The sequence below is a fragment of the Caballeronia sp. LZ032 genome (genome assembly GCF_031451315.1).
Lineage (GTDB): Bacteria > Pseudomonadota > Gammaproteobacteria > Burkholderiales > Burkholderiaceae > Caballeronia.
In genome coordinates this window covers 1,900,657-1,957,065 of record NZ_JARUXP010000001.1, presented here as the reverse complement: position 1 = coordinate 1,957,065, position 56,409 = coordinate 1,900,657, and the positions used below count along the sequence as shown (strand labels likewise).

General features: G+C 66.0%; 53 protein-coding genes and 1 tRNA gene (2 of these 54 cut by a window edge). 28 read left to right on the top strand and 26 right to left on the bottom strand.

Translation table 11 applies throughout. The annotated features are described in order from the left end of the window. From lysS to QCE69_RS09080, 4 genes are all read right to left on the bottom strand, one after another. Positions 1–1,409, bottom strand: the 5' portion of a protein-coding gene (gene lysS, locus QCE69_RS09095) for a lysine--tRNA ligase (protein WP_309930375.1). 118 nt of this gene lie to the left of the window's left edge; 1,409 of the gene's 1,527 nt are visible here — the first part of the coding sequence; it begins with the start codon at positions 1,407–1,409; its stop codon lies beyond the left edge, outside the window. 80 nt (positions 1,410–1,489) lie between these two features. After that, positions 1,490–2,594 (bottom strand): peptide chain release factor 2 gene (gene prfB, locus QCE69_RS09090; RefSeq protein ID WP_309917114.1). Its coding sequence is split into 2 segments (ribosomal slippage): positions 1,490–2,521 and positions 2,523–2,594, totalling 1,104 coding nucleotides; the frame shifts between segments, so codons are not numbered across the junction. A gap of 84 nt (positions 2,595–2,678) precedes the next feature. Then, the gene (gene recJ, locus QCE69_RS09085) at positions 2,679–4,385 is read right to left on the bottom strand and encodes a single-stranded-DNA-specific exonuclease RecJ (RefSeq protein WP_309930373.1); all 1,707 of its coding nucleotides are present in this window, start codon (positions 4,383–4,385) and stop codon (positions 2,679–2,681) included. An 11-nt stretch (positions 4,386–4,396) separates the two neighbouring features. Beyond that, positions 4,397–5,506, bottom strand: a complete 1,110-nt coding sequence (locus QCE69_RS09080; protein ID WP_309917110.1) for a regulator — start codon at positions 5,504–5,506, stop codon at positions 4,397–4,399. A 261-nt stretch (positions 5,507–5,767) separates the two neighbouring features. Here QCE69_RS09080 and QCE69_RS09075 point away from each other — a divergent pair, with 261 nt between their 5' ends. The 9 genes from QCE69_RS09075 to ftsB all read left to right on the top strand — a co-directional run bounded on the left by QCE69_RS09075 (position 5,768) and on the right by ftsB (position 17,000). Beyond that, the gene (locus tag QCE69_RS09075) at positions 5,768–7,021 is read left to right on the top strand and encodes a lipoprotein-releasing ABC transporter permease subunit (protein WP_309930371.1); all 1,254 of its coding nucleotides are present in this window, start codon (positions 5,768–5,770) and stop codon (positions 7,019–7,021) included. Beyond that, the gene (lolD, locus tag QCE69_RS09070) at positions 7,014–7,727 is read left to right on the top strand and encodes a lipoprotein-releasing ABC transporter ATP-binding protein LolD (protein ID WP_309808859.1); all 714 of its coding nucleotides are present in this window, start codon (positions 7,014–7,016) and stop codon (positions 7,725–7,727) included. Before QCE69_RS09075 ends, lolD begins: the two co-directional genes overlap by 8 nt. Positions 7,728–7,751: 24 nt before the next feature. Next, entirely contained in the window at positions 7,752–8,540 is a 789-nt protein-coding gene (locus QCE69_RS09065; protein WP_309930369.1) for a TatD family hydrolase, read from the top strand. Positions 8,541–8,598: 58 nt separating this feature from the next. Beyond that, positions 8,599–11,106: a ComEC/Rec2 family competence protein gene (locus QCE69_RS09060; RefSeq protein WP_309931612.1), complete on the top strand. Its 2,508-nt coding sequence runs from the start codon at positions 8,599–8,601 to the stop codon at positions 11,104–11,106. 65 nt (positions 11,107–11,171) lie between these two features. After that, a complete protein-coding gene (locus QCE69_RS09055; RefSeq protein ID WP_309930367.1) occupies positions 11,172–11,993 on the top strand; it encodes an alpha/beta hydrolase in 822 nt (273 codons plus the stop codon). A gap of 173 nt (positions 11,994–12,166) precedes the next feature. Beyond that, the gene (locus tag QCE69_RS09050) at positions 12,167–13,855 is read left to right on the top strand and encodes a CTP synthase (protein WP_309917099.1); all 1,689 of its coding nucleotides are present in this window, start codon (positions 12,167–12,169) and stop codon (positions 13,853–13,855) included. Continuing rightward, entirely contained in the window at positions 13,852–14,706 is an 855-nt protein-coding gene (kdsA, locus tag QCE69_RS09045; RefSeq protein ID WP_309917097.1) for a 3-deoxy-8-phosphooctulonate synthase, read from the top strand. The genes QCE69_RS09050 and kdsA overlap by 4 nt, the downstream gene beginning before the upstream one ends. A gap of 442 nt (positions 14,707–15,148) precedes the next feature. Then, positions 15,149–16,432, top strand: a complete 1,284-nt coding sequence (eno, locus tag QCE69_RS09040; RefSeq protein ID WP_309917094.1) for a phosphopyruvate hydratase — start codon at positions 15,149–15,151, stop codon at positions 16,430–16,432. 106 nt (positions 16,433–16,538) lie between these two features. Then, on the top strand, positions 16,539–17,000 hold the full coding sequence (ftsB, locus tag QCE69_RS09035) for a cell division protein FtsB (protein WP_309917091.1): 462 nt from the start codon (positions 16,539–16,541) through the stop codon (positions 16,998–17,000). A gap of 93 nt (positions 17,001–17,093) precedes the next feature. On the opposite strand, the gene QCE69_RS09030 is transcribed toward ftsB, so the two are convergent. From QCE69_RS09030 to QCE69_RS09020, 3 genes are all read right to left on the bottom strand, one after another. Next, the gene (locus QCE69_RS09030; protein WP_309917089.1) at positions 17,094–17,462 is read right to left on the bottom strand and encodes a hypothetical protein; all 369 of its coding nucleotides are present in this window, start codon (positions 17,460–17,462) and stop codon (positions 17,094–17,096) included. A 113-nt stretch (positions 17,463–17,575) separates the two neighbouring features. Next, entirely contained in the window at positions 17,576–18,526 is a 951-nt protein-coding gene (hslO, locus tag QCE69_RS09025) for an Hsp33 family molecular chaperone HslO (RefSeq protein ID WP_309808840.1), read from the bottom strand. A 42-nt stretch (positions 18,527–18,568) separates the two neighbouring features. Next, positions 18,569–19,093 carry a gamma carbonic anhydrase family protein gene (locus QCE69_RS09020; protein ID WP_309808838.1) on the bottom strand — a complete coding sequence of 175 codons (525 nt, stop codon included), beginning with the start codon at positions 19,091–19,093 and terminating at the stop codon, positions 18,569–18,571. 212 nt (positions 19,094–19,305) lie between these two features. Here QCE69_RS09020 and QCE69_RS09015 point away from each other — a divergent pair, with 212 nt between their 5' ends. The 10 genes from QCE69_RS09015 to QCE69_RS08970 all read left to right on the top strand — a co-directional run bounded on the left by QCE69_RS09015 (position 19,306) and on the right by QCE69_RS08970 (position 28,540). After that, positions 19,306–20,148: a ferritin-like domain-containing protein gene (locus QCE69_RS09015; RefSeq protein WP_309917086.1), complete on the top strand. Its 843-nt coding sequence runs from the start codon at positions 19,306–19,308 to the stop codon at positions 20,146–20,148. 39 nt (positions 20,149–20,187) lie between these two features. Continuing rightward, a complete protein-coding gene (locus QCE69_RS09010) occupies positions 20,188–21,072 on the top strand; it encodes an alpha/beta hydrolase (protein ID WP_309930364.1) in 885 nt (294 codons plus the stop codon). A gap of 84 nt (positions 21,073–21,156) precedes the next feature. Further along, the gene (locus QCE69_RS09005; RefSeq protein ID WP_309931611.1) at positions 21,157–21,987 is read left to right on the top strand and encodes a 3',5'-nucleoside bisphosphate phosphatase; all 831 of its coding nucleotides are present in this window, start codon (positions 21,157–21,159) and stop codon (positions 21,985–21,987) included. Between the two features lie 195 nt (positions 21,988–22,182). After that, a complete protein-coding gene (locus QCE69_RS09000) occupies positions 22,183–22,812 on the top strand; it encodes an L-threonylcarbamoyladenylate synthase (protein ID WP_309808829.1) in 630 nt (209 codons plus the stop codon). Between the two features lie 142 nt (positions 22,813–22,954). Then, positions 22,955–23,620, top strand: coding sequence for a site-2 protease family protein (locus QCE69_RS08995; RefSeq protein WP_309808827.1), 666 nt, complete (start codon positions 22,955–22,957; stop codon positions 23,618–23,620). A gap of 4 nt (positions 23,621–23,624) precedes the next feature. Next, complete coding sequence (locus QCE69_RS08990) at positions 23,625–24,827, top strand: tryptophan--tRNA ligase (RefSeq protein ID WP_309808826.1); 1,203 nt, start codon at positions 23,625–23,627, stop codon at positions 24,825–24,827. After that, a complete protein-coding gene (locus QCE69_RS08985; RefSeq protein ID WP_309930362.1) occupies positions 24,827–25,399 on the top strand; it encodes a class I SAM-dependent methyltransferase in 573 nt (190 codons plus the stop codon). The genes QCE69_RS08990 and QCE69_RS08985 overlap by 1 nt, the downstream gene beginning before the upstream one ends. A 63-nt stretch (positions 25,400–25,462) precedes the next feature. Next, complete coding sequence (dapA, locus tag QCE69_RS08980) at positions 25,463–26,398, top strand: 4-hydroxy-tetrahydrodipicolinate synthase (RefSeq protein ID WP_309930359.1); 936 nt, start codon at positions 25,463–25,465, stop codon at positions 26,396–26,398. 188 nt (positions 26,399–26,586) lie between these two features. Then, the gene (gene bamC / locus QCE69_RS08975; RefSeq protein ID WP_309808819.1) at positions 26,587–27,729 is read left to right on the top strand and encodes an outer membrane protein assembly factor BamC; all 1,143 of its coding nucleotides are present in this window, start codon (positions 26,587–26,589) and stop codon (positions 27,727–27,729) included. Positions 27,730–27,766: 37 nt separating this feature from the next. Further along, entirely contained in the window at positions 27,767–28,540 is a 774-nt protein-coding gene (locus tag QCE69_RS08970) for an MBL fold metallo-hydrolase (protein WP_309930358.1), read from the top strand. 119 nt (positions 28,541–28,659) lie between these two features. Here the strand turns inward: QCE69_RS08970 and QCE69_RS08965 are convergent, their stop codons facing one another. Together QCE69_RS08965 and QCE69_RS08960 are read right to left on the bottom strand one after the other, a co-directional pair. Then, complete coding sequence (locus QCE69_RS08965; protein WP_244825575.1) at positions 28,660–28,914, bottom strand: hypothetical protein; 255 nt, start codon at positions 28,912–28,914, stop codon at positions 28,660–28,662. 280 nt (positions 28,915–29,194) lie between these two features. Then, positions 29,195–30,433 (bottom strand): cupin domain-containing protein, encoded by a 1,239-nt coding sequence (locus QCE69_RS08960; RefSeq protein WP_309917072.1) that lies wholly within the window; start codon positions 30,431–30,433, stop codon positions 29,195–29,197. A 33-nt stretch (positions 30,434–30,466) separates the two neighbouring features. Here QCE69_RS08960 and QCE69_RS08955 point away from each other — a divergent pair, with 33 nt between their 5' ends. Continuing rightward, complete coding sequence (locus QCE69_RS08955) at positions 30,467–31,018, top strand: peptidylprolyl isomerase (protein ID WP_309808810.1); 552 nt, start codon at positions 30,467–30,469, stop codon at positions 31,016–31,018. A 57-nt stretch (positions 31,019–31,075) separates the two neighbouring features. Here the strand turns inward: QCE69_RS08955 and QCE69_RS08950 are convergent, their stop codons facing one another. The 5 genes from QCE69_RS08950 to QCE69_RS08930 all read right to left on the bottom strand — a co-directional run bounded on the left by QCE69_RS08950 (position 31,076) and on the right by QCE69_RS08930 (position 38,227). Further along, on the bottom strand, positions 31,076–32,386 hold the full coding sequence (locus QCE69_RS08950; protein WP_309930357.1) for a hypothetical protein: 1,311 nt from the start codon (positions 32,384–32,386) through the stop codon (positions 31,076–31,078). Beyond that, complete coding sequence (gene mutS, locus QCE69_RS08945) at positions 32,373–35,087, bottom strand: DNA mismatch repair protein MutS (RefSeq protein WP_309931609.1); 2,715 nt, start codon at positions 35,085–35,087, stop codon at positions 32,373–32,375. Before mutS ends, QCE69_RS08950 begins: the two co-directional genes overlap by 14 nt. Positions 35,088–35,405: 318 nt before the next feature. Continuing rightward, positions 35,406–35,774, bottom strand: a complete 369-nt coding sequence (locus QCE69_RS08940) for a glycine zipper domain-containing protein (protein ID WP_309916985.1) — start codon at positions 35,772–35,774, stop codon at positions 35,406–35,408. 165 nt (positions 35,775–35,939) lie between these two features. Beyond that, positions 35,940–37,238, bottom strand: coding sequence for a lysophospholipid transporter LplT (lplT, locus tag QCE69_RS08935; RefSeq protein WP_309916982.1), 1,299 nt, complete (start codon positions 37,236–37,238; stop codon positions 35,940–35,942). Between the two features lie 185 nt (positions 37,239–37,423). Continuing rightward, positions 37,424–38,227, bottom strand: coding sequence for an inositol monophosphatase family protein (locus tag QCE69_RS08930; protein WP_309808802.1), 804 nt, complete (start codon positions 38,225–38,227; stop codon positions 37,424–37,426). A gap of 302 nt (positions 38,228–38,529) precedes the next feature. On the opposite strand from QCE69_RS08930, the gene QCE69_RS08925 reads away from it, so the two are divergent. Continuing rightward, positions 38,530–39,309 carry an RNA methyltransferase gene (locus tag QCE69_RS08925; RefSeq protein WP_309930355.1) on the top strand — a complete coding sequence of 260 codons (780 nt, stop codon included), beginning with the start codon at positions 38,530–38,532 and terminating at the stop codon, positions 39,307–39,309. A gap of 187 nt (positions 39,310–39,496) precedes the next feature. Then, a complete protein-coding gene (gene cysE / locus QCE69_RS08920; RefSeq protein WP_309916976.1) occupies positions 39,497–40,300 on the top strand; it encodes a serine O-acetyltransferase in 804 nt (267 codons plus the stop codon). A 4-nt stretch (positions 40,301–40,304) separates the two neighbouring features. Here the strand turns inward: cysE and QCE69_RS08915 are convergent, their stop codons facing one another. The 4 genes from QCE69_RS08915 to QCE69_RS08900 form a co-directional block, all read right to left on the bottom strand. Further along, positions 40,305–41,114: a UDP-2,3-diacylglucosamine diphosphatase gene (locus QCE69_RS08915; RefSeq protein WP_309930353.1), complete on the bottom strand. Its 810-nt coding sequence runs from the start codon at positions 41,112–41,114 to the stop codon at positions 40,305–40,307. Between the two features lie 13 nt (positions 41,115–41,127). Then, the gene (locus QCE69_RS08910) at positions 41,128–41,619 is read right to left on the bottom strand and encodes a peptidylprolyl isomerase (RefSeq protein ID WP_309916972.1); all 492 of its coding nucleotides are present in this window, start codon (positions 41,617–41,619) and stop codon (positions 41,128–41,130) included. A 90-nt stretch (positions 41,620–41,709) separates the two neighbouring features. Then, a complete protein-coding gene (locus tag QCE69_RS08905; RefSeq protein ID WP_309916969.1) occupies positions 41,710–42,291 on the bottom strand; it encodes a peptidylprolyl isomerase in 582 nt (193 codons plus the stop codon). A gap of 223 nt (positions 42,292–42,514) precedes the next feature. Then, positions 42,515–43,297: a tetratricopeptide repeat protein gene (locus QCE69_RS08900; protein ID WP_309930351.1), complete on the bottom strand. Its 783-nt coding sequence runs from the start codon at positions 43,295–43,297 to the stop codon at positions 42,515–42,517. Between the two features lie 499 nt (positions 43,298–43,796). Between QCE69_RS08900 and cysS the strand changes: the two genes are divergently transcribed. The 6 genes from cysS (at position 43,797) to QCE69_RS08870 (ending at position 50,722) form a co-directional block, all read left to right on the top strand. Beyond that, the gene (gene cysS / locus QCE69_RS08895; RefSeq protein WP_309916963.1) at positions 43,797–45,194 is read left to right on the top strand and encodes a cysteine--tRNA ligase; all 1,398 of its coding nucleotides are present in this window, start codon (positions 43,797–43,799) and stop codon (positions 45,192–45,194) included. Between the two features lie 47 nt (positions 45,195–45,241). Beyond that, on the top strand, positions 45,242–46,270 hold the full coding sequence (locus tag QCE69_RS08890) for a DNA-3-methyladenine glycosylase (protein WP_309930350.1): 1,029 nt from the start codon (positions 45,242–45,244) through the stop codon (positions 46,268–46,270). 162 nt (positions 46,271–46,432) lie between these two features. Further along, positions 46,433–47,404, top strand: a complete 972-nt coding sequence (locus tag QCE69_RS08885; protein WP_309916957.1) for an acetyl-CoA carboxylase carboxyltransferase subunit alpha — start codon at positions 46,433–46,435, stop codon at positions 47,402–47,404. 54 nt (positions 47,405–47,458) lie between these two features. After that, the gene (gene tilS / locus QCE69_RS08880; protein WP_309930348.1) at positions 47,459–48,883 is read left to right on the top strand and encodes a tRNA lysidine(34) synthetase TilS; all 1,425 of its coding nucleotides are present in this window, start codon (positions 47,459–47,461) and stop codon (positions 48,881–48,883) included. Positions 48,884–49,214: 331 nt separating this feature from the next. Further along, positions 49,215–50,465, top strand: a complete 1,251-nt coding sequence (locus tag QCE69_RS08875) for an aspartate kinase (RefSeq protein WP_309808778.1) — start codon at positions 49,215–49,217, stop codon at positions 50,463–50,465. Between the two features lie 163 nt (positions 50,466–50,628). Beyond that, positions 50,629–50,722, top strand: a tRNA-Ser gene (locus tag QCE69_RS08870). Positions 50,723–50,852: 130 nt separating this feature from the next. Here the strand turns inward: QCE69_RS08870 and QCE69_RS08865 are convergent. The 8 genes from QCE69_RS08865 to mdcA form a co-directional block, all read right to left on the bottom strand. Then, entirely contained in the window at positions 50,853–51,620 is a 768-nt protein-coding gene (locus QCE69_RS08865) for a M48 family metallopeptidase (protein WP_309930345.1), read from the bottom strand. A gap of 165 nt (positions 51,621–51,785) precedes the next feature. Then, positions 51,786–52,721 carry a malonate decarboxylase subunit epsilon gene (mdcH, locus tag QCE69_RS08860; protein ID WP_309930343.1) on the bottom strand — a complete coding sequence of 312 codons (936 nt, stop codon included), beginning with the start codon at positions 52,719–52,721 and terminating at the stop codon, positions 51,786–51,788. Next, positions 52,718–53,347 (bottom strand): malonate decarboxylase holo-ACP synthase, encoded by a 630-nt coding sequence (locus QCE69_RS08855; protein ID WP_309931607.1) that lies wholly within the window; start codon positions 53,345–53,347, stop codon positions 52,718–52,720. Before QCE69_RS08855 ends, mdcH begins: the two co-directional genes overlap by 4 nt. Beyond that, positions 53,347–54,162 carry a biotin-independent malonate decarboxylase subunit gamma gene (gene mdcE, locus QCE69_RS08850; protein ID WP_309916944.1) on the bottom strand — a complete coding sequence of 272 codons (816 nt, stop codon included), beginning with the start codon at positions 54,160–54,162 and terminating at the stop codon, positions 53,347–53,349. The genes QCE69_RS08855 and mdcE overlap by 1 nt, the downstream gene beginning before the upstream one ends. Next, positions 54,159–54,956 (bottom strand): biotin-independent malonate decarboxylase subunit beta, encoded by a 798-nt coding sequence (locus tag QCE69_RS08845; RefSeq protein WP_309931606.1) that lies wholly within the window; start codon positions 54,954–54,956, stop codon positions 54,159–54,161. Before QCE69_RS08845 ends, mdcE begins: the two co-directional genes overlap by 4 nt. 41 nt (positions 54,957–54,997) lie before the next feature. Beyond that, a complete protein-coding gene (locus QCE69_RS08840) occupies positions 54,998–55,300 on the bottom strand; it encodes a malonate decarboxylase subunit delta (RefSeq protein ID WP_309916939.1) in 303 nt (100 codons plus the stop codon). Between the two features lie 30 nt (positions 55,301–55,330). After that, on the bottom strand, positions 55,331–56,197 hold the full coding sequence (locus QCE69_RS08835; RefSeq protein ID WP_309916936.1) for a triphosphoribosyl-dephospho-CoA synthase: 867 nt from the start codon (positions 56,195–56,197) through the stop codon (positions 55,331–55,333). 5 nt (positions 56,198–56,202) lie between these two features. Further along, on the bottom strand, positions 56,203–56,409 hold the 3' end of the coding sequence (gene mdcA / locus QCE69_RS08830) for a malonate decarboxylase subunit alpha (RefSeq protein ID WP_309930341.1). 1,470 nt of this gene lie beyond the right edge of the window; only the last 207 of its 1,677 coding nucleotides appear in the window; the start codon falls outside the window, past its right edge; the stop codon is at positions 56,203–56,205.

Sequence of the window (56,409 nt, the reverse complement as noted above, 5' to 3'; positions counted from 1 at the left end):
TATTCGAGCGCGCGGATGTAGTCGGCGTCGAAATACATGGCTTCCTCGTCGCCGGCGTCCTTCTGGTCGACCTGCTTCTGGAAGCGCGCGGCCTGGTCTTCCGGATCGTTCAGCTCCGAGAAGCCATTGGCGATTTCACGGCCCGTGATGAACAGCTCGAAACGCTCGGTGATGCCCGCAACCGAATCCGACGCGCGCGCGAGCGGCGACACTTCGATCGGGTAATCGACGATATAGGTCGGCTCCCACAACTGCGATTCCGCCGTCTCTTCGAACAGCGCCAGTTGCAGCGAACCGACTCCGGCATTCAAAAAGGCCGGCTGCGAAGTATCGACGCCGAACTTCTTCAGTTCCGTGCGCAGGAATGCGCCGTCCGTCAGTTGCGCGTCGGTGTACTGCGGCGCGTACTTCTGGATGGCCTGATTGATCGTCAGCCGATGGAACGGCTTCGCCAGATCCAGTTCGCGCCCCTGATACGTGATGGTCGCGGTGCCGAGCGCATCGATGGCTGCCTGGCGGATCAGCTGTTCGGTGAAGTCCATCAGCCAGCGGTAATCCGTGAAGGCCGCGTAAAACTCCATCATCGTGAATTCCGGATTGTGACGCGGCGACACGCCTTCGTTCCGGAAGTTACGGTTGATCTCGAACACGCGCTCGAAGCCGCCGACGATCAGCCGCTTCAGATACAGCTCCGGCGCGATGCGCAGGAACATTTGCATGTCGAGCGCATTGTGATGCGTGACGAAGGGCTTGGCCGCCGCGCCGCCCGGAATCGGGTGCAGCATCGGCGTTTCGACTTCCATGAAGTTGGCCTGCGCCATGAAGTTGCGGATCGACGTGACGGCCTTGGTGCGCGCCATGAAGGTCTGGCGCGATTCCGGCGTGACGATCAGGTCCACATAACGCTGGCGATAGCGCGTTTCCTGGTCGGCGAGGCCATGGAACTTGTCGGGCAGCGGACGCAGCGCTTTCGACAGCAGGCGCAGTTCCGTGCAGCGCACCGACAGTTCGCCCTTGTTGGTGCGGAACAGCACGCCCTTGGCGGCGATGATGTCGCCCAGGTCCCACTTCTTGAAGGCGTCGTAGGTTTCGGCGCCGACATCGGCGGGCGTGATGAAGAACTGGATCTGGCCGCTGCCGTCCTGAACCGTGGCGAAGCTCGCCTTGCCCATCACGCGCTTGAGCATCATCCGTCCGGCCAGCGCGACGGGCAGGGGATTCGCCTCGAGCGCGTCCTTGTCGGTGTCGGCATAGCCGGCTTGCAGCGCGGCGGCCTGGTGCGTCGGACGGAAGTCGTTCGGATAGGCGACGCCCTGCTCGCGTAGCGCGCGCAGTTTCTCGCGCCGCTCGGCCATGATCTGGTTTTCTTCCAGTTCGGGAGCGGCGCCCGGTTGAGTCGGTTCGGTCATGATGGTGTGGCTTGAATATGAGGCAAAGGCGCAGCGAAACGAACGCGGCGCGGCCGCAAAGCCGCGCCGCTTGGGGCAGGTCAGACGCCCTGTTTCAGGCTCGCGCTGATGAAGTCGTCGAGGTCGCCGTCGAGCACGGCGCGCGTGTTGCTCATTTCGACGCTCGTGCGCAGGTCCTTCACGCGGCTCTGGTCGAGCACGTAGGAGCGGATCTGATGGCCCCAGCCCACGTCGGTCTTGCTCGATTCGAGCTTGTCCTGTTCGGCCTGGCGCTTGCGCATCTCGAACTCATAGAGACGCGCCTTCAGCATCTGCATGGCTTCCGCGCGGTTGCGGTGCTGCGAGCGGTCGTTCTGGCACTGCACGACGATGCCGGTCGGCGCATGCGTGAGACGCACGGCGGAGTCGGTCTTGTTGATGTGCTGGCCGCCCGCGCCCGACGCGCGATACGTGTCCGTGCGGATGTCGGCGGGATTGATCTCGATCTCGATGGAATCGTCGATTTCCGGATACACGAACACCGACGAGAACGACGTATGCCGTCCGCCCGACGAATCGAACGGCGACTTGCGCACCAGCCGGTGAATGCCGGTTTCCGTGCGCAGATAGCCGTAGGCGTACTCGCCCTCGACCTTGATGGTCGCGCTCTTGATGCCGGCGACGTCGCCTTCGGATTCTTCCAGCACTTCGGTCTTGAAGCCCTTGCGCTCGCAGTAGCGCAGGTACTGGCGCAGCAGCATGGACGCCCAGTCGCAGGCCTCGGTGCCGCCGGCGCCGGCCTGGATGTCGATGAAGCAGTTGTTCGGGTCGGCCGGGTTGGAGAACATCCGGCGGAATTCCATGTCCTCGACGCGCACCCGCAGGGCGTCGGCATCGGCTTCGGACGCGACCAGCGTGTCCTCGTCCTCTTCCTCGCGCGCCATCTCGAAGAGTTCGTTGGCGTCGCTCAGGTCGCTGTCGAGCGCGGTGAGCGTCGAGACGACGCCGTCGAGCAGCTTCTTTTCACGACCGAGCGCCTGGGCGTTCTTCGAGTCGTTCCAGACGTTCGGATCTTCGAGTTCCTTGTTGACTTCGGCTAGACGCGCGGACTTGGCGTCGTAGTCAAAGATACCCCCGTAGCTCGCCCGCGCGACGGCGCAGGTCGGCCAGAAGGCTTTCGATCGCGTTGAGACGTTCCGCTTCCATTGTCGATCTTCGGCTTCGTAAAAAGAGCAAATTATAGCCGATCGACCGCGTTTTCCCGTGCGGGACCGGCCGTGGAGGCCGTTTTCAGCCCGCGTGCTCGACAATCAATTGCACCCGCGCGACGCCATTCCACGAATCGCTGACGAGCCGGTACGCGACGGTCGCGCGCGGCGGCAGCGGATCGACGTGGTTGAACCAGATCGCGTTGAAACGCTGGCGGCCGCGCAGCAGCGAGAGCTTCAGGTGCTTGTCCTTCACGAGCGCCTGCGAGGCGACTTCGAATTCGCCGGAGAAAGTGGGCGCCGGAAAGCCCTGGCCCCACACGGCGGCGTCGAGCATTTCGACGAACTGCGGCGTGAAGTAAGCGTCCTCCAGTTCGCCGTCGGTTTCGACGGTGCGCGCAAGCGCGTCCGCGGTCAGCCATTCACGGCCGACTGCTTCGAACGCGGCGGTGAAGCGCGGGATGTCGGCGGTGGCGAGCGTGAGGCCCGCGGCCATCGCGTGGCCGCCGAACTTGTGGATCAGGCCAGGCTCGCGCTTGCTGATGAGATCCACGGCATCGCGCAGATGAAACCCCGGGATCGAACGGCCGGAGCCCTTGCAGAGCACGCCGCTGTCGTCGGCGTGGGCGAACGTGAACGACGGCCGGTGAAAGCGTTCCTTCAGCCGCCCCGCGACGATCCCGATCACGCCCTGATGCCAGCTCGCGTCGTAGAGCGTGAGCGTCGCGCGCTCGCCGCAATCGAGCGTCTGCAGTTCGGCCAGCGCCTGCTGCTGCATGCCGGCTTCGATTTCCCGGCGTTCGCGGTTCATGCCGTCGAGTTGCTGCGCGAGTTCCCAGGCGCGGCCGATGTCGTCGGTGGTCAGGCATTCGATGCCGAGCGACATGTCCGACAACCGGCCCGCCGCATTCAGGCGCGGCCCGAGCGCGAAGCCGAGATCGAAGCCCGAGGCGGTGCGCGCGTCGCGGGCGGCGGCGCGGAACAGCGCCGCGATGCCCGGCTGCATGCGCCCCGAGCGGATCCGCTTGAGGCCTTGCGCGACCAGGATGCGATTGTTGCAGTCGAGCTTCACGACATCGGCGACGGTGCCGAGCGCGACCAGATCGAGCAGGCCGTCGAGGCGCGGTTCGGGCACATCCTGATTCTGATACGTACCGCGGCGGCGCAGTTCGGCGCGCAACGCAAGCAGCACGTAGAACATCACGCCGACGCCCGCCAGGCACTTGCTCGGAAACACGCAGCCCGGCTGGTTCGGATTGACGATCGCGCGCGCGGCGGGAAGTTCGTCGCCGGGCAGGTGATGATCGGTCACGAGCACGTCGATGCCGAGCGCGTTCGCGGCCGCGACGCCGTCCACGCTGGCAATGCCGTTGTCGACCGTGATCAGCAGTTCGGGCAGGCCAGACGCCGAGCGCGCCGCCAGGTCGACGATTTCCGGCGTCAGCCCGTAGCCATACTCGAAGCGGTTCGGCACCAGATAGTCGATGTTCGCGCCGAACATGCGCATGCCGCGCACGGCCACGGCGCAGGCGGTGGCGCCGTCGCAGTCGTAGTCCGCGACGACCAGCATGCGTTTGCCCGCTTCGAGCGCGTCGGCGAGCACGACGGCGGCGTCGTCGCAACCCTTGAGGCCGGCGGGCGGATGCAGGCGCTTGAACTCGGTTTCCACTTCGTCGGGCGTGCGCACGCCGCGCGCCGCGTACAGCCGGGCGATGACGGGATGCAGCCCGTGGCGCGCGAGCGCTTCGGCATCGGCGGGGGAGGCGGCACGGGTAACGATTCGCGTCATTCGGAAAAGCCTTATTCGATGAGCAGCGCCGCGACCGGCCGGCGCCGCCAGAATTTGCGCAGGTCGCCGCGCGTGACGCCGAGCGTGACCGAACCCGTGTCGCCGCACAGCGTCAGTTCGAAGCGGCCGAGCGAGCCGTCGGTGAGCGCCTGCAGCGCCGGCGCGAACCACGTCTCTTCGAGCGTCCTGAGTGCGGCATTCCAGCGCGCCCAGTCCTGTTCGATGAAGGGCGCCGAGAACGGATCGAGTTCGACGAGCGTCGTGCCGGACTTGCCGGACGTATCCGCCGGCAGCGCCGCGAACGACTCCGGCGGCCGCGACGGCTCGATGCCCGCCGCCAGCGCCAGTCCGCGCGTGGCCGCGGCCTCCGACAGCACGCGCGCGAACGGGCTCGTCACCGGACGCAGCGCCCCTTGCGCGTGCAGCCAGATCGAGTTGATGGCGGGCAGGCCGCGCGACTCGCGTTCGAGATTCAGCGGCTGTTCGAACCATGCCATCTGCACTTCGTTCTGCAGCTTCATCCAGGCGCGCGAACGCTCGCCGGTGCGGGCTTCGTGCGGCAGCCAGATTTCGATGTTGCGGCCCGTCGCGCGCAGCGGCGCCGCGCCGGCGAGCGTACCCAGCGCCGCGCCCGACACGTACCAGCGCAAGGGCGTCGGCGCCTGCAACGTCAGGCCCTGATCCTCGATCAGCGGGCGCGCGAGTTCGAGCAGCACGCGGGCTTCCTCGGTATGCACGCCGAGCGTATCCGGATCGATCAGCACCAGATGATCGTGGGCGATCCGCACATGCACCGGTTCGATGCAGGCCCACGAGGCATCGCCGGGCGTGCCGCCGTCGGCGAGCAGCATGAAGGGGGCGAGCGGGGCATCGTCGGCATGGCGCTGGTCGGCGGGCGTGACCGCGCCGAAGCGTCGCGCAACCCAGCGTTCGTGCGGCAGCGTGCGCTGAAAGTCTTCGCCGATCACGCGTTCTTCGAGCGTGGCGCGGGCCAGCAGTTTGTCGAGCGCCGCGCCCTCCAGGCCATGCAGGGCGGTGGCGGCATCGGCGGCCGAGGGCAGCGCGAAGGGCAGCAGGAGATGAAGTGCAGGGAGTGCGTGAGCGGGCATGATGCCCGGCATTGTAGGGCAAAGCGCTTTTGCCGATGCCGCGCGCGGCGTGATTTCGACTCGCCCGCAGGACTCGCCCGCAACGCAGGTTCCTGCGTGGCTTTCTTCATATATGGCAAACTTTCGCAAATTTCACGCGCGGGGGCGGCGGCATCGGCGTCTTGCAGGCCGGAGGCGCGCTGGCCGTCATGCATCCACCACGGCCGCCCGGGCGTATTCACACGGTGTCATCAGGGCGCCGCAACGCTTGACCAGCAGCAAAAAAGGACTCGCTTGAAACTTCCGTACGAATGGCAGATCGGCTGGCGCTACACGCGCGCCAGCAAACGCACCACAGGCAACGGCTTCATCTCGTTCATCGCGCTCGTTTCGATGGCGGGCATCGCGCTCGGCGTCGCCGCACTGATCGTCGTGCTCTCCGTGATGAACGGCTTCCAGAAGGAAGTGCGCGACCGCATGCTGTCCGTGCTCGCGCACGTCGAGATCTTCTCGCCGACCGGTTCCATGCCCAACTGGCAACTCACCGCGCAGGAAGCGCGCCGCAATCCGGAAGTGATCGGCGCGGCGCCTTATGTCGAAGCGCAGGCGCTGCTCACGCGCCAGGGCGCGGTCAGCGGCGTCGCGCTGCGCGGCGTGGAGCCTTCGCTGGAGCCGGAAGTCTCGGACATCGGCAAGGAGATGCGCGCGGGCAAGCTGACGGATCTCGTGCCGGGCGGCTTCGGCATCGCGCTGGGCAAGGATCTCGCAATGAACCTGGGCGTGATGACCGGCGACAAGATCACGCTGGTCGCGCCCGAAGGCACCATCACGCCCGCCGGGATGATGCCGCGCCTCAAGCAGTTCACGGTGGTGGGCATCTTCGAGTCCGGCCACTACGAGTACGACTCCACGCTGGCGCTGATCGAGATCAAGGACGCGGAGGCGCTGTTCCGCCTGCCCGCGCCCACCGGCGTGCGGCTGCGTCTGAAGGACATGCAGCGCGCGCCGCAGGTGGCGCGCGAGCTGGCGAAGACGCTGTCCGGCGATCTCTACATTCGCGACTGGACGCAGCAGAACAAGACCTGGTTCTCGGCCGTGCAGATCGAGAAGCGCATGATGTTCATCATCCTCACGCTGATCATCGCGGTGGCGGCGTTCAACCTGGTGTCGTCGCTGGTGATGACCGTCACTGACAAGCAGGCCGACATCGCCATCCTGCGCACGCTCGGCGCGCAGCCGGGCTCGATCATGAAGATCTTCGTCGTGCAGGGTGTGACGATTGGCTTCATCGGCACGGCGCTCGGCGTGACCTTCGGCTGCCTGATCGCGTGGAGCATTCCGTGGCTGGTGCCCATGATCGAGCATCTGTTCAACGTGCAGTTCCTGCCGTCCTCGGTGTATTTCATCAGCGAGCTGCCGTCCGAGCTCGTGCCCGGCGATGTCGCGAAGATCGGCGTCATCGCGTTCCTGTTGTCGTCGCTCGCGACGCTCTATCCGAGCTGGCGCGGCGCGAAGATTCGTCCGGCGGAGGCGCTGCGCTATGAGTGATCTGATTCCCGCCGACAATGTGGTGCTGAACGCCTCGGCCATTTCGAAGGCTTTCGTGCAGGGCGGCTTCAACGTGCCCGTGCTCAACAACGCCCAGTTGCAGGTGATGAAGGGCGAGAAGCTGGCGATCGTCGGTGCGTCCGGTTCGGGCAAGAGCACGCTGCTGCACGTGCTCGGCGGCCTCGACGAACCGAGCGCCGGCAAGGTGTCGCTGCTCGGCAAGCCGTTCACCGAGCTGAAGGAGAAGGAGCGCAACGAGCTGCGCAATCGCGCGCTCGGCTTCGTCTATCAGTTTCATCATCTGTTGCCGGAATTCACCGCGCTCGACAACGTCGCGATGCCGCTGCGCATCCGCCGCATGACCGAGGAAGCGTCGCGCAAGCAGGCGCAGGAGATGCTGGAACGGGTGGGCGTGGGGCATCGGGCGAAGCATCGGCCGGGCGAGCTGTCGGGCGGCGAGCGGCAGCGCGTGGCGATTGCCCGCGCGCTCGTCACGCGGCCCGCCTGCGTGCTCGCCGACGAGCCCACCGGCAACCTCGACAGCGGCACCGCGGACACCGTGTTCAACCTGATGCTGGAGTTGTCGCAGACGCTGGAGACGAGCTTCGTGATCGTCACGCACGACACGGATCTGGCCGCGCGCTGCGACCGCATCATGCGCCTGCGCGACGGCGTGCTGCACGAAGAGCCGGTGGTGCCGGTCTGATCCTGGGTCTGCGCGGAGGGCGTCATGTGGATCGATACGCACTGTCATCTCGATGCCGGCGAATTCGACGCCGATCGTGACGCCGTCGCCGGGGCCGCGCACGCGGCAAAGGTCGCGCGCATCGTGATTCCGGGCGTGGGGCGCTTCAACTTCGACACGGTGCGCGAGCTGGCGCATCGGATCGCGGGCGGGGCGTATGCGCTCGGCATTCATCCGCTGTACACGCCCGGCGCCACCGACGACGACCTGCGCGTGCTGCGCGAGCAAATCGCGGCGAGCATGGACGATCCGCGCTTCGTGGGTATCGGCGAGATCGGGCTCGACTACTTCGTGCCGACGCTCGACGATGCCCGCCAGCAGTTCTTCTTCCACACCCAACTGAAGCTGGCGCACGAGTTCGGCCTGCCGGTGATCTGCCACGTGCGCAAGTCGCAGGACAAGGTGCTGAAAGGCCTGCGCGTGCACGACATTCATCAGGGCATCGCGCATGCGTTCAACGGCAGTTTCCAGCAGGCGGAGGCGTTCATCGCGCAGGGCATGCGGCTCGGTTTCGGCGGCAACCTGACGTTCGAGCGCGCGCTGCAGATCCGGCGGCTCGCCACCGATCTGCCGCTCGACGCGATCGTGCTCGAAACCGACGCGCCCGACATCGCGCCCTCATGGCGCTACAAGCAGCGCAACACGCCGGATCAGGTGGCGCGCATCGCGCAGGTGCTGGCGCAACTGCGCGGCATCGATGAACCCGCGCTTTCCCTAGGCACAACGGCCAGCGCACACGCGGCGCTGCCACGGCTCGCGCTAGCTTCCTCATAATCGTTTCGTCGGATGCAAGGTGGTTTGCGTTCGCGACGGCAATGAGGACGAGGAAGCGGTGCGGGCGATTCTGCTGGGATATGCGTTGGGCATCGGATGGCTTCAGCAGCAGGCGCACTTGCCGGGCGGCTTCGGGTGGCTCGTTTGCTGTGCCGGCTTCTTGGTGGCAATCGGACTGGGCATCGCGAAGCCGCGGCTGCGCGTGGCGAGCTTCACGATTGCTGCTTGCATCGCGGGCTTTGCGTTTGCGGCATGGCGGGCCGAAGTGCGCTTGCAGCGGCAGTTGCCGCTTGCTTACGAGCAAAGGGATATCGAACTGAGCGGCTTCGTGCGCGGCATGCCCGACCCACGCGCCGACGGCACGCGTTTGCTCTTCGAGATCGAATCGAATGGCGCGCGGCTCGAGGACTTTCCACGCGTCGTGCGCTTGCTGTGGATGCCGAAGGAGGGCGCGCTGCTGCCAACCTTGTACGCGGGTGAGCGCTGGCGCCTGACCGTGCGCCTGAAGCGTCCGCACACTGAGGCGAACTTCGCGCTTCGGGATGGCGAAGCGAGCTTGCTGGAACGCAATATCCGCGCGACGGGCGTCATCTCTGCCACGCCCGCGCCGCAGCGTTTGAAGCCGGACGCCAGCGGGCCGCTGCTTGCGCTCGACCGCTTGCGTACACGGTTGCGTGAGCGCATCGACAGCGTGCTTGACGATGCGCCGCATCGCGGCATCGTCGTCGCGCTGGCGGTCGGCGCACAGAACGCCGTCAGCGAGGAGGACTGGCGCGTGATGCGCGCCACCGGCACGAGTCATCTAGTCGCGATCTCCGGCTTGCACATCGGCTTCGTCGCGGGACTGGCGGGTCTGCTGTGCGGCTTCGTCTGGAAGCGCGTGAGGCTGCGCGGCGTCCCGGCGCCGTTGCTCGCAGCGGCTCCGAAGGCGGCAATGCTCGGCGCAGTCGCGTGCGCCGCGTTTTATGCCGCGCTGGCCGGCTTCAACGTGCCCGCGCAACGCGCGCTGTGGATGCTGCTGATCGCCGCCTGTGCGCTGTTCAGCGGGCGGCGGCCGGCGTCGTCACTGGTGCTGCTTTGGGCGCTCGCATGCGTGCTGACCGCCGATCCTTGGGCGGTGACGTCGCCGGGGTTCTGGCTGTCGTTCGGGGCCGTGGGCGCGATACTGTTCGCGCTCGCTTCGGCGGGCCGCGCCGCCTCCCGGCGGATGACGCCGGATGACGACGACATCGACCAATGGGACCGCGTCGATCCGAGCGAAGTGGGCCAGCGGCCCGCGCCGTCTCCCGGCGCGCGGCGCACCGTCGCACGCGTGCTCCACTTCATGCGCCGCTGCGCGCGCCGCGTGCGGGAGCGGATGGCGGCCGGCGTGCGCGTTCAGTACGCGGTGACACTCGCGCTCGCGCCGCTCACCGTCTGGTGGTTCTCACAGATCCCCTTGCTTGGACCGCTCGCGAACATCTTCGCCATCCCATGGATCAGCGTGCTCGTCACGCCCGCGACGCTCGCCGGCCTGCTGCTGCCCGCGCCCTTCGACGCGCCCTTGCTGCATATGGCACACGCCGCACTCGCCGTGCTGTGCGACTTGCTGGCGCGCCTCGCCGCCGCAGCGCCCGCGTCGCTCTGGCAGTTGCCCCGGCCGGAGCCGTTCGCGCTGGCGGCGGCGTGCATCGGCGTTCTATGGGCATTGGCGCCGCAGGGCTGGCCGCTGCGCTGGGCCGCACCGCTGACCTGGCTGCCGCTGCTCGCGCCCGCGCCGCATCCGGCGCCGCCGGGCGCGTTCCGCGTGACCGCGCTGGATATCGGCCAAGGCTCGGCGCTCGTCATCGAAACCGCGCATCATGCGCTGCTGTTCGACGCCGGCCCTGGTCCGGAATCGACCCATGCGGGCGAGCGCATCGTCGCGCCGTATTTGCTCGCCACCGGCGTAACTACGCTCGATGCGCTCGTCATCAGTCATTCCGATTCGGATCACGCGGGCGGCGCGCCCGCCGTGCTGCGGATGGTCGCCGTGCGGCAACTGCTCGCCTCGCTGCCCGCGCAGGACGCGCTCTGGGCATCCGCCCGCGCGCGCGGCATCGAGACGCTGCGCTGCGCGGCGGGCCAGCGCTGGCAATGGGACGGCGTCGGATTCCGCGTGCTGTGGCCGGAGCCCGCGCCGCTCACGGGCAAGCCGAACCGGCAATCGTGCGTGCTCAAGGTGACGAGCGCGGCGGGGCGGGCGGCGCTCTTCACGGCGGACATCGAGGCCGACGTCGAACGCGAGCTGCTCTCACGCGCCCGCGACGTCCTGCGCGCCGACCTGCTGATCGCACCGCATCACGGCAGCCGCACGTCGTCGACCGAGCCTTTCCTCGATGCCGTCGAGCCGCGCGCCGCGCTATTTCAGGTAGGCTATCGCAACCGTTTTCATCACCCGAATGCCAGCGTGTTCGCGCGCTACGGCCTGCGCGCCATGCCGCTGTCACGCAGCGACGAAGACGGCGCGGCGCGCGTCGAGATCGGCGCGGATCTCGTGCTCGAACGCTTCAGACAGACGCACGCCCGCTACTGGATGGGGCGCTGATCAGAACAAGAGCAGACAGAACCAGATCAACCGAACAAGCGCAACGGCAACGGAGGCGTGCACGCGTGAAAGACATCATCCAGTTTTCGCATGCGAACGGCTTTCCCGCATCGACCTATCGCACGATGTTCGCCGAACTGGCCGACGAATTCGAGATTCGCGGCATCGAATGCATTGGTCACGATCCGCGCTTTCCGGTCACGCAGGACTGGCCGCATCTGGCGGAGCAGCTCATCGACGACATGAACCGCCAGCGCGGCAGCACCGACGGCGAACCCGCGAAGGTCTGGCTCGTCGGGCATTCGCTGGGCGGCTATCTCTCGCTGCTGGCGGCGCTGAAGCGGCCGAACTGGGTGAAGGGCGTCGTGATGCTCGATTCGCCGGTGATCGCGGGCTGGAAGAGCGGTTTGTTGCGCATCACGCAGTGGACCGGACTGGACGAGCGGCTGTCGCCCGCCGCCGCCACGCGCAAGCGGCGCACGCACTGGGCAAGCCGCGACGAGGCATGGCGGCATTTTCACGCCAAGCCCGCCTTCGCGCGCTGGGACGAGCGCATGCTGGCCGACTACATCGACCGCGGCATGCGTGAAGCGCACCCTGAAGGCGGACGCACGCTGGCGTTCGACCGGCAGGTCGAATATCTGATCTATCGCACCTTGCCGCACACGCTCGGCGCGCGGCTCGCGCACGGCGCGCCGGTGCCGGCGGGCTTCATCGCGGGGACGCGTTCGCGCGAGGTGCGCCACGTGGGGCTCGGCATGACGCGGCGGATCGTCGGCGAGCGGCTCGAATGGCTGGACGGCAGCCATTTGTTTCCGATGGAACGCCCGATCGATACCGCGCGCGCCGTGCAGCGCATGATCACGGCGATGCGCATCGGCGTCTGACGCGACGCCCGACAGGGCTTGAAAAAGGGCACGAGGCGCACGTGCCGCGCGACGAAACGGTTTCCCGGAATGCGGGCAAAAACGCGCGCATTCTGAGCCCCTCCAGCGTCCAGGCACGCTTCGTGGGGCGCGGCCTTTACGGTATAATCCGTTTTTCCCGCGAGCATCTAGCGATGACCAAATATGTATTCGTCACCGGCGGCGTAGTGTCTTCCCTCGGCAAGGGTATTGCCGCCGCCTCCCTCGCCGCGATCCTCGAATCGCGCGGTCTGAAAGTCACCCTTCTCAAGCTCGATCCCTACATCAACGTCGACCCCGGCACGATGTCCCCGTTTCAGCACGGCGAAGTGTTCGTGACGGAAGACGGCGCGGAAACCGATCTCGACCTCGGCCACTACGAGCGCTTCATCAGCACGAAGATGCGCAAGGCCAACAATTTCACCACCGGCCAGATCTACGAATCGGTGATCCGCAAGGAACGCCGCGGCGAGTACCTCGGCAAGACGGTGCAGGTCATTCCGCACATCACCAACGAAATCCAGGCGTTCGTCGAGCGCGGCGCGGCGGCGGCCACCTGCGGCCAGCCGGATGTCGCGATCGTCGAGATCGGCGGCACGGTGGGCGACATCGAATCGCTGCCGTTCCTCGAAGCCGCGCGCCAGATGAGCCTGCGCATGGGCCGCAACAGCGCGTGCTTCGTGCACCTGACGCTCGTGCCGTTCATCGCCACCGCGGGCGAACTGAAGACCAAGCCCACGCAGCACAGCGTGCAGAAGCTGCGCGAGATCGGTATCTATCCGAACGTGCTGCTGTGCCGCGCCGACCGCCCGATTCCCGACGACGAGCGCTCGAAGATCTCGATGTTCTCGAACGTGCCGGAAGACGCGGTGATCTCCGTATGGGACGCGGACAGCATCTACAAGATTCCGCAGATGCTCAACGACCAGCATCTCGACGACATCATCTGCGAGGAGCTCAAGCTCGCGCCGCCGCCGGCGGATCTCGCGATGTGGGCGGACCTCGTGCAGAAGCTCGAGCATCCGAAGAGCGAAGTGACCATCGGCATGGTCGGCAAGTATGTCGAGCTCACGGAGTCGTACAAGTCGCTGATCGAGGCGCTGCGCCACGCGGCCATCCATACGTCGACCAAGGTCAACATCGAATACATCGATTCCGAGCAGATCGACGCCGAAGGCACGGACGCCCTCAAGCATCTCGACGCCGTGCTGGTGCCGGGCGGCTTCGGCCGGCGCGGTACGGAAGGCAAGATCAAGGCCATCCGCTACGCACGCGAATCGAAGACGCCGTATCTCGGCATCTGTCTCGGCATGCAGCTCGCGGTCATCGAGTTCGCGCGCGACGTCGCCGGTCTCGCGGACGCGAACTCCACCGAGTTCGATCAGGACACGAAGAACCCGGTCGTCGCGCTCATCACCGAGTGGTACGACCGCGCGGGCCGCGTCGAGAAGCGCAGCGAGGAATCGGATCTGGGCGGCACCATGCGCCTCGGTTCGCAGAAGTGCCCGATCAAGCCGGGCACCATGGCCGAGCGCATCTACGGCACGGATGTGAACGAGCGTCATCGTCACCGTTATGAAGTCAATAACCGTTTCGTGCCCCAGCTCGAAGCAGGCGGGCTTATCATCAGCGCCCGTACCCCGAGCGAAGACCTGCCCGAAATGATGGAACTGCCGCAAGCGCTGCATCCGTGGTTTGTCGGCGTGCAGTTCCACCCCGAGTTCACCTCGACGCCGCGCGACGGGCATCCGCTCTTCAAGGCGTTCGTCGACGCCGCGCGCGCGCATGCGCAAGGCGCGGGCGCGACGTCGCAGGCCAAGGCCACCGCTGGAGCGCAAGCATGAAGCTGTGTCACTTCGAAGCCGGTCTCGACCAGCCGTTCTTCCTGATCGCGGGAACCTGCGTGGTCGAGTCGGAGCAGATGACCATTGACGTCGCCGGACGGCTGAAGGAAATCACCGCGAAGCTCGGCATCCCGTTCATCTACAAGTCGTCGTTCGACAAGGCGAACCGCAGCTCGGGCAAGTCGTATCGCGGTCCGGGCATGGACGAAGGCCTGCGCATCCTGGGCGAAGTGAAGAAGCAACTGGGCGTGCCCGTCTTGACCGACGTGCATGCCGAAGAGGAAATCGAAGCCGTGGCGTCGGTCGTGGACGTACTGCAGACACCCGCGTTCCTGTGCCGCCAGACGGACTTCATCCACGCGTGCGCGCGTTCGGGCAAGCCGGTCAACATCAAGAAAGGCCAGTTTCTCGCACCGCACGACATGAAGAACGTGATCGACAAGGCCCGTGACGCCGCGCGCGAAGCGGGCTTGTCGGAAGACCGCTTCATGGCGTGCGAGCGCGGCGTGTCGTTCGGCTATAACAACCTCGTCTCCGACATGCGCTCGCTCGCGATCATGCGCGAGACGAATGCACCGGTCGTGTTCGACGCCACCCACTCGGTGCAGTTGCCGGGCGGGCAGGGCACCAGTTCCGGCGGCCAGCGCGAGTTCGTGCCGGTGCTGGCGCGCGCGGCCATCGCCACGGGTGTCGCGGGCGTGTTCATGGAGACGCATCCGGACCCGGCCTGCGCGAAGTCGGACGGTCCGAACGCGGTGCCGCTGCATCGCATGGAAGCGCTGCTGGAAACGCTCATCACGATCGATCGCGCCGTCAAGAGCGGCCCGTTCCTCGAAAGTGATTTCAACTGAAACTGAGCGGCAACCGCCATTGCAGTTTCGCGGTGAAGAAGTACGATAGCGGGCGCCCGTGTCGGCGCCCGCATGCAGAGCAGCGGTCACGTGACGTGGCCGTGCAGGAGGAGCGGGCCGTGCCTGATGTGTTCGAAGGCATGGCCGTCATGACGAACCTGAAGCCGAACTTGAAGCCGAACTTGCAGCATTCAGCGGTCACGCAGGCAGTATCGTGACCGCATGTGCCGGTCCCGCATCAGCCTGACGGATTCAGTTCACCGCAGCGTCGGCCGCGCTTGTGACGAGCTTGTTACGCGTCGCGCAACGCTGCCGCGCCACTGAATCAGGGGTCGTGCATAAAGGGTCCGGGCGAAGCGCAGCAGGCGCGAGCGCCACGGCCAGTCCGGCCGCGCCGCGTCGTAACGCCTGACAGAATTCATCGTCATTTCTTGAGGAAACCATGAGTGCTATCGTAGATATCATCGGCCGCGAGATTCTCGATTCGCGAGGCAATCCGACCGTCGAATGCGACGTGTTGCTCGAATCGGGCACGATGGGCCGCGCCGCGGTGCCGTCGGGTGCGTCCACCGGTTCGCGCGAAGCCATCGAACTGCGCGACGACGAAGCCGGCCGCTACAACGGCAAGGGCGTGCTGAAAGCCGTCGAACACATCAACACCGAGATTTCCGAAGCCATCATGGGCCTCGACGCCTCGGAACAAGCCTTCCTCGACAAGACCCTGCTCGAACTCGACGGCACGGACAACAAGTCGCGTCTCGGCGCGAACGCGATGCTGGCCGTGTCGATGGCCGTCGCAAAGGCCGCCGCTGAAGAAGCCGGCCTGCCGCTGTACCGCTATTTCGGTGGCTCGGGCGCCATGCAGCTGCCGGTGCCGATGATGAATATCGTCAACGGCGGCGCGCACGCCAACAACAGCCTGGACATCCAGGAATTCATGATCGTGCCGGTGAGCCAGCCGACCTTCCGCGAAGCGCTGCGCTGCGGCGCCGAAGTGTTCCACGCGCTGAAGAAGATCCTGGCCGAGCGCGGCATGAGCACCGCCGTGGGCGACGAAGGCGGCTTCGCGCCGAACTTCGGCAGCAATGACGAGTGCCTCTCGACGATCCTGCAAGCCATCGAGAAGGCGGGTTATCGCGCCGGTGAGGACGTGCTGCTCGCGCTCGACTGTGCGGCGAGCGAGTTCTATCACGACGGCAAGTACCAGCTCGCGGGCGAAGGCCTGCAACTGTCGTCGAGCGAATTCGCCGACTACCTCGCCACGCTGGCCGACAAGTTCCCGATCGTCTCGATCGAGGACGGCATGCACGAAGGCGACTGGGAAGGCTGGCGGATCCTGACGGAAAAGCTCGGCAAGAAGATCCAGCTGGTCGGCGACGATCTCTTCGTGACCAACACGCGCATCCTGAAGGAAGGCATCGAGAAGGGCATCGCCAACTCGATCCTCATCAAGATCAACCAGATCGGCACGCTGACGGAAACCTTCGCGGCCATCGAAATGGCCAAGCGGGCGGGCTACACGGCTGTCATCTCGCATCGTTCGGGCGAGACGGAAGATTCGACCATCGCGGATATCGCGGTGGGCCTGAACGCCGGCCAGATCAAGACCGGCTCGCTGTCGCGCAGCGACCGCATCTCGAAGTACAACCAGCTGCTGCGCATCGAGGAAGATCTCGGCGATATCGCGAGCTACCCGGGCAAGTCGGCGTTCTACAACCTGCGCTAAAGCTTTCGCCGCTTTAGTCGATAAGGGTTCGTCAGTCTTATTTCCAGCCCGTCGCCCTCGGCCATTCGTCTTTTGCCGCCGGGCGACGCTTCTTTCGGCTACTTGAATGCGGCTCGTCACTGTCGTTCTGATTCTGTTGCTGGCGCTGATCCAGTACCCGCTTTGGTGGGGCCACGGCGGCTGGCTGCGCGTGCATGAACTGCAGCAGCAGCTTGGGCAGCAGACGGACAAGAACGCCAATCTGCGCCTGCGCAACGAGCGGGTGCAGGGCGAGGTTCAAGATCTGCAGAACGGCACGTCGGCGGTCGAGGAACGTGCGCGCTACGAGATGGGCATGGTGAAGGACAGCGAGGTCTTCGTGCAGTTCGTCTCGCCGAACTCTACCGCGCCCGTCAACTCGGCCAACGTGCCGGGCATGAGCGGGTCGACGCGTGGTCAGGTGTCGTCGGCGCCGTTGCGCGTCGTGCCGAATCCGGTGTCGCGCTCGAAGCAGGAGCTGCGCGATCTCGACCGCAAGGCGCAGAAGGACAAGGCGGCTGAAGCGAAGAAGAAGGGCGGCGCGCAGTAGCACTGCGGCGCGGTTCAGACAGACGAAAAAAATGGCGCGGTCACTTCGAGTGACTGCGCCATTTTTGTTTTCAGGAGCCGTGGGTTGCCGCGCTCACCACCAGGTGCCGATACCCACGCCCGTGCCCCAGTACGGTCCGCCCCAGCCGCCGCTCGAATAGCCGCCGTACACCGAAACTGGCGCGGGCGCCGGTGCGTAGAACTGCGACATCGTCCGCGCGGCTTCGCTGGCCGTGGCGGCCTGCTGCGATTCGTTGAGCGCCTGTTTGTCGATGGCGTTGTAGCGCGCCATCTGCTGCTGCGGCGTCAGCGCCTGTTGCGGCGCGGGCGCGGTATCGGGCAGACGGCTATAGATGGGTGACGGGCCGGGCGGTTCCATCGCGCAGCCCGCGACGAGCGCGAACCCCGCGACAAGTGCGAACGACCCCGTCAGCCGTTTACAGTCGGGCAGTGCGGTTTTCATCTTGCGACCTCCAGCGGGCCGGACATCTGAACGGAAAATCAGACTGAAGCTGCGGCGGGCTTTCCGTGAACCGCACCGCAGGCGACGCTCTCAAGCCTTGTTGCGCCCGACGCTCAATGACGCCGGTCCGACGCCGGGCTCACGCCTTGTGAGAGCTCTTTAGCGACGAAAAGTTGCGCGACGTCCACCGGGTCGAAGTCATAGCGCTGGTTGCAGAACTCGCAGTGCACCTCGACGCCGCCGCGCTCTTCAATGACGCTGTCCACTTCCTCGCGGCCCAGCATCTTCAGCATGCCGCCCACTTTCTCGCGCGAGCAGCTGCACTGGAAGCGCGCCGGCGCCGGATCGAAATGCTGGACGTTTTCCTGCCAGAAGAGCCGCTTGAACACGGTGTCCGGTTCTTCCTTCAGCAGTTCCTCGTTGGACAGCGTGCTGCCGAGATGGCAGACGCGCTGCCACGTATCGGCGTCGTGCTCGCCCGGATGCGGAACGATGCCGCCGTCGCCGGGCAGCTTCTGCAGCAGCATGCCGACCGCGCGATCGGTGTCGGCGGCGAGCCACAGGCGCGTGTCGAGCTGCTCGGAGTGGTGCATGTAGTGCTCGAGCACCTCGGCCATCGACGCCAGCGGGCCATGCTCGCCCGACAGCGGCACGATGCCCTGGTACGGCTGCTGGCCCGGCTTCTTGTCGGACGGATCGAGCGTGATCACGCAACGGCCGCGGCCATGCTGGTTCAGCAGCTCGCTGAGCGACATCTCGTCCTTCAGCTCGCTTTCCGCGCCGTCGGCCAGCTTGGCGGTGGCGCGCAGCGACAGGTTCGAATGGCACTGCACGACCAGCATCTTCACGGGGCCGTCGCCGTAGATCTGCATGACGAGCGTGCCGTCGAACTTGAGATTGGCCGACAGCAGCGCGCACGCCGCCATCATCTCGCCGAGCACGTTGCGCACGGCCACCGGGTACTGGCGGCGCGCGAGCACTTCCTGCCACGTATGGCGCAGCGAGACGATCTCGCCGCGCACGGGCGCCGCGTTGAACATGAATTTCTGCAACTGGTCGTTCACAACTCTTCCTTGGGTGTTGAGACTGGCCCGGATGTCCGGGTCTCAGCCGATGCGCACGAGCTGCGCCTTGTAATATTCGCGCCGGTCGGCATAGCTTGCCGTGGCCCCGCGCATGCGGGCGATGTCCGCTTCGCCGATCTCCCGGATGGCCTTCGCCGGCGCGCCGAGAATCAGCATGTTGTCCGGAAAGACCTTGCCTTCGGTGACCACGGCGCCCGCGCCAACCAGACAGTTGCGGCCGATCACCGCGCCATTCAAGACCACCGCCTGAATCCCGATCAGCGAGCCTTCCTTGACCGTGCAACCATGCAGCATCGCCTGATGGCCGACGGTGACGTCGTTTTCAATCGTCAGTGGAAAACCCGGGTCCGCGTGCAGCACCGCGCCTTCCTGCACGTTGCTGCCGCGCCCGACGACGATCGGCTCGTTGTCGCCGCGCAGGGCGGCGCCGGGCCACACGCTGGCGTTTTCCGCGAGCGTCACGCGACCGATGATGGTCGCGGTGTCCGCGAGAAACACGCTTTCGTGGATGGTGGGGGCGTCGTCGCCGAGTTTGTAGATGGCCACATTGTCTCCTGAGGCGTGGATTCGTATGAATGGATGCGAACGGGGCGTGGCCGGGGCGGGACCGGCGGCGGCGCTACAATGCGCGCCTGCCGGCACGGCGGCCGACGTCGTTGCGCGATGCGCGGGCGTGCGCCGGGATGTCCATTTTAGCCGTTTGCACTGGATGCCCGCCGATCGGGAATTTTCCGGCATCCTCTCTCCAGACCGCCACCATGCACGAGACCGCCACGCCCTCCGACACCGATGTCCGCCTGCTCGCGCTCGAGATCCTGCGCGAGCACGATCCCGCCGTGAAGGCGTCGCGCACGCGCGCGTTGTGGGACGCGGTGCGCGCGCAGGCCGCGCGGATCGATCCGGCGGGCGCTCCCGCCGATCCCGGCGATCTTCCCGGCCGTCCGGCGCGGCCCGCGCTGGTCGAGCCGTCGGCGCTGAAGCGGCGCGGCATGCAGTCGGAAGCGGGGCGCGCCGTGTTGCTGCACGCGCTGGCGCACATCGAGTTCAACGCGATCAACCTGGCCCTCGACGCCGTCTGGCGTTTCCCGGCCATGCCCGAAGATTTCTATCTCGACTGGCTCAAGGTGGCCGCCGAGGAGGCCCATCATTTCTCGCTGCTGAGCGCGCGGCTGGCCGAATTCGGCCATGCCTACGGCGATTTCCCGGCGCACGACGGCCTGTGGGACATGGCGCAGCGCACGCGCGGCGATGTGCTCGGCCGCATGGCGCTGGTGCCGCGCACGCTGGAGGCGCGCGGGCTGGACGCATCGCCGCCCATCCGCAAGCGGCTCGCGCAGGCGGGCGATCACGCGTCGGCAGCGATCCTGGACATCATCCTGCGCGATGAAATCGGCCATGTGCTGATCGGCAATCGCTGGTTCCGCTTTCTCTGCGACGCCCGGCAACTCGATCCCCACGCGACCTACGAAAGCCTCGCCGCCCGCTATCACGCGCCGCGGCTGCGCGGACCGTTCAATTTCGAGGCGCGCCGCGAAGCGGGTTTCGACGAAGCCGAACTGCGTGCGCTCTCAGGTCTCGACGACGGCCCGCCGCCGGTATAATCGAACGATCATCCTTTTTTATCTTGAGAAGGCGGGAACATGAAGGAATCGCGCTCCGAATTCGTCGATGCGTGCGGCGTGCGTCTGCATGTTCGCCGCTGGGGTCCGCCCGACGCACCGATGCTTTTCATGCTGCACGGCTGGATGGATATCGGCGCATCGTTCCAGTTCGTCGTCGATGCACTCCCGGGCGACTGGCAGGTGCTCGCGCCGGATGCGCGCGGCTTCGGGCTGTCGGACTGGCCGGTGGCCCGCAGCGGCGGCGGTCACTACTATTTTCCGGACTATCTCGCCGATCTCGAACGGCTGCTCGGCCACTACACGCCCGACGCGCCGGCGAATCTCGTCGGTCACAGCATGGGCGCGAATCTCGCGCTGCTGTATGCGGGCGTGCGGCCGGAGCGCGTGCGGCGCGTCGTCGATCTGGAGGGCTTCGGTTTGCCGGCGGCGCGCGCGTCGCAGGCGCCGGGCCGTCTGGCGCAATGGCTCGACGACCAGCGGGCGCCGCCCACGCTGCGCAGCTACGCGAGCCTCGACGAAGTGGCCGAGCGCCTGATCCGCACCAATCCGCGCCTCGCGCCGGCTCGCGCGCGCCATCTGGCGCAGTACTGGTCGCGCGAGGAAGCGGACGGGCGGTTTCACCTGCTCGCCGATCCGGCACACAAGATGCGCGGACCGACCCTATACCGTCTGGACGAGGTCAGCGCAACGTGGGCGCGCGTGACGGCGCCGGTGCTGCACGTCGAAGCGAAGGATTCGCAGACCCTCGCGGGCTTTGCCGGCCAGACGCCCGTCGCCGAGTTCAAGCAGCGCTTCGAGGCGTTTGCCGACTGGCGCGAAGAGGTCATCGACGACGCCGGCCACATGGTCCATCACGACCAGCCGGAGCGGGTCGCGGCGCTGATCGCGGCGTTCTGTGCGTGAGGCCGCCCGCGCGTGACGAAGGGACAGCATGCCCGGGCTGTCATGCCATTAAACTAGAATGTCAGTGAACCGCGAGAACCGATGATGAACGCCGATCTGCATTGCCACTCCACCGTGTCCGACGGCCAGTTCGCGCCCGCCGAGGTCGCGGCGCGGGCGCATGCGAACGGCGTGACGATGTGGTCGCTGACGGATCACGATCAACTGGGCGGGCAGCGGGAAGCACGCGCGGCGGCCGAGGCGCTCGGCATGGGCTATCTGGCGGGCGTCGAGATCTCGGTGACGTGGGCGGCGCGGACGGTGCATATCGTCGGCATGAACGTCGATGCCGAAAACGAGGCGCTGCAACGCGGCCTCGAATGCACGCGCAACGGCCGGGCGGCGCGCGGCGAAGCGATCGGCGAGGCGCTGGCGGCCATCGGCATTCCGGACTGCCTGAAAGGCGCGCTGCGCTATACCGACGACCCGGACATGATCTCGCGCACGCACTTCGCGCGCTATCTGGTCGATGCCGGCTACGCGCAATCCACGTCCGAAGTGTTTTCGCGCTATCTCGGCGACGGCAAGCCGGGCTTCGTCGAGCATCGCTGGGCGAAGCTGGCCGACGCCGTAAAGTGGATCCGGGAAGCGGGCGGCGAGCCGGTCATCGCGCATCCCGGCCGCTACGATTTCACGCCAGTGGAATTCGCCGCGCTGTTCGACGAGTTCATCCAGCTGGGCGGCCGCGCCATCGAAGTCGTGACGGGCAGTCACACGCCGGATCAATATCGCGAGTACGCTGACGTCGCGCGGCGTTATGGCTTCGAGGCATCGCGCGGGTCCGACTTTCACGGCGCGGGCGAAGGCCGTGTCGATCTCGGCCGGCTGCCGCCGCTGCCCGACGACCTCACGCCTGTCTGGGAGCGCTGGCTGTAACGCTCCTTCGCGCGCTGCTCCTGTTCCGCGCGCATGGTCCTTGCATTGATTGACTTGTTCCCGCACGCAGTCCGCGTATCGGCGCGCCCAGACGCGAGCTGCACCTGCGCCGCTGCCGTGCGCGCCCAAGCCAAGCGCCAACGCAAACGCATACGCATACGCATACGCAAACGATCGAAACAACAAGGCGTCGTCATGTCCCAATTCTTTCGCATTCATCCGGACAATCCGCAGCCGCGGCTCATCAACCAGGCCGTGCAGATCATCAAGGACGGCGGGCTCGTCGCCTTGCCGACGGATTCGAGCTACGCGCTCGCCTGCCATCTCGACGACAAGGACGCCGTCGAGCGCCTGCGACGGATTCGCGGCATCGACGACAAGCAACTGCTGTCGCTGCTCGTGCGCGACCTGTCCGAGCTGTCCAATTTCGCCCAGGTCGACAACCGGCAATACCGTCTTATCAAGTCGGTGACGCCGGGGCCCTATGTGTTCGTTCTGCAGGCCACCAAGGAAGTGCCGCGCCGGCTGTCGCATCCGTCGCGCAAGACCATCGGCCTGCGGGTGCCGGATCACACGATCACGCTCGATCTGCTCGAAGCGCTCGGCGAACCGCTGCTCGCCTCCACGCTGATCCTGCCGCCCGACACCGAACCGCTCAACGATCCCGAGGAGATCCGCGAGCGTCTGGAGAAGCAGATCGAGCTGGTGATCGACGCGGGCGCGTGTCCGGCGGAGCCTTCCACGGTGATCGACCTGTCCGGGGGGGAGCCGGTGCTCGTGCGCGCGGGGAGAGGCGCCCTCGAACCGTTCGGGCTCACGGCCTAGCGCCGTGCAGTGACGCACACGAGCACAAGTCCCGCATAAGTCCCGATTAAGTCTCATGCTTCACGATGTGGCCAAGAGCGTGCGCGCGCGGCCACACAGCGCGCGCCGGAACCTGCCTGCCTGCTTGATACAATACCGCCCTATGGATTCTTCCCTGATACAGACCATCGCGGTCTACGCGCTCCCGGTGATCTTCGCGATCACGCTGCACGAGGCCGCGCACGGTTACGCCGCGCGCCTGCTCGGCGACAACACGGCCTACGTGCTCGGCCGCGTTTCCATGAATCCGATGCGCCATATCGATCCCATCGGCACGATCGTGATCCCCATCGTGCTGTATTTCGTGACGAGCGGCGCGTTCATGTTCGGCTATGCCAAACCGGTGCCGGTCGCGTTCGGCAATCTGCGCAATCCGCGCTGGGGCAGCCTCTGGGTAGCCGCCGCCGGTCCCGGCAGCAATTTCGTGCAGGCGCTCGTGTGGGGCGTGATCGCGGTGCTGCTCATGGTCTTTCACGTCGACGAACCGTTCTTCACGCGCATGGCGGCAGCCGGCGTCGGCGTGAATCTCGTGCTCGGCGTGCTCAACCTCTTTCCGCTCCCGCCGCTCGATGGCGGACGCGTGCTGATGGCGCTCCTGCCGGTGCGCGCGTCCATCGCGTTCTCGAAGCTCGAACCTTACGGTTTTTTCATCGTGATGGCGCTCGTCGTCACCGGCGTGCTGACGCGCTTCTGGCTCGGGCCGCTCGTGAGCGTCGGCTACGCGGCGGTATCGGCCATCCTGAATCCCCTCGCTTCACTCTTTCCATAACATCATGTTCCCTGACCGTATTTTCTCCGGCATGCGCCCCACTGGGTCGCTGCATCTCGGCCACTATCACGGCGTGCTGAAAAACTGGGTGCGGTTGCAGTCCGAATACCCGTGCTTCTTCGCGGTCGTGGACTGGCATGCGCTCACCACGCACTACGAGACGCCCGAGGTCATCGAGAAAAACGTCTGGGAGGTGCTGATCGACTGGCTGGCGTCAGGCATCGATCCGGCGCAGGCCACGCTGTTCATCCAGAGCCGCGTGCCCGAGCACGCCGAGCTGTCGCTGCTGCTCGGCATGGGCACGCCGCTCGGCTGGCTCGAACGCGTGCCGACCTACAAGGAGCAGATCGAGAAGCTGAAGGAAAAGGATCTCGATACCTACGGCTTCCTCGGCTATCCGGTGCTGATGGCGGCGGACATCCTGCTGTATCGCGCGTCGCTCGTGCCGGTGGGCGAGGACCAGGTGCCGCACGTCGAGATGACGCGTGAAATCGCGCGCCGCTTCAATTATCTCTACGGCCGCGAACCCGGCTTCGAAGAGAAGGCGCTGGAAGCCGCGAAGAAGCTCGGCGGCAAGCGTTCGAAGCTGTATCACGAGTTGCGCGTCGCATATCAGCAGGAAGGCGACGACGAAGCGCTCGAACAAGCGCGCGCGATGCTGCAGGAATCGCAGAGTCTTTCGATGAGCGACCGCGAGCGCCTGTTCGGCTATCTCGAAGGCTCGCGCAAGATCATCCTGGTCGAGCCGCAGGTGCTGCTGACGGAGGCGTCGCGCATGCCGGGCCTCGACGGCCAGAAGATGTCGAAGTCGTATGGCAATACCATCGGCTTGCGCGAGGACGCGGCGACCATCGAACAGAAGGTGCGCCGCATGCCGACCGACCCGGCGCGCGTGCGCCGCACCGATCCGGGCGATCCGGACAAGTGTCCGGTCTGGAAGCTGCACGAGGTCTACACCGACGAAACGGTCCACGCGTGGGTGCAGAAGGGCTGCCGCAGTGCGGGCATCGGTTGCCTGGAGTGCAAGCAGCCGGTCATCGAAGGCATCCTGCGCGAACAGCAGCCGATGCTCGAACGCGCGCAGAAATACATGGACGATCCGTCGCTGCTGCGCGCGATCGTCGCGGACGGCTGCGACAAGGCCCGCAAGTTCGCCACCGAGACGATGCGCGACGTACGCGAGGCCATGGGCCTGTCCTACAACTGATGGAGAGCGTGGCGAGCGCCTGGGTCACGCGCTGGGCGCATCTGCTCGCGGCCGGCGGCACGGTGCTCGATGTCGCCTCGGGCAGCGGGCGCCATGCGCGCTGGCTGGCGGCGCGCGGGCATCGCGTGCTGGCGGTCGATCGCGATGCGCAGGCGCTCGAGTCGATGGCGTCGGAGCGCGGCATCGAGACGTTAAGCGCCGATCTCGAGGACGGCTCGCCGTGGCCGCTTTCCGGCCGAACGTTCGATGCAGTCGTCGTCACGAACTATCTGCACCGGCCGTTGTTCGGCGCGCTGGTGGCGTCGCTTGCGCCGGGCGGCGTGCTGCTTTACGAAACGTTCGCAGCGGGCAATGCGAGCGTGGGCAAGCCGTCCAATCCGGCATTCCTGCTCGCGCCCGGTGAACTGCTCGAGGCCGTGCGCGGAAAGTTGCGCGTCATCGGTTACGAGGACGGCTTTCTCGACCAACCGCGGCCGACGTATGTGCAGCGGATTTGCGCGGTACGCGAGGCAGATTGGCTCACGATTGGTAACACACCCCCGGGTCCGCCGCGTTACGCGTTGCACGGCTAATCCGCTACAATCGCGAGAGATCGCGTTTCGCGGCTAAATTCACGATTAAATTCATAGAGTTTCATGACAAACGGCACAAGCGGCACAAGCGGCACAAGCGGCACCAACCAGGGCGGCCTTCAGATCCGCGGCAGCATTCCTGCCATCGTTACCCCGATGCACGAGGACGGTAGTCTCGACCTGCCGGCGTTCCGAAAACTGGTGGACTGGCATGTCGAACAAGGTTCGAACGGTCTCGTCGTGGTGGGCACGAGCGGCGAATCCGCCACGCTGTCGGTCGAGGAACACATCCTGATGATCCAGACGGCCGTCGAGCATGCGGCCAAGCGGTTTCCGATCATCGCGGGCGCGGGCGGCAACTCCACCGCCGAAGCCATCGAACTCTCGAAGCACGCGAAGAAGGTCGGCGCCGACGCCACGCTGCAAGTCGTCCCGTATTACAACAAGCCGACGCAGGAAGGCATCTATCGCCATTTCAAGGCGATCGCGGAAGCCGTCGACCTGCCCGTGATCCTCTACAACGTCCCCGGCCGCACGGTCGCGGACATGAGCAACGAAACCATCCTGCGCGCGGCGCAAGTGCCGGGCATCATCGGCGTGAAGGAAGCGACGGGCAACATCGACCGCGCCGCGCAGCTGATCAAGCACGCGCCGGCGCACTTCGGCATCTACAGCGGCGACGACCCCACAGCCATCGCGCTGATGCTGCTGGGCGGCCACGGCAACATCTCGGTGACGGCCAACGTCGCGCCGAAGGCCATGAGCCAGCTGTGCCGCGCGGCGCTCGAAGGCGACGCGGTCACTGCGCGCCGCATCCACATGCAGTTGCTGTCGCTGCACAAGCAGCTCTTCTGCGAATCGAATCCGATTCCGGCCAAGTGGGCGCTCGCCGAACTGGGTCACATGCAGCATGGCATCCGTCTGCCGCTCACGCCGCTCGATGCGCGCTTCCACGACGTCGTGCGCGACGCGCTGCGCGAGTCCGGGCTGCTCGGCTGATCGCAATGCGGCGGCGCGCCAGGGTCACACTCACGTGATCGCCGCGCCGCCGCAGTCGATCGACATGAAGCACTGCCTCCGTCATCAACCCACGCTCCTTGGCCTCATCGGCCGGTCCCGATGAACCGCTCGGCCCGAGCGGGATCGGCGCCAGGACCCAAGCGTCATCAGCAGCAACGAAGGACCTCATGAAACGTTCCGCTCTTCTTGTTCATGCCAAACGCCTGAGCGTGCTGTCGCTTGGCGCCAGCGCCGTGTTTGCCCTCGCCGGTTGCGATACGCTCAACGACTGGCTCGCGCCGGATCGCGTCAACTACAAGGCTGCTGAAACCGCGCCGTCGCTCAACGTGCCCTCGGACCTGACCACGGCCAACATCAGCCAGCGCTATGCCGCGCCGCCGAAGATCAACGCGCTGGGCGGCGCCGCCGAGCGTTCGGTCACGCCGGCCGGCAACGCGACGCTCGGCGTGCCGAACACGCAGGATCCGTACGGCATGCACGTCGAGAAGGACGGCGATCGCCGCTGGCTCGTCGTCGACGGCCGCTCGCCCGACCAGATCTGGGACCCGCTCAAGGAGTTCTGGCAGGAGAACGGCTTCACGCTCAAGACCGACGCGCCCGCCACCGGCATCATGGCCACCGACTGGGCCGAGAATCGCGCCAACATTCCGAACGACTGGTTCAGGAACAGCGTGGGCAAGCTGATCGACTTCGCGTATTCGTCGGGCACGCGCGACATGTTCCGCACCCAGGTGGACCGCGCGCAGGACGGCTCCACGGACATCTCCATCACGCACAGTGCGATGGAAGAAGTCCTGACGGGCCAGGACAAGACCGGCTCGCGCTGGGAAACGCGTCCGCGCAATCCGGCGCTCGAAGCGGCGGTCCTCACGAAGCTGATGCAGAAGTTCGGTCTCACCGAAGACCAGTCGAAGCAGCTGATTGCCGATGCACGGCCGGCCGGCGCGAAGGTGGCCGTGGATCCGGGCGCGGGCGGCACGTCGCTCGATCTCGCCGAGCCCTTCGATCGCGCGTGGCTGCGCGTAGGGCTGGCACTCGATCGCACGAACTTCACGGTCGACAATCGCGATCGCGAAAAGGGCATCTACTACGTGCATTACTCGGACTCGATGGCCGAGCTCAAGAAAGACGGCCTGTTCGGCAAGTTCTTCTCGAGCAACACGCCGAAGCCGACGCGCCAGTTCCTCGTCAACGTGAAGCCGAAGGCGGACGCGGTCACGCAGATTGGCGTCGTCGATGCGAACGGGCAGCCGGACACATCGTCCGATGCGCAGCGCATCGTCTCGCTGCTTCACGCACAGTTGAACTAGCCATACGTGCAGGACTTCAGTTGATCAAGGTTGCATCGTGAGATTCGCCAGTCTGGGCAGCGGCAGCGAAGGCAATGCATTGCTCGTCGAGGCGTCGTGCGGCACCACGACGACGCGCGTGCTGCTCGACTGCGGCTTCTCCGCGAAGGAGATCGAGCGGCGTCTCGCGCGGCTCGATTGCCGCGCCGAAGATCTCGATGCCATCGTCATCACGCACGAGCATACGGATCACTTCGGCAGCGCGATGACGCTGGCGCGCAAGTTCTCCATTCCGTTGCACATGAGCTGGGGCACGGCGCGCGCGATCGGCGCCGATGAAGGCAAGGTCGAGCTGAACGTGCTGTGGGGCGACGAGCGGGTGACCATCGGCGATCTGAGCGTGTTGCCGTACACCGTGCCGCACGATGCCCGCGAGCCGCTGCAATACGTATTCTCCGATGGCGCCAGCCGCCTGGGCGTGCTCACCGACGTGGGCGTTTCAACGCCGCATATCACGAACATGCTGAGCGGGTGCGACGCACTCGTGCTCGAATCCAATCACGATCTCGCGATGCTCGCGGCGAGCCGTTATCCGCCTTCGCTGAAGGCGCGCATCGGCGGAACGCACGGACACCTGAATAACGACGCGGCCGCGGCCATTCTCGCTTCGCTGGATCGATCGAAGCTGCGTCATCTCGTGGCTGCTCATTTGAGTCAGCAGAACAATCAGCCGCATCTGGCGCAGGCGGCGCTTGCCGCGGTGCTGGGAGCGTCGGCGCTCGAGGTGGTGGTGGCCACGCAGACGGAAGGCTTTGACTGGTTGACGTTATAGGTCGCGTCGAGATTGGCAATACATACGCATGAAGCAAGCATAAAAAAACCGGCTCGAAAGCCGGTTTTTTCGTTTGCAGGCCGCATCGAGCGACCTGCGGGGGCATAGCGCCTGAAGCCTTACTGGCTTGCGCCCGATGCCGGAGCAGCCGACGAAGCCGCAGCGTCCGAAGCAGCGCCAGCAGCCGAAGCTGCGTCGCTTGCAGCGGCCGAAGCGCTCGATGCTGCAGCGTTTGCGTCCGAAGCGGCAGCAGCCGGTGCCGAAGCAGCCGACGTATCGCTTGCAGCGCTCGGAGCAGCCGAATCGCTAGACTTGTTGCATGCAGCAAGAGCAACAGCAGCCAACAGGGATGCTACGAGGAGGGATTTCTTCATGATCACGTCCTTTTATGGTTAAAGGTAAGCAACAGCGCAAAGTACCGGTAATGTGTGCTCCAACACCGACCTGGGCCGCTGTGGAGACTCACAATTCTTTTTTGGTGTGAGACTTCCTACGGCTTGGCCGGAAATTATAGGCACTTTCGCAACGACCGTCGATAAATCGGGGGCCGATACGTTGTCTTTCTCATACAAACTTTCATATTGCGGAACGCCGTATTCTAGCATTCGCAGCGTGTTTCACAGCGTGTTTGGAAGCCTCGTCGAGCCAAGCCTGTCAAGCCCAAGCGCCTAGTTGAATCCAGCCCGCACGATACCATTCGTGCAGCAACGCTGTCATTGTCGAATCGTCTGTAAGTGTTACAAAGCGTTTCGCCTCCAGATGCCTCGAATCAGCCAATTCAGGGAGCCACTTTTTCAGCTTCGACGATAACGATGCCGCCTCGCCATTTACGAAATATGACTTCTGGTCATAGAGCAAAATGGCCTTTCTATCCAGCTTTACGCCCGTCTTTTTTGCGCGTTCAACAAAGCGTTCTTCATTCAACGCGCGTTCCGGCGAATCGAACACGACATTCGCCTTCGGCTCGCTCAAATAAGTGCCCAGAAACGCAGCGATGTCCTTTTCATTCCAGTCGATGTTCGCAAGGATCGCGCCTACACGCTCCTTCAACAGTCCAGGCAGCGCGGCCGGGTTCGCCACGGGCTCTTGAGCAGGGTCGCGATAACGTGCGCTCGCGCGGGCGCCTTCGGCTGCTTCGCCTGCACGTTCAGCCAAGTGATAGAGGAACTGCGCCGTGAGCTCATGCTCCGAAGGCGCGCGAAAGCCGATGGACGCCGTCATGCATTCGCCTTCCGCAATGCCGTCGTGCGCGACGTGCGGCGGCAGATAGAGCATGTCGCCGGGCTCCAGCAGCCATTCCTCCTCAGGCTCGAAGTGCTGTAAAACTTTCAACGGCAGTCCGGGTTTTAGCGAAAGATCGCGCTGTTTGCCGATGCGCCAGCGGCGCTTGCCATGCACTTGCAACAGGAACACATCGTAGGAGTCGAAGTGAGGACCGACACCGCCGCCATCGGTGGCGTAAGAGATCATCAGATCATCCAGACGCGCGTCCGGAATGAAACGGAACTGATTCATCAGGGCATGGGCGCGGTCGTCGTGCAGGTTCGCGCCTTGCACGAGCAGCGTCCATTCACGCTTTTTCACCGATGGCAGTTCGTCAGGCGCGAACGGCCCATGCTCCATGTCCCATTTGTCGCGAAAATGGGTGATGAGACGTGACTCGACGTCGTCGAGATCGGCGAGGGCGAACAGTTCGCCGCGCGGCAGCGGAGCGGCAAGACCGGGGAACGCCTGGCGGATCAGCAGCGGCTTTTTCTGCCAGTAGCGACGCATGAACTGCCGCGGCGTGCGGTTGCCCAACAGGGGTGTGAGCTCGTCCGGCAAGGGCGCACGGGTGTGCCCGGGCGGGGTGGAACGGGGGGATGGACTGGCGTGGTGTGGCCGCTTGGGCATCGTATAATCGAGTCTTGTATCTTGGAGGATCCAATGAAAATTGCGAAAGACAAAGTCGTTTCGGTCGCGTACAAGCTATCGGATGCGCAAGGCAATCTGATCGAGGAAAGCGACGAGCCGATGGTCTATCTGCACGGCGGCTATGATGGCACGTTCCCCAAGATCGAGGAAGCGCTGGCCGGGCATGAAGCCGGCTTCGAAACGCTCATCCAGCTCGAGCCGCAGGATGCATTCGGGGAGTACGATCCCGAGCTCGTGAAGATCGAGGAGCGCAGCCGCTTTCCCGAGCCGCTGGAAGTGGGCATGCAGTTCGAAGGCACGCCGGAGGATGCAGACGACGAACTGGACTCGCTGATCTATACCGTCACCGACGTCGCCGAAGACAAGGTCGTGCTGGACGGCAATCATCCGCTCGCGGGCATGGCCTTGCGTTTTGCACTGTCGGTGCAGGAAGTGCGCGACGCCACGGATGACGAGATCGAGCATCAGCACGCGCATGGCGCGGATGGACTGCAAGTCGTCGATGAAGACGACGAAGAAGACGATAACGAACCGCGCAAGGACGCGGGCCCGACGCTGCATTGAGCGCGCCGCGCCAGACCACTCATTGATGAAGAAAGCGCAGCTTCGGCTGCGCTTTTTTTATTTGTTCGGCGTTGGCGAGGTCGGCGCCGTGCCGTTCTGGACGTTCGAAGCCGGCATCGGATAGATGGGCGGCAGCGACTGCGGCGACGTCAGGATGGGTGGAAGATCGGAAGCGGGCAAGGGCATGGTCGGCGGCGCGGGCAGGGCTTCGGGCAAGTCGTCGCGCGGCAGCGCGGGCAGCGTCGGTTGTGGTTGTAGTTGCGATGGCGGCGCTGGATACGCCAGATCCGACGGGCCCGATGGCGCACCGGTCTCCGCGTTGGCCGCACCGTTCACGGTACGCATGCGCAGACGGAACGGCGGATGCCATTGCGCATCGGTCTGCACGTCGAGCCATTGCGATTGCGGCCTGGCGAACGCAATGGCCACGCGCGTCAGATTCGTGACGATCAGCCCTTTGTCGTTGCGCAGCGGCTGGTCGATATGAAAGCCGGTAGGCTCGGACGCATCCGTAGTGTGGATCACGATGACCGGCCCGCGAAACGTTTCGGCGGCCTTGACGAGACTGCGCTTGAGTTCGAGGAAGCCGTCGCGCGGCTGGTTCGCACGCGAAAAGCGCAGCCATGCAAAACGTTCACGCCGTTCATAGCGCGAGAAATCCGGATCGCCCTGCAGCAGGATGACGAGCGCACGCATGTCCGTGCGCCGGGCGGTCTCCGCCGCGTGTTCGAGCCAGAAGCTGGTGGCGACGGCGCGGTCTTCGAACTCGCCGTTGCGTCCGCCCGCGGTCAGATAGTGATTGTTCGGACTCGGCACATTCAGGCCGATGAACGCGACGCCCTGCGACTGCCAGCGCACGATCTCCCGGAAGGTGCGAAAGCGCGCGACATCGCTTTGGCGCGACAGCGTGAGCGGTGTCTGGCCGAGCGCGTTGGCATCGGCGAAGAACAGCTGGCGCACGAAGTCCAGCCGTTCGACGGGGTCATAGCCGCCCGCGTGAGCCTGACCGCAATCGGCCCAGTCGTGCTGGCCCAGCAGGACGATCACCGGCGTGCGCGACGCATCCAGCAGATCATGGCGCGACTGGTAGATGCTGTCGCGGCACGCTTCGGCGCTGCCCTTGAAGTTGCCGTCATAGACGATGAACGCGATGTTGCTGTCGTGCCCGATGGCATCGAGCATGCTGCGCACCGGGGCTTCGTCGGCGGGGCGCGAGAGGGCGTCGGCGAGCACCGCGAAACCGAGCGGCCCGCTGGCCTGCGCATGCCCGCCGACGCTCCACATGAGCGCGGCCAGCAGCACGGCCGCGCCGGTCAGACGAGGCGCGTAAGAGAGGCGCGAGAATCCGGCACGCTCAACGCGCGTCATCCGGCGGCGCATTCGCCAGCTCGTGCAGTTCGTAGAGCAGATCGAGCGCGTCGCGCGGACGCAGGTCGTTCGGATCGAATCCGCGCAGCTTCGCGATCACCGGATGCTCGGGGGCTTCGACGGGTTCCGGCAGCGCGTCTGCTTCGTCTTCATACGGCGCATAGGGCTGGCTCGCGAAGAGATCGAACTGTGGGGTGGGCTGGTTGATGGACTGCTGTTCGAGCAGCACCAGATGCTTGCGCGCCGCGCGGATCACCGCCGACGGTACGCCCGCGAGTTGCGCCACCTGCAGGCCGTAACTCTGGTTGGCCGGTCCTTCGCTGACGGCATGCAGGAACACGATGCCGTGGTCGTGCTCGACCGCCGAGAGATGGACGTTCGCCGCCTGCGCGAATTCGCTCGGCAGTTGCGTGAGTTCGAAGTAGTGCGTGGCGAACAGCGTGTAGCAGGCGTTGTGCGTGAGCAGATGCCGCGCGATGGCCCACGCCAGCGCGAGACCGTCGAAGGTCGAGGTGCCGCGGCCGATCTCGTCCATCAGCACGAGACTCGATGCGCTGGCATCGTTGAGGATCGCGGCGGCTTCGGTCATCTCGACCATGAAGGTGGAGCGGCCGCCGGCGAGGTCGTCGGCGGCGCCGATGCGCGTGAAGATGCGGTCCAGCGCGCCGAAGCGCGCGCGTTTCGCGGGCACGTAGCTGCCGACATAGGCCATCAGCGCGATCAGCGCGGTCTGGCGCATGAACGTGGACTTGCCGCCCATGTTCGGCCCGGTGATCAGCAGGAGCTTGCGATCCTGGCTCAGGCAGCAATCATTGGCAATGAACTGCTCGACCTGCGCCTCGACCACCGGGTGCCGCCCCTGTTCGATATCGATGCCCGCTTCCGCTGAAAACTGCGGCGCGACCCAGTCGAGCGCACGGGCGCGTTCGGCAAACGCACACAGCAGGTCCAGCTCGGCGAGCGCGCCGGCCACGCGCTGGCAGTCCGCGATGAAGGGCAGCAGGTTCTGCAGCAACGCATCGTATAACGCGCGTTCGCGGGCGAGCGCGCGTTCCTGCGCGGACAGCGCCTTGTCCTCGAAGGTCTTCAGCTCGGGCGTGATATAGCGCTCGGCGTTCTTCAACGTCTGGCGGCGGCGATAGTCGTCCGGCACCTTGTCCGTCTGGCCGCGCGTCACTTCGATATAGAAGCCATGCACCTTGTTGTATTCGACCCGCAGATTGGCAATGCCGGTGCGCTCGCGCTCGCGTGCTTCCAGATCAATCAGGAACTGGTCGCAGTTCTCCGAGATGTCGCGCAGTTCGTCGAGATCGGGATCGTAGCCGCGCGCGATGACGCCGCCGTCGCGGATCAGCGCGGCCGGTTCGGGCGCGATGGCGCTGGTCAGCAGGTCGAGACATTCGTGCGGCGGCTCGAGCGCGGCGGTGACGCGTTCCAGCGCGTTCGCATGCGCCGATACGCCCGCGACCTGCGCACGCAGTTCGGGCAGCGCGGCGAAGGTGTCGCGCAGGCTCGACAGGTCTCGCGGTCGTGCCGAGAGCAGCGCGAGGCGCCCGGTAATACGTTCGATGTCCGACACCCGGCGCAGCGCCGTGCGCAACGTGTCCAGGCTGCTGGCGGCGGGCGCTTCGAGGAGTGCGCCGATGGCCTGCTGGCGTGCCTGCGCGATGGCGGCATCGCGCGGCGGATGATGCAGCCAGTGGCGCAGCAGACGGCTGCCCATGGTCGTGCAGCAGGTGTCGAGCAGGGAGAACAGGGTGGGCGATTCGGTGCCGCGCAGCGTCTCGGTCAGTTCGAGATTGCGCCGCGTGGCCGGATCCAGCCCGATGTATTCCGACTCGTATTCCACCTTCAGGCTGCGCACGTGGCGCAACTGCTGGCCCTGGGTCGCGGCCGCATAGAGCAGCAACGCGCCCGCCGCCCCGCACGCGCAGGTGAGGGTCTGCGCGCCGAAGCCGTCGAGGCTCGCGACATCCAGTTGCTCGCGCAGGCGTTGCGTGCCCGAGCCGACATCGAAATGCCAGGCTGGCACCCGGGTGATGGCGACGTGATTCGCGCCGAGATTCGTCACGCCGAGCGAGCTTTGCAGGTCCGTGATCGAATCCGCGACCAGCGTTTCCGCGGGGCGGATGCGTTCCAGCGCCGCGCCCACTTGAGCGGGGGCGACTTCCGCGAGGCGCAGCGCGCCGCTCGCCAGATTGAGCCACGCGAGCCCGACGCTCGTGACCACGCCGCGCCGGTTATGGATGGGGCAGAGCGCGAGCAGGTAGACGTCGCTTTTGTCGGAGAGCAGGGCGGCGTCGGTCAGCGTGCCCGGCGTGACCACGCGCATGACCTTGCGTTCGACGGGCCCTTTCGAGGTAGCCGGATCGCCGATCTGTTCGCAGATCGCCACCGACTCGCCGAGCTTCACGAGCTTGGCGAGATACTGCTCGCACGCGTGATGCGGCACGCCCGCCATGCGAATGGGATTGCCGCCGGACGCGCCGCGCTGGGTGAGCGTGAGATCGAGCAGGCGCGCGGCCTTCTCGGCGTCCTCGAAGAACAGCTCGTAGAAGTCGCCCATGCGGTAGAACACCAGCGTGCCGGGATGCTGCGCCTTGATGCGCAGATACTGCTGCATCATCGGCGTGTGTTGCGACAGGTCCGCAGCCGTGGCGGTTTCGCTGGAGGAGTCGGGAGTTGCCGTGTGATTGCCCATCATGCGTGCTGTGAAAGCCGGAACGTGCCGACGGCCGGACGCAACGTGCGCCCGCCGCGGACGGCGGATAACGGCGATGGTGACCAGTGAAGACCGGTTACCAGCGACAGGGCATGAGTTTAACCTGTTGGGAAGAACGGGCGGAGTCGGCCGGATGGCCTAGGGATGTTTGCAGCCGGAAGGCGAAGGCATGCCTGGATGGAACGCGGAAGGAACGCGAGCAGGTCGCAGCAAGCAAGGAGGGGCAGGGACGAAGCGCATCGTCCCCGCGGCCATCAACGAGGTGCGGACTGCATTATGCACGCGCGGCCAGAAGCCTTACGCACGCGCGGCCAGGAATCCCACCAGCAGCGCGAGTCCCGCCACTGCCCCCAGCGTGTGCCAAGGCTTGTCATGCACGAATTCATCGGCATAGCCGGCTGCGTCGCCGAGCTTGCCCGAGAACACGTTGCTCGCGCCATTCATCTGCGAGCGCGCGGACTTCAGCTTGGCTTGCAGGTCGCGCCGCAGCTTGTCGGCGTCGATGTCCTTCGCGCCGTGAATCGAGCTTTCCAGATCATCGAGCAGGCTGCGCAACTGGCTGCTGGCCGTATCGACCGCGTCGCTTGCACCGCGCACCGCGCGCTCGCCGACATTGGCTGCGCCATTGATTTTGCTGTCGAGCGTCGAACGTGTGAACAATCCCATTTCCTTGCTCCTTTATTGACGTTGCCGAATAAGATTAGCGCCGGATTCGCCGCCTGCCACGATTTATCTCAACAGCCTGACGACCGTTCGTTTGCTACCCCGCGCAGGCTTGTCAACCGGTTGCGCGCGGGGCCGGCGAATCCAGATCCATCGAAGCAGCAAGGATCATTCCTCGACCATCGCGCCCAGATCCACTTCGCGATCGTTGCGGGCGTGGCGGCGCATCGCGAGCGCCATCATCAGGCAGACGAACAGGCCAAAGACGACGATGATCCACTGCACCGGCACCTGGATGGTCAGCAGCAGCGCGTAGGCGCCGAGCATCGCCAGGACGGCGAGATTCTGGTTGAAGTTCTGCACCGCGATGGAATGTCCCGCCGACAGCAGGGTGGCGCCGCGATGTTGCAGGATCGCGTTCATCGGCACGATGAAGAAGCCCGACAGGCCGCCCAGCGCGATCATCAGCGGATAGGCCATCAGGATGTAGGCGGGCGCGAACCACGGCCCGATATGCACGCCCGCGCCGGCCGGAAACAGGTCCTTGTTGTAGAAGGCCATCGCCACCGATACCGCGCCGATCAGCACGCCCACCGGCAGCACTTTCAGCGACTGGCGCAGCACGATCCACGCGGATGCCGCCGCCGCCCCGAGCGCGATGCCCACGCCCGTGATGCCCTGCAGCACGGCCGCCTTCGACAGCGACAGGCCGAGGTTCGCGTCGGCCCACTTGAGCACCAGCAGTTGCAGCGTGACGGCGGCGCCCCACAGCAGCGTCGTGACCCACAGCGCGATCTGTGCGAGCCGGTCTTTCCACAGCACCTTGAAGCAGTGCGAGAAGTCATGCACGAGACGGGTCGGCTGGTTCAGCAGGTTCGGATAGCGCGCGCCGGTATCGGGAATGAACGCGTTGATCGCCGCCGCCGACGCATAGATCAGCATCACGGTAAACAGTGCGGCGTGCGCCGCGGTGCGCACGAAGGGCAGGTGCGCCTGCGCCACCCAGTGCGTGACCACCTGGCTCACGAGCGCGCCGCCGATCACGGTGCCGAGGATCGTCGAGCCGACCGTCGCCGATTCGAGCCAGGCATTGGCCGCGATCAGTTTCTGCGGCGGCAGGAGTTCGGTGAGGATGCCGTATTTCGCGGGCGAATAGGCCGCCGCGCCGAGACCCACGACGCCGTACGCGATCATCGGATGCACGCCCGCGATCATCAGCGCGCAGCCGGCCGCCTTCAGCGCGTTCGAGATGAACATGACGTGGCGCTTCTGGAGGGCATCCGCGAAGGCGCCGACGAAGGGGGCGAGCACCACGTAGGAAACGGTGAAGAAGATCTGCAGCAGCGGCGTGACCCAGGGCGCCGACTGCACGACGGCGAGCATGGCGATGGCGGCGATCAGGAGCGCATTGTCGGCGAGCGACGAGACGAACTGCGCGGCGATGATCGTGTAGAAGCCTTTTTTCATGACGGGCTCGATGGCAGGCTCGGCGCGCGGTCCCGAAGCCCGGCGCGGACGGGACGCGCATCGAGAGAGGCGGCCGGGGCAAAAGAGTGCATCGTAACGGAGCCCCGCGATCGATGCAGATCCGGCGTGCGTGCGCAAACGTGCGCAAAACGTGCGGAAAAAGCGGGGCGCGCCCAGCGTACGGCTTATTCGCCGGTCAGGCGCGTGCGCGAGTACATGTCGAGGATCTTGATCATCTGCGCGTAGACCTTCGGGTTCGCCGCGACGATCTCGTTCTTGAACAGGAAGTCCGATTCGCCCGTGTAATTGCCGACCAGGCCGCCCGCTTCGGTTACGATCAGGCTGCCCGCCGCGACGTCCCACGGATGGATGCCCTGCTCGAAGAAACCGTCGAGCCGGCCCGCCGCGACGTTCGCGAGGTCCAGCGCCGCCGCGCCCGGACGGCGCAGGCCCGCGCACGACAGCGTCATTTCGCTGAACATGCGCATGTAGGCGTTGAGGCCCTGGCCGTCGCGGAACGGGAAGCCCGTGCCGACCAGCGCGTCCGACAGCCGGTCCAGCTTGCCGACGCGAATCCGGCGCTCGTTCAGATACGCGCCGCGGCCGCGCGAGGCGGTGAACAGGTCGTTGCGGGTCGGATCGTAGACGACCGCCTGCTGCACCACGCCCTTGTGCGCGAGCGCAATCGATACGCAGTAATACTGGAAGCCGTGGATGAAGTTGGTGGTGCCGTCGAGCGGGTCGATGATCCACTGGAACTCGGACTCGCGCTCGGTTTCGCCGGATTCTTCGGCGAGGATGGAGTGATCGGGATAGGCGGTGGTCAGCGTCTCGATGATCGCGGCTTCGGACGCCTTGTCGACTTCCGTCACGAAGTCGTTGTGCTGTTTCTTGCTGATCTGGATGCGGTCCAGGTCCAGCGACGCGCGGTTGATGATCTGTCCGGCGCGGCGCGCGGCCTTGACAGCGATATTGAGCATCGGATGCATGAGCGAAATCCTCTGGCCGCCGGCGCGTTCGAACCCACGCGCAGGCGAAAAAGTTGGCGACAACGACTGTCGACGAAAGACGAATTGAATAAGAGCGAGGCGGCCGCAAGACAGTCCGGAGTGAATCCGGCCGCCATTCACGACGCGCGAGGGCGCCATTTTACCTGAAACCCGGCGACGGGCCGCGTGCCGGTTGCGTCATGAGGCGCGCGGGGCGGTCGGCCGTCAAATCCGCGTTAACATAGCGGGCTCAAACGCTCCAATTCCAGCTTTTCCTCAGCTTACTCAGCACGAACCGCGCCTTGGACACCAACGATCTACTCCCGCCCGCCGGAGGCTTCACCTCCACCCGCTTCGTCCTCGTCGAACCGAGTCATCCGGGCAATGTCGGCGCGGCCGCGCGCGCGCTCAAGACCATGGGTTTCGCGCGCCTCGTGCTCGTCGCACCGCGCGTCGCGGACGTGAAGAACACGCCGGAAGCCATCGCAATGGCCTCCGGCGCCGATGACGTGCTCGCCTCCGCGCACGTCGTCGACACGCTCGCCGATGCGCTCACGGGCGTCCGCTGGTCGGCCGCGCTGACGGCGCGCACTCGCGAATACGGTCCGCCGCAGATGCCGCCGCGCGCGCTGGCCGAGCGCGTTCACGAATTCGTGCGGCACGGCGACATCGCGCTCGTGTTCGGCAACGAGCGCACCGGGCTCTCGAATGCCGACGTCGAACGCTGTAGCGCGCTCGCCCACATCCCGGCCAATCCGGCCTACAGCTCGCTCAATCTCGCGCAGGCCGTGCAGGTGCTGGCGTACGAACTGCGTCTCGCGTTCCAGGCGCCTGCCAGCCCGCTCGCGCTCGTCGAAACGGCGGGGCAGGGCGCGTCGAGCGAAGAAATCGAAGGCATGTATGCGCATCTCGAAGAAGCGCTCGTCGCGCTGGCGTTTCTCGATCCGGCCAACCCGAAGAAGCTGATGTCGCGCGTGCGGCGGATGTTCGCGCGCTCCGGGCTGGAGCACGAGGAAGTCAACATCCTGCGCGGCATCGCCAAGCACGTGCTGCTGCAGGCGGGGAGGGATCGCAAGGGGTAAGCGAGCGACGGGGCCCGACCGCATTCGTATCGTGGGCATCGCGGCAGACTCGGCGCGCTCGTCCTACAATCGCCGGAAAACGGCCCGAGCCGATATAAGCTTTGCGCGTTCCGTGCTATGCAGGCAACCGCCGCACGGAACGGCGCAGGCTCCGTCCTTGCCCCTGTCCCTCAATCGAGACCTCGCCATGTTCGACCGACTTCGCGAAGACATCGCCGCCATCCGCGAGCGCGATCCCGCCGCCCGCAGCGCGTGGGAAGTCGTGACCTGCTATCCCGGGTTGCACGCCATCGTGCTGCATCGGTTCGCGCACGCGTGCTGGCGCGGCCAATGGCGCTGGCTCGCGCGCTTCGTGTCGCAGGTCGCGCGCTTTCTTACCGGCATCGAAATCCATCCAGGCGCGACGCTCGGCCGGCGCGTGTTCATCGATCACGGCATGGGCGTCGTGATCGGCGAAACCGCCGAAATCGGCGACGACTGCACCATCTACCAGGGCGTGACGCTCGGCGGCACCTCGCTCACACGCGGCGCGAAGCGTCATCCGACACTCGAACGCGGCGTGATCGTCGGGGCTGGGGCGAAGGTGCTCGGCGGCTTTACGGTGGGTGCGGAGGCGAAGATCGGCTCGAATGCCGTGGTGGTGAAGCCGGTGCCGGCAGGCGGCACGGCGGTCGGCAATCCGGCGCGCATCGTGATGCCGGCGGTCGGCAAAAAACCGGCCGAAGCGCCGGCGCGCAGTGGCTTCTGCGCCTACGGCATCACACCGAACGCCGACGATCCCATGTCCCTCGCCATCCACGGCCTGATCGATCACGCCTCGACGCAGACCCAGCGCATCGACGAGATGGTTGCAGCGCTGGAGCGGCTCGGCGCGCGCATGGAAGCGCTGAATCCGGCGGACGGCGCGGCGCTCATCGATCTCAAGCGCCTGTGCACGTCGATGGACGGCAAGACCAGCGCCGCCGCGCAAACGGCGGACACCGCCCGCTGACCCGTTACAGCGGCAGCGCGCGCAGGCCCTGTTCGTCCAGACGCAGATAGCCGCCGCGCGGCGCCGCGACATCGAGCTCCCAGTCGGGCAGCACCCAGCGCACGCCCTCGACCTCGCGATGCATCGCCGGGCGGTGCGTGTGCCCGTGAATCAGCGTATGCGTGTGGCTCCCGATGAACAGCTCGGAGACGGCCTTCTTCGTGACGTCGTATTTGGGCGCGGCGCCCGCCATGCGGCCGCCGTCGCGCTGCGTGCTCTTCGTGCGCATGCGCTGGCCGATGCCCATGCGCGTCTCCAGCGGCAACGCGAGAAACAGGCGCTGCGCGATGCGGTTGCGCGCGAGCGCGCGGAAGGCCTGGTAGCCGCGATCGGCGGTGCAGAGTCCGTCGCCATGCGCGAGCACGATGCGCTTGCCGAAGCCCGTAATGACGAACGGCTCGGGCAGCAGCATCGCGCCGGCGTCCTTCATGAAACGCGGACCGAGCAGGAAGTCGCGGTTGCCGTGCATCACATACAGCCCGATGCCGCGTTCCGACAGCGTATGCATCAGCCGCGTCATGCGGCGCGCGAAGGCCGCGCGCGGGTGGGAGGAGGGCGCATCGAGGATGTCGTCGCCGATCCAGAATTCGAACAGGTCGCCGAGAATGAAGACGGAATCCGCCTCGTTCGCGGTGACCTCGACGAAATGCTCGAACGCCGTGACCGTGTTCGGCAGCGCCTCGCTCAAGTGCAGGTCGGAAATGAAAAACAGCGGGCGCGGCTGTTTCGCCGCACCCGCTGCGTTGCGATCGAATGACGCGTTCGTAGCGATCATGCAGTGACCGCGATCAGACCACCACGGCCTTCTCGATCACCACGTCGTCCGCCGGCACGTCCTGATGGAAACCCTTCGAGCCGGTCTTCACCTTCTTGATCTTGTCGACCACGTCCATGCCCTCGACCACGCGGCCGAACACGGTGTAGCCCCAGCCTTGCGGCGTCGGCGACGAGTGGTTCAGGAAGTCGTTGTCCTTCACGTTGATGAAGAACTGCGCGGTGGCCGAGTGCGGGTCGTTCGTGCGGGCCATCGCGACCGTGTAGTTGTCGTTCGAGAGGCCGTTGTTGGCTTCGTTGGTGATCGGCGCGTCGGTCGGCTTCTGCTTCATGCCCGGCTCGAAGCCGCCGCCCTGAATCATGAAGCCGTCGATCACGCGGTGGAACACGGTGTTGTCGTAGTGTCCCTTCTTCACGTAGTTGAGGAAGTTTTCCACCGACTTCGGCGCCTTCTCGGCGTCCAGTTCGATCTTGATGACGCCGTGGTTCGTATGCAGTTCGACCATGATTGTGTTCTCCAGTGTTCCAGTGTGTTGATTGGGGCCGTGGCGCGGCTTGAAGCATGACGGCGCCACGGACGCGAAGGGCGTTGCGGATTACTGCGAGACCACGCTCGCCGATTCGATGACGGTCGGCTTCTGCGGCACGTCCTGCATCGGACCGCGCGTGGTGGTCGGGCTTCCTTCGATCTTCTTCACGACATCCATCCCGGCCACGACCTTGCCGAACACGGCATAGCCGTTGCCATCCGGGCTCGGGTAGTCGAGACCCGCATTATCGACCGTATTGATGAAGAACTGGGCCGTGGCCGAATTCGGGTCGCTGGTGCGCGCCATCGCGATGGTGCCCGTCAGGTTCTTCAGGCCGTTCTTGCTTTCGAGCGGGATCGGCGCGCGCGTCGGCTTCTCAGCAAAACTCGTGCTGAAGCCGCCGCCCTGGATCATGAAGCCCGGAATCACGCGATGAAAGATCGTGCCGCTGTATTGGCCGGACTTCACGTAGCTCAGAAAGTTCGCGACGGTCTTCGGCGCCTTTTCCGGATACAGCTCGACCTTGATGTCGCCTTGCGTGGTCTTGAGGAGCACGGTGGGGTGCGCTGCCTGTGCGTTGGGCTGGGCGAACGACGGCGCGCTCGCGATCAGGGCAGCGCTCGAAAGCGCCAGCATCAGGAATTTCATGAAGGATCGATCCTCGTGTGGTGAATGCAATGCGTCAGCCGCGACAGCCGGTTTGCGAAGCGAGCGCGCCGGGAGCTTGCCGGAACCGCGCCGCGAGGCGACAGCTTACCGCGCGCCGCGCCGGATGCCGAACCGGCGCGTGACCGGCTTCGTCTGCTCAGTGTCGTGGCTCAGTGCCGTGGCTCAGTGTCGTGGCTCAGTGCCGTGGCTCAGTGCCGTGCGCTCAAGGCCGCGTGCTCGGCGCGATGTAGGGCGTGCTCGGCAGCGGGCTGCTCGGGCCGCCGAAGGGCGAGTAATCGTCGGGCGAGGGCACCGTCGACGTCGCGCTGCTTCCCGAGGTTGTCCCTGAAGCGGGCGCCCATTCGTCCGCGCCGCGCGCCGCTGCCGCGCCCGAAGCGCCCGATGCCGCCGCGGCCTCTGCCCCGCGCTTGCGCGCCGGCGGCGTATAGATGTTCTGGATGGCCGCGATGCGCCGGGCCGTGAGCGGGCTCTTCGAGCCGAGCGTCTGCGCGCGCTTGTACGACTCGCTCGCGAGCCTCAGGTACAGATCGCCGAGATTGTCGTAGGCGAGCGCATAGCCGGGGTTGGCCTTCACCGCGGTTTCGAGCGCCACGCGCGCGTCGTCATAGCGGCCTTTCTTCGCATAGAGCGCGGCCAGGTTGTTGTACGGCTCCGGCAATTCGGGATAAGCCTGCGTGAGTTCGGTGAATGCGGCGATGGCGTCGTCGTCGCGGTTCAGGCGGGCGAGCACGGTGGCGCGCTTGAACTTCGCCTGGACGTCGCGCGGATGGCTCGCGATGCGCGCATCGAGTTGCGTGAGCGCCGCGCTCCAGTCCTTGTTTGCAATGGCCGAGTCGATTTGCGGCGTATCGTCGCGCGTGGCGGGTGAGGTCTGCGCGAACGCGGCGCCCGAGGCGCCGATGCAGAGCGCGAGCACGGCGAGCGAGCGCGCCGCGAATGCGCTGAGGGTCCCGGGCAGGCGCCGGCGGGAAAGTGGCGAAGACATGCGCGCTGAGCGATGAGTCACTTGGGATCGATTCAATGATTGATGCTGCGAAGGATGCCGGAAAGCGGCGAAAGCGTGCAACGAAAAAACCGGCGGCAGCTTCGGCGCACGGACCGTGACGGAGCCTGAAACAATCCTTCGGCGGATGCTTCGAACGGGCTTTGCGCCCGGCCCGGAACGCGCCTTGCAAGGCCCGCTGTCCGGCCGCCTGGGGTTTTCATAGGCTCAAGTCCCGGTGTTATACTCCGACCCATTCTAACAAAAGGTCTGCACGTCCCGCGCACGCGTCTTGCCTCTTGTCTCCGGGTTCGTTCCCGCGAGCAGTGCATGCGGCGCCGAGTCCAGACTTTCCTTTGCCACTCGTGGCCGTGTCCGTCCAGGTCGCATGACCGTCGTGTTCGCGCTCGCGTGTGGGTCTCGTCGCTCCCCGAACACGCCGCATCCGTGCACGCCGCTTTTACCCGGCACACGGTGGTTTCCGTTCTACGTTTTGCCATCTATGAACTCGCTGCGCATCTACAACACGCTAGCCCGTGACAAGCAAACCTTCACGCCGCTTCGCGCCGGCGAGGTGCGCATGTATGTCTGCGGAATGACGGTGTATGACTACTGTCACATCGGACACGCGCGCGTGATGGTGGTGTTCGACATCGTGCAGCGCTGGCTGCGCGCGCTCGGCTACAAGGTCACGTACGTGCAGAACATCACGGACATCGACGACAAGATCATTCGGCGCGCCGTGGAGAACAACGAGCCCATCAAGGCGCTCACGCATCGCTTCATCGAGGCCATGCATGAAGACGCGGCGGCGCTCGGCGTCGCGCGTCCGGACCTCGAGCCGCGCGCGACCGACTACATTCCGCAGATGCTCGGCATGATCGATGCATTGCAGTCGAACGGCTATGCGTACCAGGCGAAGGACGGCGACGTGAACTTCGCGGTGCGCAAGTTCGCCGACTACGGCAAGCTGTCCGGCAAGTCGATCGAAGACCTGCGCGCCGGCGAGCGCGTCGCCGCGAACGATGCGAAGGAAGACCCGCTCGACTTCGTGCTGTGGAAGCAGGCGAAGGCGGACGAACCCGCCGATTCCGGCTGGGACTCGCGCTGGGGCCGCGGCCGTCCGGGCTGGCACATCGAATGTTCGGCGATGGGCTGCACGCTGCTCGGCGACCAGTTCGACATCCACGGCGGCGGTCAGGACCTGCAGTTCCCGCATCACGAGAACGAGATTGCGCAGAGCGAAGGCGCGACGGGCAAGACCTTCGTGAACTACTGGATGCACAACGGCTACGTGCAGATCGATAACGAGAAGATGTCGAAGTCGCTCGGCAACTTCTTCACGATCCGCGAAGTGCTGAAGAAATTCGACGCCGAAGTGGTGCGCTTCTTTATTGCACGGGCACACTATCGTTCGCCGCTGAACTACAGCGACGTGCACATCGACGACGCCCGCAACGGACTCACGAGGCTGTATACGGCGTTGAAGGATGTCGAGCCGGACGATCAGCCCCTTGACTGGAACGAGCCGAACGCGCAGCGTTTCCAGTCAGCAATGAACGATGACTTCAACACGCCGCTGGCGGTATCCGTGCTGTTCGATCTCGCGAGCCAGGTGAACCGCTCGCGCGATGCGGCGTCCGCGCGTCAGCTGAAGGGTCTCGCCGGCGTGCTCGGCCTGCTCGTGCGCGAGCCGCGGGTGTTCCTGCAGCAGGCCGCGGGGACCGGCGAGGCGCCGGGACTGACGCCGCAGGAGATCGAAGCGAAGATCGCCGGGCGCGTCGCCGCCAAGCAGGCGAAGAACTATGCCGAAGCAGACCGGATTCGCGCCGAATTGCTCGAAGCCGGTATTGCCCTTGAAGACAAACCGGGTGGGTCGACCGAATGGCGCCGCGTCTGAACGCGGACCTTCGAACCCTCTGATCGACTCACCAGGCAGGAGGCACGATGGCAACGGCCAGGAAGACGCCGGTCAAACGACCCGCGTCTGTTAGCGACACGCCGCGCGCAATGAAGCGCACGCGCGTCGCGCGAACGGAAACACACGTGGAAGGTCAGGCTGCAGCGGATACGCGAAAGATCGACGGCGCGGGCGCGGTGAACGGCCGCAAGAGCGCCCTCCAGCGCGCGGACGGCGGCAAGCCAACTATCGATGTGACGCGCGCCGCGAAGACCGCACGCCCGAATGGCGCCTCAGCTAACGCGCGCGCTGCGAAGACCAACGGCCGCGCCGCGGACGATGCGCACGCGCAGGCGCTCGTGCCGGATGCGCGCGAGGGCGAGATCGTCCGCAAGTCGCACGTCGTCACCGCCGACGCGGTGAAACCGGTGCAGATCGGCGGTCTCACGCGCGAAGCCGTGCGTCCCGACTACTGGGATCGCGCGTGTGCGGATCTGATGAAGCGCGACCGCATTCTCAAGAAACTGATCCCGAAGTTCGGCGAGATTCATCTCGTGAATCTGGGCGATCCGTTCTCGACGCTCGCCCGTTCCGTCGCGGGCCAGCAGATCTCGACGAAAGCCGCGCAGGCCATCTGGGAACGCGTGAAGACCGCGTGTCCGGAGATTCATCCCGCGCGCTTCATCCGGCTCGGCCATGACAAGTTGCAGGCGTGCGGCCTGTCGCGGCGCAAGGCCGAATACATTCTCGATCTCGCGCAGCATTTCGAGAACGGCGCGCTGCACGTCGACGCATGGACCTCGATGGACGACGAAGCCGTGATCGCCGAGCTCACGCAGATTCGCGGCATCGGCCGCTGGACGGCGGAGATGTTCCTGATCTTCAACCTGTCGCGCCCGGACGTGCTGCCGCTCGACGACCTCGGCCTGATCCAGGCGATCAGCGTCAACTATTTCAGCGGCGAACCGGTCACGCGCAGCGAGGCGCGCGAAGTGGCGGCCAACTGGGAGCCGTGGCGCACGGTCGCGACCTGGTACATGTGGCGCAGCCTCAATCCGATTCCGGCCGATCACTAGACCCGACGCAAGCTACGACTCAAGGACGCGCGCAGGGGCGTGCGTGGCAGGCGCGCAAGGGCGGACTATCGTTGCTTTATAATCGATAGTTCCCGCGCGAATTTTAGAGGGACGGACGCGGTTAGAATACGCGCTGCCCGATGTTTCCCAGGACTCGAACACATGAAGACCACGTTTCTGGATTTCGAGCAGCCGATCGCTGAACTCGAAGCGAAGATCGAAGAACTCCGCTTCGTTCAGGACGATTCCGCTGTCGATATTTCGGAAGAAATCGAGCGGCTGTCGAAGAAGAGCCAGCAGCTCACGAAGGATCTCTACCAGAACCTGTCGCCCTGGCAGGTGTCGCAAATCGCGCGTCATCCGCAGCGTCCGTACACGCTGGACTATGTCAGCGAGCTGTTCACCGACTTCCACGAACTGCATGGCGACCGCGCCTTCGCGGACGATCTCGCGATCGTCGGCGGCTTCGCGCGTTTCAATGGCCAGCCGTGCATGGTGATCGGCCATCAGAAGGGCCGCGACACGAAGGAGCGCGCGCTGCGCAACTTCGGCATGCCGCGTCCGGAAGGCTATCGCAAGGCCGAGCGCCTGATGCGCACGGCCGAGAAGTTCAATCTGCCCATCTTCACCTTCGTCGATACGCCGGGCGCGTATCCGGGCATCGGCGCGGAAGAGCGTGGCCAGTCGGAAGCCATCGGCCGCAATCTGTATGTGATGGCCGAACTCAAGACGCCGATCATCACCACGATCATCGGCGAGGGCGGTTCGGGCGGCGCGCTGGCCGTGGCCGTCGCGGACGTCGTCATGATGCTGCAGTTCTCCACCTATTCGGTGATCTCGCCGGAAGGCTGCGCGTCGATCCTCTGGAAGAGCGCGGCCAAGGCGCCGGAAGCGGCCGAGGCGCTCGGTCTCACCGCGCATCGCCTGAAGGCGCTCGGTCTGATCGACAAGATCATCAACGAACCGCTCGGCGGCGCGCATCGCGATCCGAAGGGCATGGCCGCGCTGCTGCGCCGCGGACTCGCCGATTCGCTGCGCCAGTTCCAGGGCATGAGCGCGAGCGAACTGCGTGAACGCCGCTTCGACAAGCTGATGGCCTACGGCAAGTTCAAGGAAACGATCCCGGGCGCGTAAACGGCCCGAGGCATCCTTCCACCGCGCTGTTCATCTCTCACTCACGAATCCATCGTGACTTCCGACCGTGACACACCCGCCGGCCGCCTCGTCATCGAGGCGGTGCGCGCGGCGGTCGCGGACGCAGCGCTTCCCGAGCATTCCCTCCTTGCCGTCGCGCTCAGCGGCGGGCTCGATTCCACCGTGCTTCTCGATGCCGCCGTGCGCTGCTTCGGCGCGGCGCGCATGGTCGCGTTCCATGTGCATCACGGGCTGAGCCTGAATGCCGATGCATGGGACACGCATTGCGAGCGCTTCGCGGCGTCACTCGGCGTGACCTATGCGGCGCGCCGCGTCGAGGTCGCGCGCGCGGGCGGCGAAAGCCTGGAGGCAGCCGCGCGCGATGCCCGTTATCGCGCGCTGGACGCCCTGTGCGACGAACACGGCGCGGCTGCGCTGCTGATCGCCCATCATGCCGACGACCAGGCCGAAACGGTGCTGCTGCAATTGTTGCGCGGTGCGGGCGTCGCGGGTCTCGCGGCGATGGCGCCGCACGCGGATGGCGCCGTCGCGCGTCTGCGGCCGCTGCTGCGGCTGTTGCGCGCGCAACTCGAACAGTACGCACACGAGCGCGACCTGAGCTGGATCGACGACGAATCCAACGCCGACACGCGCTACGCTCGCAACGCGCTGCGGCACGACGTGCTGCCGGTGCTCGCGGTGCATTTTCCGGGCTTTCGCGATGCGCTCGCGCGCACGGCGTCGCATGCGGCGTCCGCGCAGCGCTTGCTGGATCAACTGGCGCGCATCGATCTCGCACAGGCCCAGCATGACGGCGAGCCGGATGCGCTCAGGCTCGACGCCTTGCTCGCGCTCGAACCCGAGCGCGCGATCAACCTGATGCGGCACTGGATCCGCGCGTGCGGGTTGCAGGCGGCATCGACGGCGCGCCTCGCCGACATGCTGCGCCAGCTGCGCGATACCGCCGCCGCGCGCGACGGTCATGCGCTGCGGATCGATCACGCGGGTCACTGCCTGCGGGCGTATCGGAATGCGCTGTTCTGGGAAGCGGGCGACAGCGCCGATGCCCCCGATCTCGACGCCGGCGCCGGCGCACCGAAAACCGCTGTGGAATGGCAATGGCAGGGCGAGGAAGTCTGGCGCCTGCCGCAATGGCGCGGTTCGTTCGTGTTCGAGCCGGCCGCTACTTCCGACGGCGACACGGTGGGCGAGGGCGTGCTGCGCGCCGCGCCGCTCGTCGCGCGCTCGCGGGCAGGCGGCGAGCGCATGCGCGTGGCGGTCGAAGCGCCGAGCCGCACGCTCAAGAACCTGTTCCAGGAGCGCGGCGTGCCGGCCTGGAAGCGCGAGGTGCCGCTGCTGTTCATCGGCGAGGCGCTGTTGTTTGTGCCGCACCTCGGCGTGAATCGCGAGGCGGCGCCGGCCGCGGCGCACGGGCCGCTGCGGCGCATCGTCTGGCGGCCGGATCTGCTGCTGGCTTGAGGAAGCCGCGCCGAAACCGGTAAAAGCGTCCGCGCCGCCGCTTCGGCTTGTAATTTCAGCCTCGATCGGGTACGGTAACTCGTTTTCGCCCAGCGTGTTTTTGCGCGGCAACGCCGTTCAAAAGACCCGAATTCGTCCGCAACCACGCACCCGTGCGCGCCGCAACCTGATCGCAACCTGATCCAGACGAGTCGGCGGGCAGGCGGCAGCGCCCCCCGCATCGAGCCGGCTTCACCACCCTCCGAAGTCTCGCGAAGCACCGTGGCGCGCGTATCGAGCGCTCTCGCGTTGGCGCGTGAAGCGCGGTTTTCCCTTCAGTTCAAGAACGACAATGGCACTCATCGTACACAAATACGGCGGCACTTCGATGGGCTCGGTCGAGCGCATCAAGAACGTCGCCAAGCGCGTCGCCAAATGGCATCGGGCCGGCCACAAGATGGTCGTCGTGCCCTCGGCGATGTCCGGCGAAACCAATCGCCTGCTCGGTCTCGCGCGGGACATCAAGGCGGACCCGGACCCGCGCGAACTCGACATGATTGCCTCCACCGGCGAACAGGTGAGCGTCGGGCTGCTCGCCATCGCGCTGCATGCCGAAGGCCTCGAAGCCGTGAGTTATGCCGGCTGGCAAGTGCCGATCAGGACCGACAGCGCGTTCACGAAAGCGCGCATCAGCGAAATCGACGGTGAGCGCGTGCTCAAGGATCTCGATGCTGGCAAGGTCGTCGTCATCACGGGCTTCCAGGGTGTGGATCCCGAAGGCCATATCGCGACGCTGGGCCGCGGCGGTTCGGATACGTCGGCGGTGGCGATCGCGGCGGCCATGAAAGCCGACGAGTGCCTGATCTATACCGACGTCGACGGCGTCTATACAACCGACCCGCGCGTGGTCGAAGAGGCGCGCCGGCTCGACCGCGTGACCTTCGAGGAAATGCTGGAAATGGCGAGCCTCGGCTCGAAGGTGCTGCAGATCCGCTCGGTGGAGTTCGCCGGCAAGTATCAGGTGAAGACGCGCGTGCTCTCCAGCCTGACCGATCCGCTGATGCCGCTCGACACCGAGATGCATTCCGGCACCCTGATCACTTTTGAAGAAGACGAGAACATGGAAAAAGCAGTCATCTCCGGCATCGCGTTCCAGCGCGACGAAGCGCGCATCGCGGTCATGGGCGTGCCCGACAAGCCGGGCGTCGCGTATCAGATCCTGGGACCGGTCGCCGATGCGAACATCGACATCGACATGATCATCCAGAACCAGAGCGTGAACGGCAAGACCGACTTCACGTTCACGGTCGGCCGCGGCGACTATGCGCGTGCGCTCGAGATCCTGAACGGCCAGGTCAAGGGTCACGTGCAGGCGGAAACCGTGCTGGGCGACCCGAAGGTGTCGAAGGTGTCGGTGGTCGGCGTCGGCATGCGTTCGCATGTGGGCATCGCGAGCACGATGTTCCGCACGCTGTCGGAAGAGGGCATCAACATCCAGATGATCTCGACCTCGGAAATCAAGATCTCGGTGCTGATCGACGAGAAATACACCGAACTCGCCGTGCGCGCGCTGCACAAGGCGTTCGAGCTGGATCGGGCGTAAGTGCGAGGATGACAGGCGTGTGAAGGCTCGCGGGCTTGTCTGGTGCAGCACCGGGTCATGCATGGCGATTTAAAAAAATCATCATGCGAATTTGACCGGCGTGAGCAGACACGCTATTATCTCGATCTCGTTGCGCTGCACTCCCGGCGTAACGGAAAGTTTGGGAGACGTGGCCGAGAGGTCGAAGGCACTCCCCTGCTAAGGGAGCATCTGGGCCAAAACCTGGATCGAGGGTTCGAATCCCTCCGTCTCCGCCAGTGATGGCGGAAAAAAGCCCCGCAAGGTTAAAAGCTTGCGGGGCTTTTTGTTTGGGTCTTCGGGCAAGAGCGGGTGTTGATCAAGATTCCGAAGTGATCGCCGATGGCATCGCATCGGCTCCGCCCGATCTTACTTCCCCGATGCCAGCCGCTCCTGAATATGCTTCGCCCGCGCCGGCGAAGAAGGATGCGAAGCAAGCAGGCTCGACTTGCCGCCGTCGATCGACGCCAGCTTCTGGAACGCCGTCACCAGTCCCGCCGGGCTGTAACCCTTGTTCTTCTGCGTATCGAACGAGTAATCATCGGCGGCGCTTTCCTGCGACTGCGAGAACTGCGCGTTGACGAACTTCTCGGTCAGATCGCCGAGTTGCGATCCGGAAATACTGGCGATCATCCCCGACCCCGACGACGCCACCGAGCGCGCCGCCGACGTCGCGAACGCCACCTGCATCGCGCGCTTCGTGTGGCCCAGCGCGACATGTCCCATTTCGTGGCCGACCACGCCGCGTACCTCGTCGTCGTTCATCAGGTCCATGAGGCCGCTGTAGACGCGCACGCAGCCGTTCGCCATGGCCCAGGCATTGACGTCCTTCGTCATGTAGACCTTGTAGTTCACCGGCACGCCATTGATGTTGTTGCCAAGCTGCGTAGCGATCTTGTTGAGGCGCTGCGTGTACGGACTGTTTGCCGGCGCAATCTGGTTTTCCTTGTCCATCTGCGCGCAGGACTTGTCCGACAGCGTGCGCACGTCGCTGTCGTTCAGCATCAGTGCCTGCGATGCGAGCTGTCCCGACTGGGCGAGGGAGTTCGGATCGAAACTGCTCAATCCGCTGCACGAAGCGAGCAGAACGGTAGCGGACGCGGCGGACGCTACAGCGCCCAGGCGAAAGAACGTCATCGTGGTCTTCTCTCAGGTTTCGGATGGCAGATTGCGGTTCGTCCGGGTCGCAGCGAGCGAATCGATCAAATGGACGAGATGGAATGCTCGAGGGAGATCGACTCGTCGATCCGTCGAAAATTCCAAAACTTTTACAAAACCTGACGATTTGAAGACAGGGGCGTGTCAGTCCTGTTGCTGACGGCACGCGACGCGGACGCGCGCGACGGCGCTGGAGACCGATCCCGCCTCCATCGCGATCGATGCCGCGTCGGGCAGCGCGTCGGCCGCGAGCGACGTGAGCGTGCGGCCCGGCGGCATTTCGACGAACACGCTCATGCCGAGTTCGGACAGCGCGACGGTCGAGTCGTGCCAGCGCACCGGATAGCGCAGATTGGTGGCGAGGTCATCGCGGATCGCATCGGCGCTGCGCAGCACACGCGCGCCGCGATTGCCGACATAGGGAATGCGCGGTGCATCGAAGCGCACCGTGCGCGCCGCTTCGATGAGGCGAATGGATGCGTCCTCCATCAGCACGCAATGCGACGGCACGCTGACCGCGAGCCGTTCCGCCTTGCGCGCGCCGCGCGACAGCACGAGGTCGCGGATCGTCGCGAGCGCATCGTCGCTGCCTGACAGCACGATCTGGCGCGGCGCGTTCAGATTGCCGATCCACACCGCCGCGCCGCTTTCGGCGATCGCGCGCGTCATCTCGCGCTCGTTCAGGCCGAGCACCGCGAGCATGCCGTAACCGTGCGGACAGGCGTTCTCCATCAGTTGCGCGCGCAGTTGCACGAGCCTGAGTGCGGCGGCGAACTCGACTGCGCCCGCCGCGACCGCCGCGCCGTATGCGCCGACCGAAAGGCCCGCTACCGCGTGCGGCGCGATGCCTTCGTCAGCGAGCGCGCGTGCCGCCGCCACGCCCGCGATCACGAGCGTCACCTGTACCGCGACGGTGGAGGCGAGCGAGGTTGCAGTGTCGAGCGTGAGCACATCGACGCCAAGTGCTTCGGACGCTTCATCGAGCGTCTTGCGAATGGCCGGATGCGGATCCGCGCCGCCGAGCCGGTGCAGGAAGTCCGGCGTCTGCGCGCCTTGTCCGGGAAACAGATACGCGATCATGACGCGGCCCAAGGATCGTCGACGAGACGCGGGCCTGCGGCGTGACGCAACATCACACGCAGTTGCGGGCGCGCGTATTCGGCGAGCGAGAACGCGGCTTCAGGCGTTTCGATCTGCACGTCGATGCGCGTGCCGCTCTGCTGCGCTGCCTGCGAAAGCGCATCGAAGAGCGCGGACGCGTCGTCGCGCGGCAGCGGCGTATCGGCGCGCAGGATGAGATCGAGATCGCTCGCCGGCGTGATGGCCGGCACACCGCTCGCGAGTTCGAAACCCGCGCTGCCGGCCGGTCCCCAGCGCAGCGCGCGATCATCGAGCATGCCGGCGATGCCGCGCATCAGCGTGAACGCATGAAGCGCGCGCCGCGCGGGTTCGGGTTCGCACGTCCGCAAGTCTTCAGGTGTGAACTTCGCCTCGATCCAGCCAACGTCCAGCCACGTGCCAAAGCGCTCTCCGCGCACGCTGCCGCGCACGCCCACCGCCAGCTTTCCCCCGAGCGGAGGCGCGCGCCGCACCACGACGAACGGCGCGCGCGCAAGCGCCGCCGCGACCCAGCCGGGCGCGCCTTCAAACGGCGGCGCGTCCGGCGTGAGCCGCAGCAAGTCGTGCGGACGCGGCGCGTGCTTCATCACGCGTGCCACTGCTCGCGCATGCGGCGACGCACCTCGATGGACGCCGCGCGCGTGCGCTGCGCATCGGCGGAGGCGAGCCGGTTCGACAGGTCGCGCGGTCCATCCCGCGCATCCCGCACCGCCGCCGCGAGCGACGCCTGCACGCGCGCGATGTCGGCGGAAGAGGGCGCATCGGCATCGATGCCTTCGAGCAATTCGTGCAGCAAGCCGAGCCTGGCGTAGGCACTCATCTTGTAGGACATCGGCAACACGGTGTCGCCTAGCGCGTCGAGGCTCTCGACGCTGCGCCGGGTGACGCGCGCCGCCGCTTCCTTGCCCATCGCATGCACGGCGGTGCCGGGCGCGTCGAGCGCGACGATGCGGTTGGCCTGATAGCCGTGCGCGAGATATGCGCCCGACATCGCCGGACCGACGATCAGCGCAATCACCGGATGTCCGGCGAGCCGCGCGCTCGCGTAGGCATCGGCGGCGGCCGCGCAGGCGAGATGGATGCCCAGCAGTTCCTCGCGGCGTCCGTAGGCCTGGCTCTTGACATCGACCACGGCGACGATCGGGCGCTTCACGGGCGCGTCGCGATCGGCATGGATGAGCGCGCGCACCGCACGCGCGAGCAGCCAGCCCTGTTCGAGGCCGACGACGTTGTCGGTTGCGCGCGGGAAGCGGTTCTGCGGATCGGGCACGACCGCGATGAAGGTGGCGCGCGCATCGTCGAGACGGCCTTCGCGGACGCGCACCGGACCGCTTTGGTCAGGCGCTGCGGATTCGGCGAGCGCGTCGAGCCAGCGCGCGCCGCGTGAGCGGATGTCGGTCATGATGTGCCCCACAGTTGACGCAAGGTATCGGGATCGATGGCGTCCGGATTCACTTCGGCCAGCCGCGCGAGATAGCCGTCGACGGCCTCGCTGCGATGCTGTTGCGGCACGCCGCGTTCGAACGCCGCGAGCACAGCCGCGCGCACTTCGCCGGCGTCGTCCTCGACCAGCGTATCCGCGAGTCCCGCCGCCACGCGTTGCTCGCCGCCGATCATCGACCAGATGAGGCGGCGGTCACTCGAATCGAGTTCCTCGATGCCCGCTTCCTGCTCGATGACTTCCGGCCCGTTCATGCCGAGCCGCGCCTGCCGCGTCATCACGAGTTCGGTGCAGAGCGCGGCCGCGAGCGACATGCCGCCGAAGCAGCCCACCATGCCGCCGATCACGCCGACCACCGGCACATGACGCCTGAGCGCGACGATCGCCGCATGAATCTCGGCGATGACCGCGAGCCCGAGGTTCGCTTCCTGCAAGCGCACGCCGCCGGTCTCGAACAGCACGACCGGGCGCACCGGCCGTCCCGCTTCGAATTCGCTCGCCGCCATTTCGAGTGCCGCCGCGATCTTCGCGCCCGACACTTCGCCGATGCTGCCGCCCTGGAACGCGGGTTCGATCGCGGCGATCACGGCCGGTTCGCCGCCGAGCAAGCCGCGGGCGATCACCACACCGTCATCGGCCTGACAGACGATGTCCTGCATCGCGAGCCAAGGTGATTCGAGCCGGTCGAACGGACCGAGCAGTTCGCGGAAGCTGCCCGGGTCGAGCAGCGCGCGGGCGCGGTCGCGCGCGCCCATTTCGATGAAGCTGTGGCGCGCCAGGAAGGTGTCGTGGGCATTCACGGCGCGTCTCCTTCGCTCGCTTCCACCGCTTCGTTGAGGCGCAGCATCACGACGCCGGGCGTCGCGCCGAAGTCGTTCAGTTCGATCTTCGCCGCGCCGTCGTAACGCTGGAAGAAGCGGTCGAGCACGCTCTTCCACACATGTCCGTAACCATCGACGCTCGTGCGGATCAAGACTTCCGCCTGCATCGAGTCTGAAGGCGACAACAGCACTTCGAGATCGCCCGAGCCGACCACGCCCACGTGCGCGCGCCGCGCGACGGGCCGTGTGGCGGGATATTCGTATCGCATGTTTTCCATCGTTCGTTCCTCTTTACGCTTCGATGCGCGTCAATCGAGACGCCTGAGACTGTCGAGAAAGAGTGTCGCCGCGAGCAGGTCGGCGGCGCCGCCGGGCGATGCGTTCAGCGCCACCAGCGCGTCGTCGAGTTGCGCGAGCGCGGCGCGGCCTTCATCGGTGCCGGCGCCGCCGCGTGCGATCACGATGCGCGCGCCGTCCTGCGCCGCCGTGAGCGCGCGCCGGCCGCCGCGATGCAGCAGGCAGGTGTCGTCGAGCGACGCGATGATCGCGATCAGCGCATCGAGTTGCGCGTCGGTCTCGCAGCAACCGCGTGCGCGCGCGGCATCGAGCGCCGGCAGGCCGATCAGCCGTGCATGCGGAAAGCCGTCGCAGGCTTCGCCGCGCGCGCCGGCCACCTGATACCGCGAACTCGCGCGCGCGCCGTGACTCGCCGACGCCGACGGCGGCGCATAGCGGTCCTCGTGACACGCGATGTCCGCCGCGGCTGCGCAGATCGCCGCGCTGTCGTGCGGTGCATGCAAGGCCGCGCCCGCGCACAGCAAGCCGACGATCCAGATCGCGCCGCGATGCGCGTTGCTGCCGCCGGTGGCATTCATCATCGCGATTTCACCTTCGCGGCCGATGCGCGCCAGTTGCTCGCGCAGCGCCTGCGACGGCCGCGCCCGCGATGCCGCGCGTGCAATCGCGAGAAAGGTCGGGTGCAGTGCAGCGGCGGAACGCAGCATCGTGTCCAGATCGAGATCGCGATGTGCGCCGCTGCCGCGTTGATCGACGAGTGCGGGCTTAGGCGTCAGTCGCGCCTCGGCGATCAGCGCAGCGCGCGCGTGAGCGGCGATGACCGCCGGTTCGAGTGCAAGCTCGCGCGCTTCTTCATGCAGCAAGGGCAGGGCGTTCATCGCGCTCACCAGCTGCGAAAGCGCGCGGGCGGCGCATACAGACCGCCCGACCACGCGACGAGATCGTCGATGCTGCGCGCCGCCAGCAGCGAGCGCTTCGCTTCGCTGCGCCGCACGCCGAGATCCTCCGGATACGCGACGATGCCGCGCCGTCTCAGCTCGGCCGTCTTCGTGGGATCGGCGCGCATGCCGATGGGCGTCACGCCCGCGAC

Excerpts from the sequence above, each read along its gene's own strand:
- ftsB (WP_309917091.1), top strand. The coding sequence starts at position 16,539 with ATGCGGCTCGTCACTGTCGTTCTGATTCTGTTGCTGGCGCTGATCCAG.
- cysE (WP_309916976.1), top strand. The coding sequence starts at position 39,497 with ATGTTCGACCGACTTCGCGAAGACATCGCCGCCATCCGCGAGCGCGAT.
- mdcE (WP_309916944.1), bottom strand. The coding sequence starts at position 54,162 with ATGACCGACATCCGCTCACGCGGCGCGCGCTGGCTCGACGCGCTCGCC.
- QCE69_RS08960 (WP_309917072.1), bottom strand. The coding sequence starts at position 30,433 with ATGCCCAAGCGGCCACACCACGCCAGTCCATCCCCCCGTTCCACCCCG.
- QCE69_RS08965 (WP_244825575.1), bottom strand. The coding sequence starts at position 28,914 with ATGAAGAAATCCCTCCTCGTAGCATCCCTGTTGGCTGCTGTTGCTCTT.
- QCE69_RS09080 (WP_309917110.1), bottom strand. The coding sequence starts at position 5,506 with ATGCCGGGCATCATGCCCGCTCACGCACTCCCTGCACTTCATCTCCTG.
- lplT (WP_309916982.1), bottom strand. The coding sequence starts at position 37,238 with ATGAAAAAAGGCTTCTACACGATCATCGCCGCGCAGTTCGTCTCGTCG.
- QCE69_RS09030 (WP_309917089.1), bottom strand. The coding sequence starts at position 17,462 with ATGAAAACCGCACTGCCCGACTGTAAACGGCTGACGGGGTCGTTCGCA.
- recJ (WP_309930373.1), bottom strand. The coding sequence starts at position 4,385 with ATGACGCGAATCGTTACCCGTGCCGCCTCCCCCGCCGATGCCGAAGCG.
- QCE69_RS08940 (WP_309916985.1), bottom strand. The coding sequence starts at position 35,774 with ATGGGATTGTTCACACGTTCGACGCTCGACAGCAAAATCAATGGCGCA.
- QCE69_RS08865 (WP_309930345.1), bottom strand. The coding sequence starts at position 51,620 with ATGACGTTCTTTCGCCTGGGCGCTGTAGCGTCCGCCGCGTCCGCTACC.
- mutS (WP_309931609.1), bottom strand. The coding sequence starts at position 35,087 with ATGGGCAATCACACGGCAACTCCCGACTCCTCCAGCGAAACCGCCACG.
- eno (WP_309917094.1), top strand. The coding sequence starts at position 15,149 with ATGAGTGCTATCGTAGATATCATCGGCCGCGAGATTCTCGATTCGCGA.
- QCE69_RS08910 (WP_309916972.1), bottom strand. The coding sequence starts at position 41,619 with ATGGTCGAACTGCATACGAACCACGGCGTCATCAAGATCGAACTGGAC.
- QCE69_RS08905 (WP_309916969.1), bottom strand. The coding sequence starts at position 42,291 with ATGAAATTCCTGATGCTGGCGCTTTCGAGCGCTGCCCTGATCGCGAGC.
- QCE69_RS09050 (WP_309917099.1), top strand. The coding sequence starts at position 12,167 with ATGACCAAATATGTATTCGTCACCGGCGGCGTAGTGTCTTCCCTCGGC.
- QCE69_RS09005 (WP_309931611.1), top strand. The coding sequence starts at position 21,157 with ATGAACGCCGATCTGCATTGCCACTCCACCGTGTCCGACGGCCAGTTC.
- QCE69_RS08915 (WP_309930353.1), bottom strand. The coding sequence starts at position 41,114 with ATGATCGCTACGAACGCGTCATTCGATCGCAACGCAGCGGGTGCGGCG.
- QCE69_RS08845 (WP_309931606.1), bottom strand. The coding sequence starts at position 54,956 with ATGGGCGCGCGCGACCGCGCCCGCGCGCTGCTCGACCCGGGCAGCTTC.
- QCE69_RS08990 (WP_309808826.1), top strand. The coding sequence starts at position 23,625 with ATGTTCCCTGACCGTATTTTCTCCGGCATGCGCCCCACTGGGTCGCTG.
- QCE69_RS08840 (WP_309916939.1), bottom strand. The coding sequence starts at position 55,300 with ATGGAAAACATGCGATACGAATATCCCGCCACACGGCCCGTCGCGCGG.
- QCE69_RS08995 (WP_309808827.1), top strand. The coding sequence starts at position 22,955 with ATGGATTCTTCCCTGATACAGACCATCGCGGTCTACGCGCTCCCGGTG.
- QCE69_RS08835 (WP_309916936.1), bottom strand. The coding sequence starts at position 56,197 with ATGAACGCCCTGCCCTTGCTGCATGAAGAAGCGCGCGAGCTTGCACTC.
- kdsA (WP_309917097.1), top strand. The coding sequence starts at position 13,852 with ATGAAGCTGTGTCACTTCGAAGCCGGTCTCGACCAGCCGTTCTTCCTG.
- QCE69_RS08875 (WP_309808778.1), top strand. The coding sequence starts at position 49,215 with ATGGCACTCATCGTACACAAATACGGCGGCACTTCGATGGGCTCGGTC.
- QCE69_RS09015 (WP_309917086.1), top strand. The coding sequence starts at position 19,306 with ATGCACGAGACCGCCACGCCCTCCGACACCGATGTCCGCCTGCTCGCG.
- QCE69_RS09065 (WP_309930369.1), top strand. The coding sequence starts at position 7,752 with ATGTGGATCGATACGCACTGTCATCTCGATGCCGGCGAATTCGACGCC.
- QCE69_RS08885 (WP_309916957.1), top strand. The coding sequence starts at position 46,433 with ATGAAGACCACGTTTCTGGATTTCGAGCAGCCGATCGCTGAACTCGAA.
- lolD (WP_309808859.1), top strand. The coding sequence starts at position 7,014 with ATGAGTGATCTGATTCCCGCCGACAATGTGGTGCTGAACGCCTCGGCC.
- bamC (WP_309808819.1), top strand. The coding sequence starts at position 26,587 with ATGAAACGTTCCGCTCTTCTTGTTCATGCCAAACGCCTGAGCGTGCTG.
- QCE69_RS08900 (WP_309930351.1), bottom strand. The coding sequence starts at position 43,297 with ATGTCTTCGCCACTTTCCCGCCGGCGCCTGCCCGGGACCCTCAGCGCA.
- QCE69_RS09000 (WP_309808829.1), top strand. The coding sequence starts at position 22,183 with ATGTCCCAATTCTTTCGCATTCATCCGGACAATCCGCAGCCGCGGCTC.
- cysS (WP_309916963.1), top strand. The coding sequence starts at position 43,797 with ATGAACTCGCTGCGCATCTACAACACGCTAGCCCGTGACAAGCAAACC.
- QCE69_RS08950 (WP_309930357.1), bottom strand. The coding sequence starts at position 32,386 with ATGACGCGCGTTGAGCGTGCCGGATTCTCGCGCCTCTCTTACGCGCCT.
- QCE69_RS08930 (WP_309808802.1), bottom strand. The coding sequence starts at position 38,227 with ATGCATCCGATGCTCAATATCGCTGTCAAGGCCGCGCGCCGCGCCGGA.
- QCE69_RS08955 (WP_309808810.1), top strand. The coding sequence starts at position 30,467 with ATGAAAATTGCGAAAGACAAAGTCGTTTCGGTCGCGTACAAGCTATCG.
- QCE69_RS08855 (WP_309931607.1), bottom strand. The coding sequence starts at position 53,347 with ATGAAGCACGCGCCGCGTCCGCACGACTTGCTGCGGCTCACGCCGGAC.
- QCE69_RS08890 (WP_309930350.1), top strand. The coding sequence starts at position 45,242 with ATGGCAACGGCCAGGAAGACGCCGGTCAAACGACCCGCGTCTGTTAGC.
- mdcH (WP_309930343.1), bottom strand. The coding sequence starts at position 52,721 with ATGATCGCGTATCTGTTTCCCGGACAAGGCGCGCAGACGCCGGACTTC.
- QCE69_RS08985 (WP_309930362.1), top strand. The coding sequence starts at position 24,827 with ATGGAGAGCGTGGCGAGCGCCTGGGTCACGCGCTGGGCGCATCTGCTC.
- dapA (WP_309930359.1), top strand. The coding sequence starts at position 25,463 with ATGACAAACGGCACAAGCGGCACAAGCGGCACAAGCGGCACCAACCAG.
- QCE69_RS09010 (WP_309930364.1), top strand. The coding sequence starts at position 20,188 with ATGAAGGAATCGCGCTCCGAATTCGTCGATGCGTGCGGCGTGCGTCTG.